General features: G+C 45.6%; 34 protein-coding genes and 1 rRNA gene. 13 read left to right on the forward strand and 22 right to left on the reverse strand.

Features of this window, described 5'->3' with window-relative positions:
- Positions 1-43: 43 nt before the first annotated feature.
- The 6 genes from ispH to murJ all read right to left on the reverse strand — a co-directional run bounded on the left by ispH (position 44) and on the right by murJ (position 7,361).
- Complete coding sequence (gene ispH / locus NE536_RS18875) at positions 44-973, reverse strand: 4-hydroxy-3-methylbut-2-enyl diphosphate reductase (protein WP_170927454.1); 930 nt, start codon at positions 971-973, stop codon at positions 44-46.
- 28 nt (positions 974-1,001) lie between these two features.
- Positions 1,002-1,424: an FKBP-type peptidyl-prolyl cis-trans isomerase gene (gene fkpB / locus NE536_RS18880; protein WP_006080638.1), complete on the reverse strand. Its 423-nt coding sequence runs from the start codon at positions 1,422-1,424 to the stop codon at positions 1,002-1,004.
- Positions 1,421-1,936, reverse strand: coding sequence for a signal peptidase II (lspA, locus tag NE536_RS18885; RefSeq protein ID WP_261273660.1), 516 nt, complete (start codon positions 1,934-1,936; stop codon positions 1,421-1,423). Before lspA ends, fkpB begins: the two co-directional genes overlap by 4 nt.
- A 9-nt stretch (positions 1,937-1,945) precedes the next feature.
- Positions 1,946-4,768: an isoleucine--tRNA ligase gene (ileS, locus tag NE536_RS18890; RefSeq protein ID WP_261273661.1), complete on the reverse strand. Its 2,823-nt coding sequence runs from the start codon at positions 4,766-4,768 to the stop codon at positions 1,946-1,948.
- Positions 4,769-4,800: 32 nt separating this feature from the next.
- Entirely contained in the window at positions 4,801-5,736 is a 936-nt protein-coding gene (gene ribF, locus NE536_RS18895; RefSeq protein WP_006084977.1) for a bifunctional riboflavin kinase/FAD synthetase, read from the reverse strand.
- A 65-nt stretch (positions 5,737-5,801) separates the two neighbouring features.
- Positions 5,802-7,361, reverse strand: coding sequence for a murein biosynthesis integral membrane protein MurJ (murJ, locus tag NE536_RS18900; protein ID WP_261273662.1), 1,560 nt, complete (start codon positions 7,359-7,361; stop codon positions 5,802-5,804).
- A 252-nt stretch (positions 7,362-7,613) separates the two neighbouring features.
- Between murJ and rpsT the strand changes: the two genes are divergently transcribed.
- Entirely contained in the window at positions 7,614-7,880 is a 267-nt protein-coding gene (gene rpsT, locus NE536_RS18905; RefSeq protein ID WP_006080633.1) for a 30S ribosomal protein S20, read from the forward strand.
- A 63-nt stretch (positions 7,881-7,943) separates the two neighbouring features.
- Here rpsT and NE536_RS18910 read toward each other — a convergent pair whose 3' ends face one another.
- Positions 7,944-8,240, reverse strand: a complete 297-nt coding sequence (locus NE536_RS18910; RefSeq protein WP_006084975.1) for an ArsR/SmtB family transcription factor — start codon at positions 8,238-8,240, stop codon at positions 7,944-7,946.
- Between the two features lie 136 nt (positions 8,241-8,376).
- Between NE536_RS18910 and NE536_RS18915 the strand changes: the two genes are divergently transcribed.
- Positions 8,377-9,783, forward strand: a complete 1,407-nt coding sequence (locus NE536_RS18915) for a M28 family metallopeptidase (protein WP_261273663.1) — start codon at positions 8,377-8,379, stop codon at positions 9,781-9,783.
- A 73-nt stretch (positions 9,784-9,856) separates the two neighbouring features.
- Here NE536_RS18915 and yaaA read toward each other — a convergent pair whose 3' ends face one another.
- Entirely contained in the window at positions 9,857-10,630 is a 774-nt protein-coding gene (gene yaaA / locus NE536_RS18920) for a peroxide stress protein YaaA (protein ID WP_220777220.1), read from the reverse strand.
- Positions 10,631-10,759: 129 nt separating this feature from the next.
- Positions 10,760-12,202 carry an alanine/glycine:cation symporter family protein gene (locus NE536_RS18925; protein ID WP_220592252.1) on the reverse strand — a complete coding sequence of 481 codons (1,443 nt, stop codon included), beginning with the start codon at positions 12,200-12,202 and terminating at the stop codon, positions 10,760-10,762.
- A 433-nt stretch (positions 12,203-12,635) separates the two neighbouring features.
- On the opposite strand from NE536_RS18925, the gene NE536_RS18930 reads away from it, so the two are divergent.
- The 5 genes from NE536_RS18930 (at position 12,636) to NE536_RS18950 (ending at position 19,635) form a co-directional block, all read left to right on the forward strand.
- The gene (locus NE536_RS18930; RefSeq protein ID WP_106649736.1) at positions 12,636-15,002 is read left to right on the forward strand and encodes a phosphoketolase family protein; all 2,367 of its coding nucleotides are present in this window, start codon (positions 12,636-12,638) and stop codon (positions 15,000-15,002) included.
- 242 nt (positions 15,003-15,244) lie between these two features.
- Positions 15,245-16,369, forward strand: coding sequence for an OmpA family protein (locus NE536_RS18935; RefSeq protein ID WP_261273664.1), 1,125 nt, complete (start codon positions 15,245-15,247; stop codon positions 16,367-16,369).
- A 250-nt stretch (positions 16,370-16,619) separates the two neighbouring features.
- Positions 16,620-17,576 (forward strand): transaldolase, encoded by a 957-nt coding sequence (gene tal, locus NE536_RS18940; protein ID WP_106649734.1) that lies wholly within the window; start codon positions 16,620-16,622, stop codon positions 17,574-17,576.
- A 19-nt stretch (positions 17,577-17,595) separates the two neighbouring features.
- Positions 17,596-19,233: a glucose-6-phosphate isomerase gene (gene pgi / locus NE536_RS18945; protein WP_261273665.1), complete on the forward strand. Its 1,638-nt coding sequence runs from the start codon at positions 17,596-17,598 to the stop codon at positions 19,231-19,233.
- A gap of 216 nt (positions 19,234-19,449) precedes the next feature.
- Entirely contained in the window at positions 19,450-19,635 is a 186-nt protein-coding gene (locus NE536_RS18950) for a DUF3545 family protein (RefSeq protein ID WP_006080618.1), read from the forward strand.
- Between the two features lie 209 nt (positions 19,636-19,844).
- Here NE536_RS18950 and NE536_RS18955 read toward each other — a convergent pair whose 3' ends face one another.
- The 4 genes from NE536_RS18955 to NE536_RS18970 all read right to left on the reverse strand — a co-directional run bounded on the left by NE536_RS18955 (position 19,845) and on the right by NE536_RS18970 (position 23,858).
- Complete coding sequence (locus tag NE536_RS18955; RefSeq protein ID WP_106649732.1) at positions 19,845-20,381, reverse strand: hemerythrin domain-containing protein; 537 nt, start codon at positions 20,379-20,381, stop codon at positions 19,845-19,847.
- 227 nt (positions 20,382-20,608) lie between these two features.
- Complete coding sequence (locus tag NE536_RS18960; RefSeq protein WP_261273666.1) at positions 20,609-21,331, reverse strand: hypothetical protein; 723 nt, start codon at positions 21,329-21,331, stop codon at positions 20,609-20,611.
- Positions 21,324-21,929 carry a sigma-70 family RNA polymerase sigma factor gene (locus NE536_RS18965; protein WP_261273667.1) on the reverse strand — a complete coding sequence of 202 codons (606 nt, stop codon included), beginning with the start codon at positions 21,927-21,929 and terminating at the stop codon, positions 21,324-21,326. Before NE536_RS18965 ends, NE536_RS18960 begins: the two co-directional genes overlap by 8 nt.
- 45 nt (positions 21,930-21,974) lie before the next feature.
- Positions 21,975-23,858: a vWA domain-containing protein gene (locus NE536_RS18970; protein ID WP_261273668.1), complete on the reverse strand. Its 1,884-nt coding sequence runs from the start codon at positions 23,856-23,858 to the stop codon at positions 21,975-21,977.
- 231 nt (positions 23,859-24,089) lie between these two features.
- On the opposite strand from NE536_RS18970, the gene dauA reads away from it, so the two are divergent.
- The 4 genes from dauA to NE536_RS18990 all read left to right on the forward strand — a co-directional run bounded on the left by dauA (position 24,090) and on the right by NE536_RS18990 (position 29,134).
- Positions 24,090-25,853: a C4-dicarboxylic acid transporter DauA gene (gene dauA, locus NE536_RS18975; protein ID WP_261273669.1), complete on the forward strand. Its 1,764-nt coding sequence runs from the start codon at positions 24,090-24,092 to the stop codon at positions 25,851-25,853.
- A 269-nt stretch (positions 25,854-26,122) separates the two neighbouring features.
- Complete coding sequence (purE, locus tag NE536_RS18980) at positions 26,123-26,614, forward strand: 5-(carboxyamino)imidazole ribonucleotide mutase (RefSeq protein WP_006084961.1); 492 nt, start codon at positions 26,123-26,125, stop codon at positions 26,612-26,614.
- Positions 26,614-27,717, forward strand: a complete 1,104-nt coding sequence (gene purK / locus NE536_RS18985) for a 5-(carboxyamino)imidazole ribonucleotide synthase (protein WP_259507366.1) — start codon at positions 26,614-26,616, stop codon at positions 27,715-27,717. The genes purE and purK overlap by 1 nt, the downstream gene beginning before the upstream one ends.
- A 163-nt stretch (positions 27,718-27,880) precedes the next feature.
- Entirely contained in the window at positions 27,881-29,134 is a 1,254-nt protein-coding gene (locus NE536_RS18990) for a GGDEF domain-containing protein (RefSeq protein WP_261273670.1), read from the forward strand.
- A 152-nt stretch (positions 29,135-29,286) separates the two neighbouring features.
- Here NE536_RS18990 and NE536_RS18995 read toward each other — a convergent pair whose 3' ends face one another.
- The 5 genes from NE536_RS18995 to NE536_RS19015 form a co-directional block, all read right to left on the reverse strand.
- Complete coding sequence (locus NE536_RS18995; protein WP_267895641.1) at positions 29,287-29,904, reverse strand: transglycosylase SLT domain-containing protein; 618 nt, start codon at positions 29,902-29,904, stop codon at positions 29,287-29,289.
- A 165-nt stretch (positions 29,905-30,069) separates the two neighbouring features.
- On the reverse strand, positions 30,070-30,534 hold the full coding sequence (locus NE536_RS19000; protein ID WP_006080606.1) for a hypothetical protein: 465 nt from the start codon (positions 30,532-30,534) through the stop codon (positions 30,070-30,072).
- Positions 30,531-32,180, reverse strand: coding sequence for a glutamate--cysteine ligase (gshA, locus tag NE536_RS19005; protein ID WP_261273671.1), 1,650 nt, complete (start codon positions 32,178-32,180; stop codon positions 30,531-30,533). The genes NE536_RS19000 and gshA overlap by 4 nt, the downstream gene beginning before the upstream one ends.
- Before the next feature lie 184 nt (positions 32,181-32,364).
- Positions 32,365-35,217 carry a M16 family metallopeptidase gene (locus NE536_RS19010; RefSeq protein WP_261273672.1) on the reverse strand — a complete coding sequence of 951 codons (2,853 nt, stop codon included), beginning with the start codon at positions 35,215-35,217 and terminating at the stop codon, positions 32,365-32,367.
- Positions 35,218-35,414: 197 nt separating this feature from the next.
- The gene (locus tag NE536_RS19015; RefSeq protein WP_261273673.1) at positions 35,415-35,840 is read right to left on the reverse strand and encodes a YqaA family protein; all 426 of its coding nucleotides are present in this window, start codon (positions 35,838-35,840) and stop codon (positions 35,415-35,417) included.
- 292 nt (positions 35,841-36,132) lie between these two features.
- Between NE536_RS19015 and NE536_RS19020 the strand changes: the two genes are divergently transcribed.
- Together NE536_RS19020 and NE536_RS19025 are read left to right on the forward strand one after the other, a co-directional pair.
- Positions 36,133-37,392 (forward strand): dicarboxylate/amino acid:cation symporter, encoded by a 1,260-nt coding sequence (locus tag NE536_RS19020; protein ID WP_261273674.1) that lies wholly within the window; start codon positions 36,133-36,135, stop codon positions 37,390-37,392.
- Between the two features lie 243 nt (positions 37,393-37,635).
- Positions 37,636-37,803 (forward strand): hypothetical protein, encoded by a 168-nt coding sequence (locus NE536_RS19025; protein ID WP_172837312.1) that lies wholly within the window; start codon positions 37,636-37,638, stop codon positions 37,801-37,803.
- A gap of 115 nt (positions 37,804-37,918) precedes the next feature.
- Here the strand turns inward: NE536_RS19025 and NE536_RS19030 are convergent, their stop codons facing one another.
- The 4 genes from NE536_RS19030 to rrf all read right to left on the reverse strand — a co-directional run bounded on the left by NE536_RS19030 (position 37,919) and on the right by rrf (position 42,541).
- On the reverse strand, positions 37,919-39,049 hold the full coding sequence (locus tag NE536_RS19030; RefSeq protein ID WP_261273675.1) for a sodium ion-translocating decarboxylase subunit beta: 1,131 nt from the start codon (positions 39,047-39,049) through the stop codon (positions 37,919-37,921).
- 8 nt (positions 39,050-39,057) lie between these two features.
- Positions 39,058-40,881, reverse strand: coding sequence for a sodium-extruding oxaloacetate decarboxylase subunit alpha (oadA, locus tag NE536_RS19035; protein WP_261273676.1), 1,824 nt, complete (start codon positions 40,879-40,881; stop codon positions 39,058-39,060).
- Between the two features lie 11 nt (positions 40,882-40,892).
- Entirely contained in the window at positions 40,893-41,159 is a 267-nt protein-coding gene (locus NE536_RS19040; protein ID WP_131525257.1) for an OadG family protein, read from the reverse strand.
- A gap of 1,266 nt (positions 41,160-42,425) precedes the next feature.
- Positions 42,426-42,541: ribosomal RNA gene (gene rrf / locus NE536_RS19045) — 5S ribosomal RNA — on the reverse strand.
- Positions 42,542-42,621 lie beyond the last annotated feature (80 nt).

A 42,621-nucleotide genomic window follows, 5' to 3' on the forward strand; every position in this document is an offset into this window, starting at 1 on the left:
GCTTAGCGCCTCTTTTTTATTAATAACTTAACAGCACATAGATTTAGCGTAGTTCAGCAGGCACCGCAAAGACAGTGTCTTCCTTACGGCCTTCGACCTCAGTTACCACACTAGGCGCAAGTTTCGCAATTGCTTGGACAACTTGTTGAACTAGGACCTCAGGTGCAGAAGCACCAGCGGTAACAGCAACACGCGAAACATTATCGAACCAGCTAGATTCAACATCGTCAGCAGTATCTACCAGGTAAGACTGGGTTCCCGTCTTCAATGCGAGCTCGCGTAACCGATTAGAGTTAGAGCTGTTTTTTGATCCGACAACAATCAACAAATCCACATCTGCAGACAGATTACGTACTGCATCTTGACGATTTTGAGTCGCATAACAAATATCGTCCTTGCGAGGTCCTTCAATTGAAGGAAACCTTTTTTGCAACGCGGCAATAATGTCTAACGTATCATCGACTGATAAGGTTGTTTGGGTCACAAAGCAGAGATTATTAGGGTCGCGCACTTCTAGCGCATCCACATCGGCAGGCGATTCAATTAAATAAACGCCGCCGTTAGGATTATCGTATTGACCCATAGTCCCCTCTACCTCAGGGTGGCCTTCATGTCCAATCAGAATGCACTCAATACCTTTACGGCTTGCTCGCGTAACTTGAAGATGTACTTTGGTCACTAAGGGACAAGTCGCATCAAAAACTCTCAACCCTCTCGCCTTTGCTTCTTGTCTCACAGCTTGGGATACACCATGAGCACTGAAGATAACAATGTTGTTATCCGGCACTTGATCTAACTCTTCGACAAAAACCGCACCGCGATCCTTCAGATTCTGCACGACATAGCGATTATGTACGACTTCATGTCGAACATAGATAGGCGGTGAAAACAATTCCAACGCCCGTTCAACAATACTGATAGCACGATCAACACCCGCACAAAAACCACGCGGGTTCGCGAGCATAATATTCAAACTTGGGCTGGTAGGATCGAGTTTCATCTTAAAGTACCTTTACAACGTCCAGTTCAAAAGTGATCTTGTGCCCTGCCAGAGGATGATTCAGATCGACTGTGATGGAATCACCCGCGACATCACGGACAATACCCGGGATTTCACTGCCACCTGGGCCAGCAAAACTGACAATCACGCCTGCTTCTAAACTCATGTCTGCCGGAAAACGGCTTCTGTCTAGATAGTGAATAGCATCAGGATTTGATTCACCAAAGGCATCAATCGCTTCAAGGGTAAAACTGTGTTTATCACCTTCAGCAAGCGTTGCCAATTGCGCCTCAAATGCTGGACTTAACGTACCGTCACCCACATTTAATCGAGCTGGTTTACCCGAAGCTTTAGTGCTATCAGCGGTTGAACCATCAGAAAGCACAATATTCATATGGCATAGTAAAGATCGCGTCACAGTCACTTTTTAACCCCTTCGGCGCAATCTGTTTCAGATTTACCGCTTAAAAATGCATCCCAAATGATCAACACAGCACCAATACAAATCGCCGAATCGGCGATATTGAAAGCTGGATAGTGGCTCTTAGCCCAAAAGAAATCGATAAAATCAACCACAAAACCGTGCATTAATCTGTCGACCAAATTGCCTAGGGCACCACCAATCACTAAAGTGTAAGCCAGATTCAGTTTCAACAACGAAGCGGATTGCTTACGCAACCACACTGTGAGTAGAGTACTGAATCCAACCGCAACAATCGTAAATAACCAACGCTGCCAACCACCGGCGTCACTTAAAAAACTAAAGGCGGCCCCGTAGTTACGTACATAAGTGAAATTAAAGAAAGGCAATAAATTCAGCGATTCATGCAAATCAAAATTGGCTAAGACCCATTGTTTAGATAGCTGATCGGCGAAAAACACCAATACAGCTACCCAATACCAACGTAAGCCACTGTCTTTCCAAGTTAATGGCATACAGATCCTTTACGCAAACAGACGAACTTCGCCGTCACCTTCAATGTTTGTTACGCAGCGAGTACAGAGTGTTGGGTGGGCCTCGATGGTGCCAACCTCTTCTCTGTGATGCCAACAACGCTCACACTTCTCAGCAGTGCTTGAAGCAACCACTAATTTCAGTGACGCCAGCTCAGTTTCAACCGCTTCTGATGTCGCATCCGCTAAAGGCAAGACTTTGGCTTCAGAGGTCAATAACACAAATCTTAGCTCATCGCCGATATGGGTTAATTGTTCAGTCAAAGCTGCATCAGCAAACAAGGTCACTTCCGCTTCTAATGAACCACCGATACGTTTGTCACGGCGAGCTTGTTCAATCACTTTATTGACTTCGTTACGCACAGTCAGCAGTTGCTGCCAATAGTCGTCGCTCAAATCCGTCGCTAAGGTGACTGATTTCAAGCCTTGATACCATTCTTGAGTAAAGACATAGGCATCACGCTCGCCAGGCAATAGTTGCCACACTTCGTCAGCAGTGAAGCTTAGAATTGGTGCAATCCAACGTACCATAGCCTCAGAGATCAGATACAGCGCCGATTGACAACTACGGCGTGCATGGCCTTCTTGCTTAGCCGTATATTGGCGATCTTTAATGATGTCCAGATAGAAACTGCCTAACTCAACCGAGCAGAACTGCATCAGTTTTTGAGTCACAATATGGAAGTTATATTGTTCATAGGCTTCAATAATTTCCTGTTGCAGCGCAGCAGCGCGGCGCACAACCCAACGGTCTAACGCCACCATATCTTCAACAGCAACTAAATCCTTAGCAGGATCGAAACCGTTCAAGTTGGCTAATAGGAAGCGGGCAGTGTTACGAATACGACGATAGGCATCGGCGCTACGATTTAAGATTTCGTCAGAAACCGTCATCTCACCGCTGTAATCTGTTGCCGCAACCCATAAACGCAGAATATCGGCGCCTAATTTGTTGGTTACCGTTTGCGGCGCAATCACGTTACCGATAGATTTTGACATCTTGCGGCCTTTACCATCGACGGTAAAACCGTGAGTCAGTACTTGCTTATAAGGTGCTTTGCCATTCATAGCGGTTGAAATCATCAAAGATGACATAAACCAGCCGCGATGTTGGTCGCTACCTTCAAGATACAAGTCAACGCCGTGTCCGTGGAATTCAGGACGAGCCGCAACCACTGACGAGAAGGTTGAACCTGAGTCATACCAAACGTCCAGAGTATCAGTGACTTTACGATATTGCTCAGCTTCATCACCCAACAATTCGGCGGCATCGAGATCCCACCAAGCTTGAATACCTTGCTGTTCGATACGATTCGCCACGCGTTCCATTAGCGACACGCTATCTGGGTGCAACTCTTCGGTTTCACGATTCACAAACAACGTGATAGGCACACCCCAAGTACGTTGGCGTGAAATACACCAGTCAGGGCGGTTTTCAACCATTTTTTCGATACGACTTTGACCCCAATCAGGGATCCATTGAGTCTGTTCGATTTCTTTCAATGCTTGCGCACGCAGACCATGGTTATCCATAGAGATAAACCACTGCGGCGTTGCACGGAAGATGATCGGTGTTTTGTGACGCCAGCAATGTGGGTAGCTATGACGGTAAGCCACGTGATTCAGCAAGGCGCTCTTTTCTCTCAGTAAAGCAACAACGTTATCGTTGGCTTTAAAGACATGTTGGCCAGCAAAATACTCAGTATCTGGCTTGTATACACCGTTATCGCCAACAGGGTTTGCCACTTCTAAACCGTACTTTTGACCAACCACAAAGTCGTCTTGACCGTGACCAGGGGCAGTGTGAACGATACCAGTACCGGCATCAGTCGTGACGTGATCGCCTAAAATTGCCGGAACATCAAAATCTAAGAATGGGTGATTAAAGCGGACAAGCTCAAACGCTGCGCCTTTGGCAGAGCCAAGCACTGTATGGCTTTCCACGTTATAGCGAGTCAGGCAAGATTCAACTAATACTTCAGCTAAAATAAGCGCTTGCGTCACACCGTCTTTTTCGAATTCAACTAAGCTGTAATCCAGCTCAGGGCTTAATGACAAGGCGCGGTTCGCTGGTAGCGTCCATGGTGTGGTAGTCCAAATCACCATAGAAACTGGATGTGAGTAATCGCTTACCCCAAACTTAGCTGCAACGGCATTGCTATCCGCCGCCACAAACGCCACATCGATAGCAGGTGAGGTTTTGTCTTCGTATTCCACTTCAGCTTCAGCTAAGGCAGAACCGCAGTCAGTACACCAATGCACTGGCTTTACGCCTTTATGTAAGTGACCACTTTCAATCACTTTCGATAAAGAACGTACGATATTAGCCTCGGTTGAAAAATCCATCGTCAGGTACGGATTGTGCCAGTCGCCTAATACACCTAAACGGATAAAGTCTTCACGTTGGCCGTTAACTTGCTCGGCGGCGTATTTACGGCATTCTTCGCGGAATTCTGCCGCAGAGATTTTTTGACCAGGCTTACCCACTTTTTGCTCAACTTTAAGCTCAATAGGTAAACCGTGGCAATCCCAACCTGGCACATACGGTGCGTCAAAACCAGATAGGGTTTTTGACTTAATAATAATGTCCTTGAGGATTTTATTAACTGAGTGACCAATATGAATACTGCCATTCGCATACGGTGGGCCGTCGTGCAAAATGAAGGGAGTACGGCCAATTCGGCTATCACGGATCTGCTGATACAAACCGTCTTTTGTCCAGCGCTCTAACATCTCTGGCTCGCGATTTGCCAAATTACCACGCATCGGAAACTCTGTTTCCGGCAAATTCAAAGTAAATTTATAGTCGCTCATTGATCCTATACCGTTAATTAAACTGATAAATTTCAGCCTGCATCATTACCAAATAAAGCTCTGGCTTCATTTGCATCATTTAAAATCTGTTGCTTAAGCGCATCCAATGAGTCAAAAGGTTGCTCATCACGGAGTTTAGCCACCAACTCGACCTCAACATGTTTGCCATAAATGTCACCTTCAAAATCAAAAAGATGCACCTCAAGCTGACACACTTGACCGTTCACTGTCGGACGGAACCCAATATTGGCTACGCCCTCATAAATATCGCTGTTATCCCAATAACACTTGACCGCAAACACACCGCGTACCGGCACAACATTGCGCTTTAAGGCGATATTGGCTGTGGGAAAACCAATGGTGCGGCCAATTTTTTGCCCATGCGCGACACGACCACTCAAGGTAAAAGGATGACCGAGCAAGCGTCTTGCTTGCTCAAGATTACCCTTAGCCAATTGTTCACGCACGGCGGTTGAGCTCACTCTTTGCGAGCCCAGCATAAAACTTTGGGTGCTGACCACTGTAAAGCCATATTGGATACCCGCCTGCACTAGCATCTCAAAATTGCCTTTACGGCCCTGACCAAAACAAAAATCATCGCCGACCACTAGGTACTTAACACCGAGTTTGCGGACCAACAATTCTTCAATAAAATGCTCAGCGGGTTGATTGGCAAAAGTGCGATTAAAGTTAACACACACTAACCGTTCGACCCCTAGTTCATCGAGCAACATGACTTTATCACGTAATAAACTTAAACGAGCTGGCGCATTGTCGCCGCTAAATAATTCCTGCGGCTGAGGTTCAAACGTCATCAAAGTAGATGGCAGCGATAACTGCTTTGCCTTCTGCACTAAGTTCGCAATCACTTGTGCATGACCACGATGGACACCGTCAAAATTACCTATAGTCAATACACACCCGTGGTGGGATGACAAAATGTTATGTATACCGCGGATTAATTCCATAACTTTAGACAACTGCCAAGCGCAAATCGGCTGATTATATAACAGCTAGCGATGAGAATCAGCAATCAAACTCCCCGTTTAATTGACCAAGGACGAATTCCGAGCAAAAGCAGTCCCAACAAGTAACTGACTGCCCCCGCTAAAATCAAGCCTATCAAGGCTTTTGCACGCTCGAACAAATGCCAATCTAACCAAATTTGTTGCGAAGGTAAAAAGTAATACAAGACTACCACCATCAAGGCGGTAGAGACCACGGCTTTAGCAAAAAACACCATAGTCGGCCTAGAAACGCGATAAACGCCGGCTAAATGCAATCCTCGATAAAGTAAAGTGGCGTTGAGCAATGCTGACATTGAAGTCGCAATCGCCAGTCCAACATATCCAAAAGGAATAGCAAACAATAAGTTAAAGCCCATGTTGGTGAACATGGCGATAATGCCATAACGCACAGGGGTTTTGGTATCTTGGCGGGAGTAATAACCTGGTGCGAGTACTTTAATCAGCATAAAACTGAGTAACCCGCTACCGTAAGCCATCAAACTATAAGAAGCCATTTCAACATCATGTATCGAAAAAGCACCACGCATAAATAACACCATCAGCATAGGTTTGGCGAGCACGATCAAACCCATCATGGCTGGTAGGCCTAGCAGCAAAATCGCTTTAACTCCCCAATCCATCGTCAAGCCAAACCCCGCACCTTCAGCATTCACATGGTTTCGTGACAGCGCAGGCAAAATCACAGTACCAATCGCGATCCCAAACAATCCTAGGGGAAACTCCAATAAACGGTCGGCATAATAGAGCCAGCTTATTGAGCCCGTCATCAAAAAACTGGCGATAAAGGTATCAAATAACAGGTTAATCTGTGAAACCGATACGCCAAATAGCGCCGGGATCATCAAGGTTCTGATTTTCACTACTCCAGGGTGATGCCAACCCCACGAGGGTCTAACCAGTGAATTTTCACGCAACAAAAAAGGAATTTGAAATAAGAACTGGATTAATCCGCCACAAAAAACGCCCCAAGCAAGAGTGATTTCGGGTTGAGTCGATGTTGGCGCATAAAATATAGCCGCGGTAATGATCGCCACATTAAGGAATACAGGGGTAAACGCCGAAACCGCAAATCGGCCTCGGGTGTTTAAAATAGAGCCAGCCAGTGCGGTAAAGGTGATAAACCACAAATAAGGAAAAGTAATTTTAAGCACTACGGTGGCGAGTTCAAATTTAGCGCCGTCGGGCTCATTATTGAGCCAAGCGATAAACCAACCACCGCCGAATAAGGCCGATAACACAGGCGAAGCCACCACGCCCACAAGCGTCACAATCGTCACCAACAAACCTAATGTGCCTGCAACTTTACTCAACAGGTCACGGGTTTCTTCCGCGGTATGTTTCTCTTGGTACTCAGTTAAAACAGGCACAAAGGCTTGTGCAAAAGCCCCTTCTGCAAACAAACGACGTAAAAAGTTAGGAATTTTATTGGCGAAGAAAAACACATCGGCACTTGTCCCGGCCCCCATCAAGTTAGCAACGACGACGTCCCGAACAAGACCTAACACACGGGATATCAATGTCATAGCACTAACAATCAGACCAGATTTTAATAATTTTCTACTCAAACGTCCCCCAGACCCATATCGAATTGATTAGGTGATACATCTCAAAAAATCGATTCAGGCTCTGTCACACTGCGGTAATAGCTGCTAGAATTGCGCCACATATTACACGAGTTGGGTCGAAGATAGCCAAGGCAGGTTGGATTAATTTATCTTTATGATGAATATTCAATCATAGTCATTGACAAAGTGACTAAATGCAGGCATATTCCTCGGCCTTTAAAAGTATCAAATCCAGTTTTTAGGAGTTGCACCTTGGCTAATAGCAAGTCTGCAAAGAAGCGCGCGCTTCAATCTGAAAAGCGTCGTCAGCATAACGCCAGCCGTCGCTCAATGTTACGTACATACGTTAAAAAAGTAATCGCTGCAATTAAAGCAGGCGATCACAAAACAGCAGCAGAAGCTTTTGCTGTTGCTCAACCAATCGTTGACCGTATGGCGACTAAAGGTCTTATTCACAAGAATAAAGCCGCTCGTCAAAAGGCACGTTTGAACGCTAAGATCAAAGCAATCGCTGCTTAATCTATAAAATAGCAAATGAAAAAAACCGGCAGTTGCCGGTTTTTTTATATCTGAAAAACACTATTAATGACAATAAATGTTATTCAATAAGTGGATCATCTCCCGTACTTCATCACTCTTGAGCGAATAAAATACCGTTTGCGCTTCTTTGCGTGTGGTTACTAAATTATCTTTGCGTAACCAAGCAAGGTGTTGTGATAGTGCCGATTGACTTAAGCCTAATTTTTTATTCATTTCGCCAACGCACATTTCTCCTTCATTCAATAAATAACAAAGAATAAATAAACGGCGTTCGTTCGCGAGTGCCTTTAATAGCACTACCGCATGATCGGCTCGCTCCTGCATTAATTCAATATTCATTACGCACTTTCTCTCCTAAAACTAACCCCTGCGCTAATATAGCGTTGCCTTACGGATATAGTCGGGACATAAAGCACACTTTTTGCTAGATTGTTTTTAAAAATGGGACATGCTTAATAAAAATAAAGGAAATCTAATGAAGCCCTATCAAACTGCACTTCTCTCTAGTCTTTTAATTGGGAGTTTAAGTGCGTGCCAAACTCAAGTAGAAACAGCCACGACAAGTGAAGCCATAAAATTACAACAGACGGCATTAGCTTCACAATTAGGCTATGACATAGTCGAATCGCTCACGGTTGAAGTAGGCCCAAGACTTGCTGGTAGCCCAAAAGATATCATCGCCGTTAACTGGGCGATGGAGAAACTGACAAGCCTTGGATTTGACCGCGTTTATAAAGAACCAGTACAAGTGCCCATTTGGGAGCGCGGTGAAGCCAAAGCCAAAATAACCTTCCCAGTCGAGCAGCCGCTGGTCATTACTGCGCTTGGCGGCAGCGTTGCGACACCAGCAGGTGGTTTACAGGCTAAAATCGCACGTTTTGATAGCCTAGAGGCACTACAACAAGCCAAGCCTGAAGACGTGCAAGGTAAGATTGCGTTTATTGACCAAAAAACTGAACGCCACATTACTGGTGAAGGTTATGGCAAAAGCGTTGGCGGCCGCTCAAAAGGTGCCGTCGCAGCAGCGCAAAAAGGCGCAGTTGCGATCGTGATCCGCTCTATTGGCACAGATCATGACCGCATGGCCCATACAGGTGTTATGCGCTACCAAGATGACGTGCCAAAGATCCCCGCTGCTGCCATGTCAAACCCCGATGCAGATTTGGTCGATGCATTACTAAAACGCAATCCTGATGCTCTACTTGAATTGCAGATGTCACCAAAGAATGCAGGCTTTAATACGTCTTACAATGTCATTGCCGAAGTGACAGGCAACAGCAAGCCCAATGAAATAGTATTGATTGGCGCTCATTTAGATTCTTGGGATGAAGGTACGGGTGCAATTGATGATGGGGCGGGTGTCGCGATTGTGACAGCTGCAGCTAAGCATATTCAAGATCTTCCGGTAAAACCCGCTCGTACCGTCAGAGTGGTGCTATATGCCGCTGAAGAAATTGGGCTTGTGGGCGGTAAAGCCTATGCCGAAGCGCATAAAGCGGAATTACCACTGCACTACATTGCTGCAGAGTCTGATTTTGGCGCGGGCCGAATCTATCAAATCGATACTAAGGTCAATGAGAGCGCATGGACTGAGGTACAGCATGCACTTAGCCCTATGTCATTCAATGGTGTTGCACTTGGCAACAACCAAGCTTCTGGCGGGCCTGATGTCTCTATGTTGCCGGCCCTAGGCGTACCTGTTGCATCATTAAGGCAAGATGGTCACGATTATTTCGATTACCATCACACACCGAATGATACCTTAGATAAAATCGACCCTGCCGCATTGGCTCAAAACGTCGCCGCCTACGCACAATTTGCTTATATCATGGCAAATTCAACGGTGACATTAACGCCTTTAGTCACTCAATCTGAAAAATAGAGAGTTGATAAAAATAATAGAGAGAACAACATAAGCTGTTCTCTCTATCAATTAACATCTTCTCGATATTGCGCTATTGCTCTGCACGTAAAAATGTTGGATGTGTCGGTGAACTTTGCTCTTCACTATAATAATAACCCGCGAGATTAAATGCCTTTAACTCAGCTAGGGTATTCACTTTATTGGTGATGATATATCTCGCCATCATGCCCCTTGCACGCTTAGCAAAAAAACTGATCACTTTATATTGACCATTTTTACCATCTTTAAACACGGGTGAAATTAATTGCCCTTGCAGTTTTTTAGGCTTTATCGCTTTGAAATACTCATTAGAAGCAAGATTGACAATTATATCGCTACCACTTTCCGCAAGCGCTTCATTTACCGCTTGCGTTAAGGTATCACCCCAAAATTCATATAGATTTTTACCTTTTGGATTCGAAAGTGCAGTTCCCATCTCTAAGCGGTAAGGCATGATTAAATCCAGCGGTCTGAGTAGCCCATAAAGACCCGATAGAATACGCAGCTGCGACTGAGTCTGAGCGATTTCAGCTTCTGATAAGCTATCAGCATCGAAACCTGTATACACATCGCCTCTAAAGGCAAATATAGCCTGTTTGGCATTATCTAAATTAAAATCTGGCTGCCACTCTCCGAAACGCGCCGCATTTAAACCCGCAATTTTATCGCTCACCTTCATTAAAGTCGCAATATCTGAAGGGGTCAATTGCCGACAAACTTGGATCAATTCCTGACTATGAGTTAAGAAATCAGGCTGTGAATACACCTGTGTCAGTGGCGGCTGTTCAAAATCTAAGGTCTTCGCCGGCGAAACCAATATCAACATCAAAAACTCCCAACAGAAACAAAAAGACATGCCTATGATACTGAACGAACATAAAAAAACCACGCTTTAACGGCGTGGTCTTTTCGATTGCGACAATCAGAAATCTCTGTCGTCGACTATCTGGGTTACCTAAGGCTTTTTAACCGATGTAAGACTGGCATCTTGCCAAATATCATCATCGAGTTGATCCATTAATTCAGGAAACTTACTGCGATCAAACTCAGGAGACTTACCCGCTTTGACCTGCTCGCGATAATCGTTGATTACGCGAATAGCCAAACCTGATAACAGTAGGAGGGCGATAATGTTCACTGTCGCCATTAATCCCATAGAAACGTCGGCTAAGTTCCACACCAGACTTATCTTCGCCACGGCACCAAACATCACCATACCCAATACACACAAACGGAACAAAGGCAGTAATTTGGTACTGTTGCCCATTAAAAACATAACGTTTGTTTCAGCGTAAGAGTAATTGGCTATGATTGATGTAAAGCAGAATAAGAAAATCGCTACCGCAATAAACGCCCCACCCCAGTCACCAACATGAGTAGACATAGCATTAATGGTTAATCGTATGCCATCGTCACTCGAGCCAATATCTCCTGATAGTAGGATTATTGCAGCCGTTGCAGTACAAATAACAATAGTGTCAGCAAACACACCCATCATTTGTACAAAACCTTGGGATGCTGGATGGTTCGGATTAGGCGACGCACTGGCCGCGACATTCGCCGCGCTCCCCATACCCGCTTCGTTCGAAAAGAGTCCGCGTGCAATACCCGCTTGCATAGCTTGCGCGACAGTATAAGCGACACCACCGGCAGCAGCCTCTTGCCAACCAAAAGCACTTTTCACAATTAAGCTAATAATCGCAGGTAGTTGATCAAGGTTGAAAATAACGATGATAAAGGCAACGAGAATATAGGCTAATGCCATGATAGGAACAATAAACTCAGAGACTCGGGCAACTTTACGCAGACCACCGACAATCACAAATCCACTGGCAATCACGAGTCCAATCCCGACATAAGTTGGATTAAACCCAAAAACTCGCTCCATGGCTCCAGTAATCGTATTTGCTTGCACCGCGTTAAATACCAGACCAAAAGCAATGATCAGGAATACAGCAAATAAAATGCCCATCCAGCGCTGGCCCAAGCCTTTTTCCATGTAGTAAGAAGGACCGCCGCGGAACTGACCGTTATGATCTCGCACTTTGTAAACCTGCGCTAAGGTTGATTCAACCATAGCAGTAGCCATACCTAAAATAGCGATAAGCCACATCCAAAATACCGCACCAGGACCTGCAGCACCAATAGCGACTGCAACACCGGCCATATTACCGGCACCGACACGGGCCGCCATACTGGTACAAAAGACTTGAAATGATGAAAGACCGCTATCGCAACCTTGGCGACTCATGGTCATGACTTTGATGGAATGTTTAAAGTGGGTTAACTGGATAAAGGCAAGTCTAATGGTAAAATAAAGACCAGCTCCTACTAGCCCATATACTAACAACTTACCCCAAAGTAGCGCATTCAAAAAATTAACTATGGTTTCTAACATATTATTTTACTTCTTCCCGTAGCAAATGCTCCTCAAATTGAATGGCAATTAGAGGTACAACATCTGTGGTGAATGAATCCTTCCAAGTTAAAGGTAAGAATTTCAGTAGATTTATTTTTTCAAATTATCCTTCCGTGAATTTACAACATCACGGCTACCGAATTCAACGCAGCAAAATAGCACAGTATTCGAAATTGCTCATGTGATCAAGCTCGCGTTTGCGCAGTTAAACACCATCAACATCACGTCTCACAACATAAGCTAAGTCACTGTTAAAGCTGAACTAACAAAAGTGCACAGTTAGCACATTATTTTTAACAGTAAAAACAACTTTTAAAATTTGGATGCAGGGCACATTTTTGTAATAAAATTACAAATATAGTAGTCACATAGAAACTTCAATCATCTCTTGTTTGTTTTAGTGAGGCTTTATATGACACAAATACATGAAATCAATGCACTGAAAAAATATGTCAGAGCGACTAACTTTCTTGCGACCTCGCAGATTTATCTCAAACAAAACGTCTTACATAAACGTCCACTTGCCCATACTGATATCAAACCACGTTTACTTGGCCACTGGGGTACCTGCCCCGGCATTAACTTTGTTTACGCCAACATTAATAGATTGATTGTTAAACACAATCGCTCATTCATCTATTTAGTTGGTCCAGGTCACGGTTTCCCTGCAGTACAAGCTAACTTATTCATAGAGGGTTCGTTAAGTCATTTCTATCCAGAAACGATCCCCTACAATGAAACGGGTATCGAAGATATTTGTAAGAAGTTTTCCGCAGCTTACGGCTACCCTTCACATGCAAACCCAGAAGCTCCAGGACAAATTCTTGAAGGTGGCGAACTTGGCTACTCACTTTCAGTAGGCTGGGGCGCTGTTCTTGATAATCCAGATCTAATCGCCACCGTCTTAATTGGTGACGGTGAAGCAGAAACGGGGCCATTAGCCGCATCTTGGTATGCAAATCGCTTAGTATCTCCTGCGACTAGCGGTGCAGTATTACCGATTGTGCATATCAATGGCTATAAAATTTCAGGCCCAACCCGCATGGGACGCATGAGTCATGAAGAACTGGATCTTGAATTCCGTGGTCTTGGCTACTTCCCTATTATCGTTGATAACGAATTAGAAGAAGATATCTATGTGCAAATGACGAATGCCATGGATACCGCCTACGCCATGATCAATGATATCCAACGTCGTGCCCGTAGTGGCGAAGATGTGGTTAAGCCTAAATGGCCAGTGATTTTAATGCGTACCGCCAAAGGTTGGACCGGTGTCAGTGAGTATAAAGGTAAGAAACTCGAAGGTAACTGCGAATCACACCAAGTGATCGTCAATAAATGTGCCACAGATAAAGGTCATCTGGATGCACTAAACAATTGGCTTGCCAGTTACAACTTCCAAGAACTTTACCAAATGAATGATAAAGGTGAGCTTATTTTTGATGCAGACATTTGCTCATTAATTCCACCTAAGCAACTTGCCTGTGGTCGTCAACATTTGAGTTACGGCGGGGAAGTCGTTAGAGCGTTAGCGAATCCCGATCTCGAAAAACTTAGCTATGGCCCAGAAGTACCACGTGGTCACCGTGGTTATTCAATGCTGAAAATGGGCGAATGGATGCGTGATGCATTCAAGTTGAACCGTGATCAACGTAATCTACGTATTTTTAGCCCTGACGAAACCTATTCAAATCAACTACAAGCCGTATTTGAAGAAACCGATCGTGCATGGCAATGGCCAATTGAGAGCTGGGATGAAGACATGTCCCGTGAAGGGCGAGTCATTGAACTGCTTTCTGAAAATTTGCTGTTTGGTATGTTACACGGTTACACAGTCACAGGCCGCCACGGTATGTTCCCAACCTATGAGTCATTCTCACAAGTGATCTCATCGATGGCAGACCAATACTGTAAATACGTCTACGCGAGCCAAGGCGTACACTTCCGTAAGCCACTGCCTGCATGTAACGTCGTTTTATCTTCGTTGCTAGAACGCCAAGACCATAATGGCTACTCGCATCAAAACCCGTCTTTCCTGGGCGCTATGCTAGAGAAGCATCCTAAAATTATCTCTGCTTATTTACCAGCAGATGCCAACAGCACCTTAGTTTATACCGAACGCGCTTATGCTGACCGCGACAAACTCAATATTCTCGTTGCGGGTAAGAAAGAGTTACCACAATGGTTAAGCTTGGAAGAAGCGCGTAAACAAGCAAAAGATGGCGTGATGGTTTGGGATTTTGCCTCTGATGAGAATCCAGATATTGTGCTGGCAGGTTGTGGTGATTACGTCACTCAAGAATGTATGGCTTCATTAGTATTGATCAGAGAACTACTTCCAAGAGTCAAAATTCGCTTCGTTAGCGTCACAGAATTAAGCAGTGATGGCCTAGGAAGTCGCAAATTTAAAGAAAAACCTTGGTTAATGGACGAAATATTTACCCAAGATAAAGGCGTGGTATTCAACTATCACGGTTACCCAAATACGATCAAAAAGTTAATATTTGATTACAAAGGCAGCCGTCGCTTCAGAATCAAAGGCTATGAAGAAGAAGGTTCAACAACCACTCCATTCGATATGGGCGTTCGTAACGGTACATCACGTTATCACCTAGTGATTGATATGGCTTACAAACTGTTCCAACAGGGCGTCATTGATGAAACTATGCACGTTTCCATCACCACTGACATGTTGCAAAGATTAGTTGATCACCGCAACTATATTAAAGCCAATGGTGTCGACCCAGTAGAAATTGAGAATTGGGTATGGACACGTTAAAGTTTACGAAAAAATAACAAAATAATTCATTTTAAAGGCATTCCTCGGAGTGCCTTTTTTATGTTTAAAAGCATCTTACAGAATGATACCTCATAAAAATGAAGAGGCTTAGCACTGGCTAAATTTAACAAACCAAGTGATAATTAATCGCTGGCTACAATACCAAAGGATCCCCACATTAAGTGCTAGCAATGTTTTGCACACAAATAATTGCAGAGCATATTGGTGGAGAATCATAAATAATGGAATTGGAGAACATGATGAATCATAAATTAAAATTTGTACTGCTTGCATCGCTATTACCTTTCACCGCATCTGCGGCTCAGGAACTAACACCTTGGTATGTCGGTGGTGGACTTGGCGTAAATAACTATGAGCCGAACTGCGATTTAAAAACAACTAAAGTGTGCGGTGAAGATGACCCATATGCTTGGGATATTTTCGCAGGTTACATGTTCAATGACTACTTTGGGATTGAGTTAGGTTACCGTAATCTTGGTCGTGCAGAATGGACCGATTATAGCAACAAGCTCAATGATCTAGGAGTTAAAGGTACGACTCTTGGGCTTGTAGGCGTATGGCCAATAGCTAACAACTGGAGTTTATCTGTTGAAGCTGGCGCAATGAACTATTTAATATCCAATAATAAACAATGGGGTAGCGAATACTACAGCGATAGTGGTATTGCACCTTATTTCGGAACAGGTATTGGTTATAACTTCACTGAGAACTTAAAACTTCAAGCTAAATATCGTCGCTATGAAAATTTAGATGAAGATAAGTGGGGCACTTTTGAAGGTGAAAGCAACTACTGGGGTCTAGAACTGAGCTACCGTTTCGGTCATACAGTTGCAGCGGCTCCAGTTGCAGCAGCGGTTATCGCAGCAGCCCCCGTTGACTCAGACAACGATGGCGTCTATGACGACAAAGACCAATGTCCAGCCACACCAGCAACACATAAAGTTGACTCTGTTGGCTGTACTATTTACGAAAACGTAAAAAATAAAGAAGACGTGGGTTCAATCCAGTTTGCTAACGATTCAGCTGTAGTTAAGCCTGTTTTCTACAAAGATATCGAAAGACTAGCTAACTACCTGAACAAGAACCCAGAGTTCACTGTTGAAATCGCTGGCCATGCCTCAAACGTAGGTAAACCAGAGTACAACATGGTGCTATCTGACAAACGTGCTGACGCCGTTGCCAAAATTCTTGTTGAGAAATATGGTATCAGCCAAAGCCGCGTAACTTCTAACGGTTACGGTGTAACTCAGCCACTAGTTGCTGGTGACTCGAAAGAAGCCCATGCTGCTAACCGTCGCATCGAAGCCGTTGTGACAACTACAGCTAAACAACCTGTTCTTAAGTAATATTACTTATTGACGTAAAAAAGTCGCTGCTTGCAGCGACTTTTTGTTTTTATGGGGTATACACTAGTAAAAGCGATGCCCTCTACCACAGCCAAGATGAGAGCCTGTATCTCAAGCCAAACCTAAATAGACATAAAATTGTCATTTTTGTAATTTTTTTACATTCAAGGTTGGAAAAGTTGGCAAAATCGCTTCTAATAGTCATCAGTGAATTCCGAGTTAAGACTGCTACCTGAGAAGGATGTTTTTCATGGCCAATACATTAGAGCAACTCAAGTTATATACCACTATCGTCGCTGACACTGGCGACATCGAAGCGATTAAACGCTACCAACCTGAAGATGCGACAACCAATCCATCACTCATCTTGAAAGCGGCTCAAATTCCTGAATACGAATCCCTCATAGATAACGCTATCGATTGGGCAAAATCACAAAGTGCCGATCTCGCGCAGCAACTTGATGATGCCAGCGATAAGCTCGCCGTTAATATCGGTGTGGAAATACTGAAACTCGTTCCTGGACGTATCTCAACTGAAGTTGATGCCCGTTTATCATTCGATAAAGAACAATCAATTGCGAAAGCCCATAAGCTGGTTCGCCTTTACAAAGAAGCGGGCGTTGATAAATCACGTATTCTGATCAAACTTGCTTCAACATGGGAAGGCATTTGTGCCGCTAAAGAGCTAGAGAAAGAAGGCATCAACTGCAACTTAACTCTGCTATTTAGCTTTGCCCAAGCACGTGCTTGCGCCGAGGCTGGTGCTTATCTAATTTCGCCTTTTGTAGGCCGTATCCTTGATTGGTACAAAAAAGATACAGGTAAAGACTACGATGCCGTAAATGACCCAGGAGTCATTTCTGTTACCGAAATCTATAATTATTACAAACAGCATGGTTTTAATACTGTCGTTATGGGCGCAAGTTTCCGTAATATCGGTGAAATCATCGAACTAGCAGGCTGCGATCGTCTCACGATTGGCCCTTCTCTGTTAGAAGAACTGGCTAATTCGCAAGTCGACATTACTCCTAAACTGGTTCCGGCAACCAGCACTGTCGCAGCCGAAGCTCCATTAACAGAAGCGCAATTCCGTTGGGACTTTAACCAAGATCCTATGGCAGTTGATAAGCTTGCAGAAGGCATTCGAAACTTTGCTATCGACCAAGGCAAACTCGAAGTGATGCTCACGGCTAAGCTCGCAAACTAAGCACTCTGGAGACGGCGAGATGACACACTTGACCCAAAGCTCAACATGGCAAGCTTTATCAGCACACAGTAAAAATGTACCGCATATGCGGGAATTGTTTGCCACTGACGCGGCACGTTTCAATAAAATGTCGCTAACTGCCTGTGGTTTATTACTGGATTACTCTAAAAACAGAGCAACGACGGAAACGCTTGATCTGTTATTTGCGTTGGCAAGCAATAGTCAACTTGAAGCAAAAATCAAAGCAATGTTTGCGGGTGAGATCATTAACACTACAGAGAAGCGCGCTGTTTTGCACACTGCACTACGTAGCACTGCGGAACAATCGATTATTGCCGAGGGTCAAGACATAGTTCCTGAAGTTCAACAAACCCTGAATAAAATGCAAGGGTTTGTGAGTTCAGTGACATCAGGTCAATGGAAAGGTTACACAGGTAAAGCGATAACCGATATTGTCAGTATCGGTATTGGTGGATCTTTCCTTGGTCCAAAGATCGTCTCTCAGGCGCTACGCCCATATTGGAACCCAGAGTTAACGTGCCACTTTGTAGCAAACGTCGACGGTACTTCTATCAGTGAGAAGCTGAAGTTACTGGATCCTGAAACGACCTTATTCATCATGTCGTCCAAATCTTTCGGGACACAGGAAACCTTAACCAATACCCTCACTGCCAGAGAATGGTTCTTAGCAAAAGGCGGTTTGCAGTCAGATGTGGCAAAACACTTTGTCGCAGTAACCTCAAACGTCGCTAAAGCGACGGATTTTGGGATTGATGCAGACAACATTTTCCCTATGTGGGATTGGGTAGGCGGTCGTTACTCACTCTGGTCAGCGATTGGTTTACCGATAGCACTCTTGATTGGCATGGATAATTTCAGAGCCTTGCTCTCAGGTGCCCACCAAATGGATGAGCACTTCGCCAATGCACCACTGACAGAAAACATGCCAGTGATCATGGGCTTATTATCCCTATGGTACGGTAATTTCTTCAATGCTCAGTCCCATGTTGTACTGACATATGATCATTATCTACGTGGTCTACCGGCTTACTTCCAACAGCTCGACATGGAAAGTAATGGTAAGTCTGTCACCTTAAACGGGACAGATGTTGACTACAGTACTGGTCCAGTAATTTGGGGTGGCGAAGGCACTAATGGCCAACATGCCTATCACCAGCTGTTGCACCAAGGTACTGCCCTGATCCCTGCCGATTTTATTATGCCACTGCAAAGTCATAATCCTATCGGAGAGCACCATGATCAGCTAGCATCAAACTGCTTTGGCCAGACTCAAGCCTTAATGCAAGGTCGCACTTTTGATGAAGCCTTAGCCGAACTCGCTAATAGTGCATTTTCTGCGGCTGAAAAGCAGCTGATTGCAAAACATAAAGTGATGCCAGGTAACAAGCCAAGCAACACCTTACTCATGGATAAGCTCACGCCGAGCACCTTAGGTGCTTTAATTGCCCTGTATGAGCACAGAACCTTTGTTCAAGGTGCAATTTGGGACATCAACTCCTTTGATCAATGGGGTGTAGAGCTCGGTAAGGATCTGGGTAACGATGTGTTAGCACGCATCGGTGCGACGCAAAATTGTGATGCCTTAGATGCCTCAAGTAACGCATTGATTAACCTTTATCGACAAGGCAAAATCTAATCGAACAAAAAGCCAGCAATCGCTGGCTTTTTTATTTTATCCTATTATTTCTATTCAACTTTTCAATTCCTCGCCGCTCTCAAGCCACAGTAAAGATCAACGACATATCACTCAAAGTTCATTTCAACTTAACACAATTGAAACATAATTCTTGCACCCTGTTTTAAAAATATGTTATTTAATCGCTGACAAAACATACAACAACAGGAGGTTACCATGGATCGTTTAGATTATGGTTGTGCGCTAGATGAAGTCGTTGAAAGACCCGATCGTTCGCGAGGCTCCAATAAAAAGCGTAAATGGCGTGAGATCGAAGCATTAAAAGATAAGCATCGTTTGCTCAAAGAACTCCAAGAAATCGATAATAACTTTAACTACGACATTGATGCCATCCAGTTGTAATCACATGTTGAGATGAGCTAAACCATTAGCCTCAAACATGAACAAGAAAAGCGCCATTCGGCGCTTTTTTATTTGTACTATCGGATCTGGTGGGAAATAAGAGGGAATAACGACTCGCGAGTAACAGAAGCTAACGTAAAAAAACATCGCTCTGTAGTATTGAATCCTAGGTTCAAGCCCACAAGGTGGGCCCTATGAGTGAATCAATGCTAGTCAGCCGTTGTTAGATAAGCCCGCAAATCCTCAAATTCTTTCTGCTCGCGATCTAAGAACAAAGGATCATCAATCAAGGATTTCTGACACTCAGACTCAATCAGTTGCCAATCTTGTTCAGTCAAGGTTTTGGCCAATAACGGGAATATTTCCCGCTCCTCCATTTGCATATGCCGCTCTTGTAATGCGACATAATCTGCAAAATCAACAATCAGTTTCTCACGGGCAACCACAATATCACTAAGGATCAAATTCAACGTCGTCATCAAAGCCGCCGAGGCTTGGATCACTAACTCGTGTTCAGCACTCAATTTATCGATATTGTCATTGGCTTTATGCGCTAGATAGTAGGCATAAATAATATCTTCAACCGGATGATGGCAACGCTCAGCATATCCTTGCATATATTCAACGATATCCCGCACCACGATGAAATTGATTGACTCACCTTCGGACAGTTTCATCTGCTTGTTTTTTAAAACATTTAGCAATACCGCCATATGTTTATGATCATGCATGAGTCTCTTAAGCATAATGCCTCCTGGATATAGTTCTGACTATTGATACTAGTCAAGTCGTGGACTAACACCAATATAACAGGCTAAATCCTGTTCACTTTATGACGTTGATCAAGTAAATCACATACCAAACTGTAAACAGACCGCACGCATACGTCTATCCCAATCTCAGGGGCATTTAGTGGTTTTCTCACCACATTAGGATTGCTCAGTACGCTTTTATTGCTAAAACCACAACAAACTTACTTAGCAAGCTGATGCAGCTGCTGTTGAAGCTTTTTAAATTCAAGCTGTGGTTCGCTTAGCAACGCTTTATCTACCGTCTCAACGGCGAGTTGCGGATAATCCGTAAGCAATTGTTGCTCAAGCATTAATGCTTGCTCGGTCTCCTTCGCTTCGATGAGAGCGCTTAACAGATGCAAAGACTCTCCAAGTGGCACTTTATCTATGTCTGAAGATTCAGCACTGCTCGGAGCATTCATAGACCTTGCAGCGATAGCTGGACTACTTGCATCATGTTGTCGCTCAGCACCCGCTGCAGCCTTCGCTTGCTGCATTTGAGTCTGTATTTCATGCTTAGCCACAGCTTCTGCTTGCATATTTGAAGATTGCAGCGCTTGCGTATCGGCCATCCTTGTCATGGCTTGTGGCGCCGGAGCACTCATCGCCATTGGACTTGGAGCCATAACATCTTCGATTTGCGGCCGATTAAGTACAAGTAAACCCACAACAAGCACCAAAGATGCCGCGCTCGATAACGCCCAAGGGTGACGTCGCCAAACAGAAGTTGGAGCTTCAACAGCAGTTATTTTGCTTTGATGCATTTCAGCTAAGTGAGTTTGCGCCAGCTGTAAGATATCTTGATCAAGTTGCTGCGGTGGAACTTCTAAAGCCTGTTGGCGATACCAAGCCAGCACTTCCTGTTGTAATGCGTGCTCATCGGCATTTGAAGATGAATTACTCATGACCCGCCTCCTGCCATTTCGCGCTAACGCAATCCTTTAGACTTTGGTAAGCGTAGCGAATACGGCTCTTAGTCGCTTCTAAAGTCACACCCGCAATGTCGCTAATGATGGCAGCCGTAAAACCCATTTCAATGTTCAGGATAAATGCCTCTTTCTGGACTTGGGGTAACAGTGCGATGCAGGTCTTTAGCAATAAACTCTTTTGCGCTTCTTGCCACTGCACGTCGGGCTTATCTTGCTCACCTGCCACAAAAGTATCGGGTCCAGTTTCGTCCTCATCAGTGGCGACTAAATCGACGGGTTTTACCGCTCGCACATGATCAATCAATAAGTTATGGGCGATACGGTATAGCCAAGTAGTAAACTTAGCACTGGCCTCGTAGTTAGCCGCTGCGCGGATCACCCGTCCCCATGTTTCTTGATATAAATCCTCAGCTAACTGCTTATCACCTAACTGGCGCACAAAGTAGCGATAAAGCGCGCCTTTGTGCTTCAGGTATAACTGCTCAAATGCTTTTGAATCGCCCTTGGCATAGCACAACATCAATTGCTCATCTGAGTGCTCCTGGGTTGGTAATTGCGGTATTGCTAATGCCACGGGAAATTCCTCGTCATTTGGGTTAACCCCCTGTATTCACTTTTACTATTGTAATCTCTCATTGCGCGGATTGCTCTTATCTCTCATTGGCTCGCCATGGAGTTTATCTTGGGGAGGAAAAGGTTTATCCGAGCCATCGAATGTGTCCTTAATTGGCAGCTGATTAGATTGCTCTATCGCCGCTGCGGTTTCCATTAACTGCACAAACTCATGACGATAACCAAAGGGATCATCCCCTAATGCTGAACGTGCGAGTAAGCTTAACTTAGTATAATCAAATTGATGTAGATAGTGACTGCCATTCAGTAATTGCCCTAACCCTGCAACCGCGGCGGCAAATCTAAAATCATCACATGCTTGCTCGAGCTGTTTAACGCTTTGATCTAACCTAATGGGATAACTCAGTAACTGGCTCTGCGTTTGCGCGGGCAACTTATATCTCAGTTTAAGAAAAGCAATTTCTTCACGGCTGTATTTCTCTTGCCCCGTTTGAGCATCAACGCCATATCTGAGTTTATCATTCATCCTATTCCCGGCTTCAACGTACCTTAATTCGTACAAGGCCGTTACTGTATGACCCGCGCCAATCTCGCCCGCATCCACCTTATCGTTATTAAAATCTTCCCGTGCTAAGGCGCGATTCTCATAGCCAATCAAACGGTATTCAGAGACTAAGGCTGGATTAAACTCCACCTGCACTTTCACATCTTTGGCGATAGTGAACAAAGTCGAACTCAACTCGTCCACCAGCACTTTTCGCGCTTCATTGAGCGTATCAATATAGGCATAGTTGCCATTGCCCTTGTCCGCCAATTGCTCCATCAGTTGATCGTTATAATTGCCCAAGCCAAACCCTAAGGTTGTCAGGCCAATGCCATGATCTTTTTCCTTTTCAATCAAGGCAATCAAATCATCAAAATCTGTCACGCCAACATTAAAATCGCCATCGGTCGCAAGGATAACTCGATTTATGCCATTAGGGATAAAATGCTTTTTGGCCAATTGATAGGCTTGCGTGATCCCTTGCCCACCATTGGTTGAACCTCCTGCGCTCAATTGCTCTAACGCATAGGTCAAGGTTTGAGTGTCGTTCCCCGACGCGCCATCGAGCACCACACCAGCGGCCCCAGCATAAACCACAATAGAGACTTTATCCTGCGCACTTAATTGCGCTGTTAGCAGCTTTAACGCCGTTTGCAGTAAAGGCAATTTATCCGCTGACGCCATAGAGCCTGACACGTCGAGCAAAAAGACTAAGTTACTCGCGCCTAATTGAGATTTAGGTAAGTCATAACCTTTAAGGCCAATCCGCAGCAGCATCATGTCATCGTTATAGGGTGAGGGAGCAAGCTCTGTCGTCACGCTAAACGGTGCCGAGTTTTTAGCGGGTAAGGGATAATCGTAGGCAAAATAATTGAGCATTTCCTCAACTCTGACAGTGCCTTTCTCGGGTAAGCGCCCTTCCCTTAGCATCCGCCTTAAGGTGGCATAACTGCCAGTATCAACATCGATGGAAAAAGTCGATACTGGGATCTCCCCTGCCACCATGATGCCATTTTGCACTTGCTGCTCGAATTTATTTTGCGCTAACGGAATCGCGGCATAATCACGCGGCATTGGCGCTATGCTCATTCCCATCACTGCCCCATTGCTAGACATTTGCATCGGCGCCGCAACTCTCGCCATCTCAACCTTAGCGGCATCACGCATTTCAGCTTGGCGCTGCGACGCTTCTTGATGACGTTGCTCAGCTTGCTGCTTGGCTTGTCGATGTTCAACCTCGGCGCCTTTACCGCCACAGGCCGTTAAACTCACTGCGACCAGTAATAGAGCAGCCATATTGGTCGCAGATGGGATACCGTTTCCCCGTTGCAGGTAGAGAGTTGGATCGGAAACTGAAACGGTTTTTGGGGAATATTTTGTTTTCATGTGGAATGCCTTTGATGTTGACCTAAAGCTGTAAACGGCCCGCATTAGCAAAAGGGTTAAAACATCTCGATATTTTGCAAAACATACTTAAATGAGAATTAAACCGTCTCAAGCACACTATTTATACAAAACAAAGTATTTTCAATCGCTTTTGCTGGCAAGATCACACTGCACCTTCAATCTGGCCACTAAAATAGAAGCTTGTTGCTAGCCTAGCTATGGGACCCTCTCGTGTCACACTCAGCTCATTTATTTTCCCTAAGGATCGCCCACGCACTCACAGAAGCTTGCGTGAAGGATAAGTATTCGTTTAAACGTTTTGGGCAAGATCTTCTTGCCGGCCTCACTGTGGGTATTATTGCAATTCCATTAGCGATGGCATTAGCCATTGCCAGTGGTGTTGCGCCTCAATACGGCTTGTATACCGCCATTGTCGGTGGCTTTATTATCGCCATGTCTGGCGGCTCACGTTACAGCGTGTCCGGCCCGACAGCGGCATTTGTGGTATTGCTCTACCCCATAGCCCAACAGTTTGGTTTAGCAGGATTATTAATCGCAACTGTGATGTCGGGAATGATACTCGTCGGCATGGCGACGCTGCGCCTTGGCCGGTTGATTCTGTATATTCCAGAATCCGTCACCTTAGGTTTTACCGCAGGGATTGGCGTAGTCATTGCCACCTTGCAGTTAAAGGACTTTTTCGGGCTCGAAATTGCCCATATGCCGGAGCAATATCTAGCCAAGCTAATGGCATTAGCCCAAGCGCTAGCTTCGGTCCATTTGCCTAGCTTACTGGTTGCAAGCGCCACCCTAGCGACTATGCTACTTTGGCCTAAACTCAAAACACCTGTTCCAGCGCACCTTCCGGCAATCATACTCGGCACTATCCTCGCCTTGGTGCTCAATGCCATGGGCGCTGATATAGAAACCATAGGCACTCGTTTCCACTACCAACTGAGCGATGGCACCACAGGCATGGGAATTCCTGCCGTATTACCCAGTTTCGAATGGCCTTGGCTGCAAGCTGGCGCGAATGGCCAAGCCTTTCAGTTTAATCTCGCGACCTTTCAAGCCTTATTACCAGCCGCCTTTGCCATTGCCATGTTAGGCGCAATTGAATCGCTACTGTGTGCAGTGGTGCTCGATGGCATGACAGGTAAACGCCACAGTGCCAACAGTGAATTACTAGGCCAAGGTATAGGTAATATCATCACGCCGTTTTTTGGTGGTATTCCGGCCACTGCAGCAATTGCCCGTAGCGCGGCAAACGTCAAAGCGGGCGCTCAGAGCCCGATAGCGGCCATGATCCACGCTATAGTAGTCTTAATTGGTTTAGTCGCCTTAGCGGGCGTATTAGCTTATTTGCCCATGTCAGCCATGGCAGCCCTGCTACTTGTTGTGGCTTGGAACATGAGTGAAGCCCACAAGGCACTACATTTAATTAAAACTGCGCCCACCAGCGATATCATGGTTTTTGTCAGTTGTTTTTCATTAACGGTTATTTTCGACATGGTGATCGCCATCAGTGTAGGAATTATCCTTGCAGCTTTACTGTTTATGAAAGAAATTGCCGAGATGACAAAGCTTTACGATATCAGCACCAACAAGCGTTATGTGGATCAAGAGCTACCTGCCGATTGGGCTGTTCTCAAAATTAACGGGCCACTCTTCTTTGCCGCTGCCGATCGCATTTTCTCCGAAATCGCCAGTCTCACCGAAGATAAACAAGTGATAGTGCTGTATCTCGATGGGGTCTCGATTTTGGATGCCGGTGGCTTAGCCGCGCTGACAAAACTGATTGAAAAATGCAAAGCGAATAAAACTAAGCTCATTATTGCCGATCTACAGTTCCAGCCCATTCGAACACTGGCAAGAGCCAAGATCCAGCCGATTGAGGGCGTGTTGAAGTTTTACTCGACCCTACGAGAGGCCATGGCCGAAGCGCCAATTATCACTCAGCAAACAGAAATCACTGCGGATAAGCAGACACAGTAAACCAGCAGCGCAATCTCAGCGGCTTAATGCTGCTGACTTATCTCAAAGGCCAACCTCAGTGTTGGTCTTTTTTATTGCTCCATCACCTCACCTATTCATCGCCGCGACAGACATTTTTTCACACGCAAAAACGGGCAGAAATCGCTAGGATCATGGTATTATTCTGCGCCATGATGCTAGCTACCGATGACGGCTAGACAAGCATCAACTGTACCTAGACCTGAAACAAGGTCAAAATATAATTAAAATTAGTGAGTTAAGGAGTTATCATGCAAGCCCTTGTTGCTGTTGTTATGGGTTCTAAAAGTGATTGGCCCACGATGGAAGCCGCCGCTGAGATAATGGATAAACTGCAAGTGCCTTATCATGTTGAAGTGGTTTCCGCCCATAGAACGCCAGATAAACTCATGGAGTTTGCAGCCTCTGCCGCCGATCGTGGTTTTAAAATCATCATTGGTGGCGCCGGTGGTGCTGCGCACTTACCCGGTATGATTGCCTCTAAAACTCGCTTACCCGTATTAGGTGTCCCAGTCCAAAGTAAAGCCCTGTCAGGTATGGATAGCTTATTATCTATCGTTCAAATGCCAAAAGGCATTGCCGTCGGCACCTTAGCCATAGGCACTGCGGGCGCATTCAATGCGGGATTATTGGCCTGCCAAATCCTTGCAAATAACGATGCAGAATTAGCGGCTCGTGTTGACGCTTTCAGAGAAGAACAGACCCGTGCGGTACTGGACAATCCAGATCCGAGGGAAGTTTAATGACCCAGACAAACACTAAACCTAAGGTTTGGGTATTAGGTAATGGTCAGCTCGGCGCCATGTTGACCCACGCTGGTGAGCCATTAGCGATTGAAGTTAACGCCGTTGATATCATGACGCCTACGGATGACATCCTGCCACTCGCGCCTCACGACATTATTACCGCCGAGCGCGAACAGTGGCCTGAATCCGCCCTTAGCTTACAACTCAGCTCACACCCCCATTTTGTTAATGGTCCGGTATTTAGCCGTTTAGCCGACCGTTTTAGCCAAAAAAGTCTACTCGACCAGCTCAGTGTTCCCACAGCGCCTTGGACCTTGGTCGACGATAACACCCAAGTCGATACCCTGTATCAGCACTATGGCCCAAGAGTCTTGATGAAACGCCGTACCGGTGGTTATGACGGTAAGGGTCAACATTGGCTTAAACAAGCCGAAGCGGGGGATATTCCAAACGATTGGCGTAACCTTGCAATTGCTGAGCAAGCGATTAATTTTGATGAAGAAGTGTCATTAGTTGGCGTACGTACTCGCGAAGGCGAATGCGTGTTTTATCCGCTGACGCTGAACTTACATCAAGATGGCATTTTAATGGCGTCGATTTCGCCACTGGCACGCTTAAGTCCTTTGCAAGCCCAAGCCGAAGCTATGCTCAGCGCCATTATGCATGAGCTTGAATACGTTGGCGTGATGGCGATGGAATGTTTCCGTGTTGGCGATGAGTTATTGGTGAATGAACTGGCACCGCGAGTGCACAACTCAGGCCATTGGACTCAAGCCGGAACCCATATGGATCAATTCCAGCTGCATTTGCGCGCACTTTGCGGAATTGCGATCCCACAGCCACAAGTGAATTTTCAGTGTGTTATGGTCAATCTTATCGGTATCGATAATGATCCACGCTGGTTAAGTTTGCCTAATGCTGAGTTGTACTGGTACAACAAAGAAGTGCGCCCTGGTCGTAAAGTTGGCCATTTGAACCTATCAGTGCCCAACCAAACTGTGCTCAACCAGAGCATAGCCGCACTGCAAAAGTGGATGCCCATCCAATACCAAGCTCCTTTAGCCTGGATATTGGCAGAATACGCAGAAAATTCGCGTTAATTCAGTATTTAGTACCAAAATCGCTGATATGAAATTGTTCGCAGTTTCATATCAGTTTATATTTCAATTTTCGTTATATACTTAACAGAACTCAGTGTGGATACGTTAGTGATGTATAGCATTCAATTGTGGCTAGCAATGACACGGATAAAGGAATACTCGAGTGAAATTAAGGGATAATTTCAAACGTAAGACCATAGATCGCTTAGATTATCGCTATCATCTGCTATTGCTCATCGTGCCGATATGTCTATTCGTCCTGCTATTTATCTTTAATGCACCCACAGAAGGTTGGACTATTCTGCCATTACTGTTTGTTTGCATCATTTACATTTTTGCCTACAGCCTGATTTACTATTTGCATCAAGGTCGTTTAACTCGACTGTGGGAGCATTTAGAGCAAGTAGTCACCATCAATGATGCCATTTACGAGCTCGCGCACCTCTCAAGCCATTATAAAAATGAGCATGCCTTTCTCGACGCCTTACTCAACAAAGCCGTATACGTGATTAATGGTGCCGAAATGGGCAGCATCATTAAAGTCAACGAGGCTAATAACAAACTGCATTTCGAATCTGTGGTGGGGCTCGATTTAGCAAAACTCAGACAACTGGATTTTACCTTAGAGCAAACCTTTGAATATCGGCTCACTAAGGGGAGATGCGATCAGGTCGTGGTCATCAATGATATGAAAAATATCAATGCTGCCAGCACCTTAACTGAAGATGATCAAAGAGTGTTACTCACAGTGTCGAAGCAGCCGATACGCTCAACACTGTCTAGCCCTATCCGAATCGATGGCAAGCTCTATGGCATGCTCAATCTCGACAGCAGTAGCCTAGGCGCCTTTAGCGATTACGACCGCAACCTTGTCTCTATCCTGACCCACGAAGCCAGTAATGCCATTGCGCTCTATCAGAAGTCACAGCAGATCACTAAACTCGCAAATTTCGATCCCCTCACAGGGCTTTATAATCGTAAGAATTTTGAAGATGAACTGCACCACTGGCAGCACAAACCTCACCTTGGCAGCTTTTTGATTATTATCGATATGGATAATCTCAAGGCCATTAATGATGCCTATGGGCACCAGACTGGTGATATTGCCATTAAGCGCACGGCCACTGCCATACTGACCTATTGGCAAAACAAAGGCATTATTTCCCGTTTTGGTGGCGATGAATTTGTCGCGCTATGCCATGGGCCGCTAACCCAAATCGAGCAAGACTTAGATAAAATGCGCCAAACCTTAAATCAAGGCTCGGAGCTTAGCCTAGGTTTTAGTTTTGGGATTGCTCCATTCGAAACCGATTGGTATCAATCCTTTAAGACTGCCGATCATGCCATGTATGAGCAAAAGCGCGCGAAGAAGAAAGCCATTAAAGCATTAGAAACTTTCGCGGTGAAAGCACAATAAGTCGATTGAAGTCAGGCGCTATTAAAGGTCAATAGCAAAAGTCAGTCTTTGAGTTGAATATCGAAGTTGAACACCTACAGTCAACCATAGACGCTCATTCAAATGGCTGACTATGTGATCAAACTAGACTCTAGCTAAGCTCTTACTAAACCCTAACCAAAGAATAAACGCCACAGCCAAGATGAATCCAAATCTTTTTGGCAGGTTTTATATTGCGCCGCGTAACGTTTAGATCGCGCATCCACCTTGTTCGCTACTTTCACTAACCACGCCTTAGACTTGTAACTGCCACGGCGATAACCGCCCCAGCCTTCGTGATAATTTAGATACTGGGCCCGCGCATCCCATTTAGACACGCCATTAATCTTATGGGTTTTACTGATAAACCAGCCCATAAAATCCATAGCATCATCGAAATCACTACGGCTCGACCAACTGTTGCCCGTCTCACGCACATAATCATCCCACGTCATGGTCTTAGCCTGCGCATAACCATAGGCATCGCTGGCACGGCCAATAGGGATAAATCCTAAAAAGTATTCCATCGGTGGCGCGGCATTGTGCTTGAATGAACTCTCTTGATACATCATCGCCAACGGCACATGCACTGGCACGCCCCATTTGTCACGAGCGTCTTTAGCTGCATCATACCAATCTCGGTGTTCTTGAAATATCTCACATAAATTTTCGGGAGACTTAGGCGGAGACGTCGCGCAACCAGACAAGATGCCGAGACTTGCGCAGAGTAAGATAGCGGAGGGTTTATTCATTAATATCATATTCTTTGGAGAGTTAGCTGGCTCCATGATGTCATAGACTCAGTCTGAAGCAAGCATAAAAAGCCTTTTTTGCGCTTAGAAGATCTAAGCGCTAGGGGGAATCAATCTAACTTAAATCGAATGTTGCTGGCTTACCACTTGAGCTAAACGCTTTGGCTATTTCGTTTCGGGACTCAGCTCAAACTGACACTCATGCTCTTCTTGCTGCCATACGCCCGGTTCCCAATATCCCGTGTCTTTGCCCATATAACGCTTATCGGTGTGGAATAGCGCACCGATATGATAACGCTGATGGCTCTCAACATTGAGCTTAAATACCTTAGGCGTTCGTGCGGCAAGCGTGACCGACAAGCTAGGATCATCAATCAGCTCCGCGACGGTAAACTCATACTCGCCGGGCGCTAGCTGATAATTGGGTTTAGAGACCACTGCCTGACCGTTTAAATGGGTCACAACGACGCGATACCAGTGAGTACTGGCATCAGGCTGCAAATAACCCGACACAGTGCCACAGCCCAGTGGATCTTCTGGTGAAGCGGCGCAGCCTGATAATAAGGCACTGGCCCCAATCAAAGCTGCGCTGATACGCAAGCGAGTGAAAGAGAATAAGCCCTCTTTCACGACTGAGCTCCAAAGTAATCTTCCAGATAATCATCAAACGAAACTGAACGCTGCGCTGCTTCTAGCTCGGCCTGCTTGTTAAGCGAGCTGGATGCCTCTGCTTGATACTGCGCTATGGTCTCGATCGACAAGGGATAATCGACAAAGAATTGATAGTATTGCTGCGCCAAGGTCATCACCCACTGGCCATGATCTTGGCCTTTGTTGATCACGTTTTGCAGCACTTGTCCCGACAGAGTCAAGTTAGGATCTTCAACCGCTTTACGCCAATGGGCTAACGCCACTTGATAATCCGTCGCCTCACCATCGAGCAATACCGCCAAAGGTTGCAAGGCATCAAACAACTCTTCTAACCAAGATTTAAGCAAACGTGAACCGTCAGCGGTGAGTAACTCAAGCCCAGGTTTACGACCCTCAAGCACTACAGCTTTAAGATTCGCGCTTAATCTCGCCTCTTCGCTAGCATCAGACTTAGGCGACTCCGTTAATAAACAATAGAGTAGGAATAAATCGAGGAAACGCACTTGGGTCGCCTCAATACCAATCGGGCTAAATGGATTAACATCTAAAGCACGCACTTCAATGTATTCCACCCCTGCACGGGCTAAGGCTTCTGACGGCTTCTCGCCACTGCGCGTCACCCGTTTGGCACGAATTGGCGAGTAGAACTCGTTTTCAATCTGCAATACGTTGGCATTGAGCTGACGATACTCACCATCGACTTTAACGCCGATATTGGCAAAGTTTGCCGAAGGCATTTTGATGGCCGCATTCACGCCAGACAGATACTCAGGCAAAGAGTTATAGCTGATATTCAGCTCTTCTTGCTCTTTGTTGGTGTAACCTAAATCGCTCATACGCAACGAAGTCGCAAAGGGTAGATACAAAGTACCGTGGCCCGTTTTTTCAAACTTAAGGTCGGTTTTTTGATCTTTAATGAAAGAGCTACATAATGCCGGTGAGGCACCAAATAAATAAGGTAGCACCCAGACTAAACGGCGGTAGTTACGAATCAAGCCAAAATAGGATTCAGAAATAAAATCATCGTAACTTAACTGCTTATCGCTCAATTCGTACAGGCTTTGCCATAACTCTTGCGATACCGAAAAGTTAAAGTGCACCCCAGAAATAATCTGCATCAAGGCGCCGTAACGATAGGTTAAGCCCTTTCGATATAAGGTTTTCATCATACCGGTATTTGATGAACCATAACGGGCAACGGGGATCTGTTTTTCGTCCTTCACATAACAAGGCATGCTCACCGGCCACAGGCGCTGGCCATGTAAATGGCGCACGCTGAAGGCGTGGGTTTCAGTTAATCCGTTTAGCAATTGCTCAACATTGTTATGTACCGGAGTAATAAACTCGAGCAAGGCCTCACTGTAATCCGTCGTAATACGCGAATGCATTAACGCTGAGCCTAAGGCTTCAGGATGCGAATCGGTGGCGAGATAACCCGACTCATCAATCCGCAACGCCTCACGCTCTATGCCACGTAACATACCCAAGAGTGCGGTGCGCCCATGGGCGTCCGAGAGATGTTGTACTAATTCATTGAATGACTTCAATTTGCGCTTCTCTAATTGGTGATTCGCTATCGCGACAAGGTTAACAGTCAGACCTTTATTTTGAGGCTTATCTTGCAAAATACGCCTCAAAATAAATCTAAACCTGTCTGTGGGGCAAGCCAAATTCACAACTTGTACTGTTAAAAGCAGACGGTGACAGCTAATGCTGTCACCGTCTTTCGATGTAAATCCGGTAAATATGTGACGAATAGTCGTTAATTAACGTACACGTCTCTCACCTATATAAGGGCGAAATACCAATTTACAATACTAAAGTTTCAATTGGATAGCCTAACGCCGCTAAATCTGCTTCGATTTTTGCTTTATCTCCCACCACTAGAATCACCATTTTATTGATATCTAGATCGGAAGCCGCGAGGGCATTGAGTTCACCTTTTGTTACAGTATTAATGATCTTGTCCTGTTGAGTCGTAAAATCTTGGCTCAATTGGTAACGTTGGATCATGCGCATAAAGCCCGCTTTTTGATACGGCGTTTCATAATCAAGTGCTTGGCCTTGGGAGACTGAATTTCGCATAAAGGCAAGTTCAGTATCCGTCATACCCTTTTGCTGGTACGCACTGATTTCTTTTACAAACTCAGTGAGTGCTTTCGCCGTGACGTCACTGCGAACGTTACTTGATGCGACAAAATCACCGACTTCAGCACCGCCTGCAAAACTGGTACGAGCACCATAGGTATAACCTTTATTCTCACGTAAATTCAGGTTAATACGACTATTGAATGCGCCGCCTAGCGGGTAGTTCATCAGGTAAGATTTAAAGTAATCGCCTGTGGCATCATAGGGCAACGCGCGCTTGGCGATATTGATCACCGATTGCGCCGCGCCAGGTTTATCAATCAGATATATCGTACCGCCTTTTAATGCAGGGAATGGCTTAAGTGGCGGCACCACAACTGCGGCCCCTTGCCACTGACTCAATCCCGCTAACTTAGGCAACAACACAGATTCGGGTAAATTGGCGACTGTGACGATTTTAGCGTTACCGCCTTGATACTGCTGGGCATAAAACGCTTTTACATCGGCTAACGTAAGCGCAGCTACTGAATCGAGCGTACCTATGTCATTCACGCCTAAAGCATTGTCTTTACCGTATAACAAAGACGACAACGCCGTATCAGCTAGGAAGCTAGGATCGGACTGCATATGCTGGATCTGCTGTAACTGCTGCTGCTTTACTCGGGTAAAGTCCGCTTCGTTGAAGGCTGGCTGGAAGAGCTTTTCTTCCATAATCGCCAGCGTCTCATCTAAATGCGCTGTCAGCGTCGATATTTTGATCGCACTTTGATATTCAGAGGCACTAAAGTCGACTGAACTGCCGAGCATTTCTAACGCTTGCGAAAGCGCTTCACTGCTGCGTTTCTGGCTCGACTCATTAAGCATTTCTGCGGTCAGCGTCGCTAAGCCCGCTTTTTCAACCGGTACCAGTCTATGGCCGCCATTAAGGTACACAATCAGCTCAACCGTTGGCGTTTCAGTGCTTTGCGTGCCCATGACCTCTATGCCATTGGCTAAGGTTTTTGTCCATATTGTCGGAACCTTTAACACAGGTGCAGCGCCAGATGCGGGCATCTTAGTCCGATCAAAACTTGAAACAAGTTCAGGCTTTGGCAAATCCCCTTCAACCGCCGTTTGCGCAATGGGCAAGGTCGCGGGCGTGAAGTTATCGGCATGGGCGATAAGTGACGTCATACCCTGCGGCACCACACTCATCACTACCATAGGCTTATTTTTAATGTATTGCTTGAACACGCGCATCACATCGTCTTTGGTCACATTGGCATAACGACTCAAATCTGAAGCTATCATGTTCGGATTGCCCGACAGCGTTTGGTTCATCGCTAAGGCAGACACTTTGCCAGAAACACTTTGCAGGCTGTAAATGGTATCGGCCTCAAACTGCACTTTAACTTTTTGCAGATCATCATCGGTAACGCCACGTTGCTCAAACTCATTAATCGAGTCGAGGATACGTTGTTCCAGATCCGCCAGTTTGCCACCCTTTTCAGGATTAGCTAAAGCATAAATCGACATCTGACACGCCAGCTCTTGGCAAGGGTGGCTGACATTGGCCTGCACGGCATAACCATCCTTCACCAAGTTTTTATATAACAAGGATGTTTTGCCGCCGCCTAAAATATTGGCTAACAGATCGAGCGCAGCTTCATCAGGATGCCTTGCGTATACGGTTGGAAAACCAATACGGATCAAAGGCAGATGCACTTGATCTTCCATGGAGATGTAACGCGTTTTATCTAAGTTAACCAGCGCCTTTTGCTCTAACGAGACTTCAGGGCCACGGGGGATTTCACCAAAATATTTGTTCACCCAGGCTAAGGTCTGCATTTCATCGAAATCGCCACCTATGGTCAAGGTTGCATTGTTAGGCCCATACCAACGTTGGAAAAAGTGTTTAACATCATCAACTGTGGCGCGATTAAGATCGTCCGGCCAGCCAATCACAGGCCAAGAATAAGGATGACCGACAGGATACATGGCTTGGCTAAAACGCTCACTCATGCGGCCATAGGGCTGATTGTCGATACGTTGCGCACGCTCGTTTTTCACTGTCTCGCGCTGCACTTCAAATTTTTCACTGGTGAGTGCCGGCAATAAAAAGCCCATACGGTCCGACTCAAGCCACAGCATTTTTTCTAATTGATTGCTGGGCACGGTTTCAAAGTAGTTGGTTCTGTCGGTATTGGTCGTGCCGTTTAAGGTGCCGCCAGCTTCGGTAACCACTTCAAAATGTTGTTCATCGGCGACGTGCTGCGAGCCTTGGAACATCATGTGTTCAAATAAATGCGCAAAACCCGAACGGCCAGCCAATTCACGGGCAGATCCCACATGATAAGTCACATCGACATGCACTAAAGGATCGGAATCATCTTGATGCAAAATAACCGTTAACCCATTGGCTAATTGGTACTTTTTGTAGGGGATCCCTACTTGCGAATCGGCCAGTTGCACATTTTCGATAAGTTTAACGCCTGCGGGCAAGCTCGCCGTAGTCGTTTCAGATGCACAGCCCGCGAGTGCGGCAGAAATTGCGACCGCTAATATCCATTTCTTCAAAACATTCCCCTCATACATCAATGGGTCAAAAATACAGCTTCATAATCATAGTGCTGCGTATATTCATCGCTGTGTAGCGTAATAGTGCGCTTAAATGATTAAGCATTGGGATTTATGACTCGCAAAATTGACACTAAGTTCCTATCTATACAGTAAATTCAGTCTAAACGGAAAAACACTACCCGCCCTTGACCATTAAATGCATCCTAACGCCATCATGCCATCCATTGCAGCACGGCAGCGGCAACAATTAAGTAACGAATTGTTTTTCCGATTAAAATCATCACCAAAGAGGGGATTAACGCTAACCTCAGCCAACCTGCCAATAAACAGAGAATATCGCCGATAACCGGTGCCCATGAGAGCAACAGCGCCCATACGCCGTAGCGTTCAATCAAGGCGAGGCCCTTTGCGTGTTTACCTGTCGCTGACGCTTCCGGTGATTTTGCTAGGCGACCTAAGCGGCCTAAATAGAAACTGGTCATCGCGCCCAACGTGTTACCAATGCTAGCCACCACGACCAGCGCAACCCAAGCCTCTGGAGTTTTGTTTAATAGCGCCACGAGTAAGACTTCAGATCCCCCCGGTAACAAAGTCGCCGCGAAAAAAGCGCCGGAGAACATAATGCCTAACTCAGTCATAATGGCTTACTCAATGATAAATCTCTCTTTTTGTATTCAATGCGATAAGGTTTGTCATGGGTTAATTGAATGTTTCACTTAATCTTTTTACAACAAGCTCACTAATCACAATAAGTTATAAGAAAAACGGTTTGTTATAACCCTAGCTCTGTCGATACAATGGTTTAACTATGGCAATCAATGGCCATGCGCATGACTGAGAGCGCGTTAACATCACGCTCAACTCATTGAGTACGAATCCTATCATCGCAGGTCTATTGGCTCACTCTTAATTTATTTTTCTGGAATATGCATGATTCTTCAAACCATTAGCCGCATTCCGTTTTGGCAAAAAGTCTTAGCAGGCTTTATCTTAGGTGCGCTCGTTGGCGTTATTTTAGGTGAAAGCGCCACAGTGCTAAAACCACTCGGTGATCTGTTCATTGGCGCCATTAAGATGTTGGTCGCGCCTTTGGTATTTTGTGCCATTGTCGTCAGTATCACATCGCTCGGCTCGCAAACTAGCCTAAAACGCTTAAGCCTTAAAACCTTAGGTATGTTCATGCTGACAGGCACGATTGCCTCGCTGATTGGCTTAGCCGTAGGTTCAATGATCGACATGGGCGGCACTATGCAGCTCACGGCAACGGAAGTGCGCGAGCGTAATATTCCTGGTTTTGCACAAGTGTTGCTCGACATGATCCCAGTCAATCCTTTCGCCTCACTGGCTGAAGGCAAGGTACTGCAAATTATCGTGTTTGCCGCGTTAGTGGGTATCGCTATCAATAAAGTCGGCGAGAAAGCTGAGGCGCTAAAACGCACCATAGAAGCGGGCGCAGAAGTCATGTTCCAACTGACTCGCATGGTCTTAAAACTCACTCCTATCGGTGTGTTTGGTTTAATGGCTTGGGTTGTCGGTGAATACGGTTTATCAACTCTACTGCCTTTAGGTAAGTTTATCGGGGCTATCTACATTGCCGCCTTTATCCACATCATCTTTGTTTACGGTGGCTTAGTGAAATTTGTCGGTGGTTTAAGCCCACTGCAATTTTTCCGCAAAGCTATGCCAGCGCAGTTAGTCGCCTTTAGTACTTCTTCAAGTTTCGGTACTTTACCTGCGAGCACACGTGCAGTCGAAACCATGGGCGTATCAAAGCGTTATAGCGCCTTTGTGATGCCATTAGGTGCGACGATGAACATGGACGGCTGTGGGGGGATTTACCCTGCGATTGCCGCTATCTTCATCGCGCAGATTTACAATATTCCGCTCGATACACTGGACTATGTAATGATTGCCGTGACTGCGACTGTCGCTTCTGTTGGTACCGCTGGCGTGCCAGGAAGTGCAATGGTGATGTTAACTGTGACCTTAGGTGTGATTGGTCTGCCACTTGAAGGCATTGCCTTTATCGCCGCGATTGACCGTATTATCGATATGATCCGCACGGCAACGAACGTGACGGGCGATATGATGACAGCAGTCGTGATTGGTAAATCAGAAAATGAACTCGATGAAGCGCAGTTCTATTCGAACGATACCCAAGAAGTTACACCTGTGAGTTCGCAGCAATAACAATACTGGATCGAAGCCACTGCGCTAAACCACCAGTAACATTAGGTAAATTACGCAGATGATGTAAATGAAGAGACCGCTTAGGCGGTCTTTTTTATTATCCAGCAAACGGCCTTTAATCAGTCGGCTTTAAAGCCCTAATCAACTCCAACGGTCCTCATCGGCTGTAAAATAGGTTACCCAAATAAGATCAAGCTGTTAGACTCTGAAGCCACTCTAACTCACATTTTAGCAGAACAGACAATGACGAGACTCTTCCTTATCCCGCTGATCCTATGTTTGTTTTGGGCGTTATTTTTAAAAGCCAACAAACTCACGCTAAAACAAGGCCGACGAGGTTTTATCTACATTATCGGCATAAGTGGCGGGCTGATTTTAATCCTCATCACGTTAATGTGGTTAACGGCTTAGCAAAAAGGCCAACTCAATATCGAGTTGGCCTTAGTGCTAAGACTGTACTAACAATTGGAAGATGTTCAAAGCTCAGTTAACCCCAATCGGTTAACTCAGTGATTAACCCAATCCGTTACCCAAGAACGGCAAGTAAAATCCCCGCAGCGACTGCCGAACCTAACACACCCGCCACATTGGGCCCCATTGCATGCATCAGCAGGAAATTATGTTGATTCGCTTCCAACCCCACTTTATTGACGACTCGCGCCGCCATAGGCACAGCCGACACCCCTGCCGCGCCAATCAGCGGATTCACTTTACCACCCGACAGCTTGCACATCAGCTTTGCCATCAACACACCCGCGGCAGTTCCAACGCTAAAAGCCAAAGCACCCAACACCAAAATCCCTAAGGTTTCCAGTCGCAGAAATTGATCGGCCGATAACTTAGAACCCACTGCTAACCCTAAGAAAATAGTGACGATATTGATAAGCTCGTTCTGCGCCGTTTTCGATAATCTATCCACCCCCCCCGATTCACGCATCAAGTTACCAAGGCAAAACATGCCCACTAACGGCGTGGCCGCAGGCAAGAAGAGAATTGTTAATCCCAGCACCATCAAAGGGAAAATGATCTTTTCCTTCTTACTGACGTCCCGCAGCTGCTCCATTTTAATTTCGCGCTCGGCTTGGGTTGTCAGTAAACGCATGATCGGCGGTTGAATAATCGGGACTAACGCCATGTAGGAATAAGCCGCGACCGCAATCGCCCCCAATAACTCAGGCGCCAGTTTGGAAGCGAGGAAAATCGCCGTCGGCCCATCAGCACCGCCAATAATCGCAATGGCCGCCGCGTCCTTCATGGTGAACTCAAAGCCCGGCACTAAATTCAGCGCTATCGCTCCAATTAGTGTCGCGAAAATCCCAAACTGCGCCGCCGCCCCTAACAATAGGGTTTTAGGATTCGCAATCAAGGCACTAAAGTCGGTCAGCGCGCCTACGCCCATAAAGATCAACAGTGGGAACACCCCAGTCTCAATCCCCACATGATAGGCGTAATACAGCATGCCACCTTCTTCGGTAAATCCCGCATGGGGAATGTTCGCCAGCACTGCGCCAAAACCAATGGGCAGCAACAACAAAGGCTCAAATCCACGCACTATGGCGAGATACAAGAGCAAAGCGCCCACAGCCATCATCAACACTTGCCCGCCAGTAAAGTGAGCAATACCTGTCTCGGCCCAAAAAGCCATTAAACCTTCCATAATGACTCCTACGCCAAGGCCAGTAATTGAGAACCCACAGACACTGAGTCGCCTTCTTTCACCCAGAGCTTAGCGATAATGCCATCGCCCTGAGCACGAATTTCAGTTTCCATCTTCATCGCCTCAAGGATGATCACGACATCGCCTTCACACACTCTATCGCCTGGAGAAACATGCACTTTGAAGATGTTGCCCGACAGAGGCGCGCTCATCTCAAGCCGGATCTCTCCATGGCTCGCAGTTGACGTTGAACTCGCTGTGGCAGCTTGTACGGCATGAACACTTTGACCCTGTGGCTGGATTTGCGAGATCTCCCCGCCTGTGGCGACTTCAACTACGTACTCTTGCCCTTCGACTGTTACCGTGTAGGTTTCAGGGCCACGATCCGCAGCATTAGTAGCAAGTGCCGCAGTCAATTCAGGTTTAGGCTCAAAGGCGCTCGGATCGTCACGATTCTTTAAGAACTGCAATCCTATTTGTGGAAAGAGTGCATAGGTCAGCACATCATCGTCATGCTCTGAAGATAGGCGAATGCCTTGATCCTGTGCTTTATCAGCTAACTCAAGCCGTAACTTAGCCAGTTCTGGCGTTAATAAATCCGCAGGCCGACATGTAATAGCTTCAGCTCCTTGCAAGACTCTGGCTTGCAAGGCGGCATCTACAGGAGCAGGCGTCGCGCCATATTCGCCCTTAAGCACGCCTTCAGTCTCTTTAGTCAGTGACTTATAACGCTCACCCATTAGCACATTGATTACCGCCTGCGAGCCGACAATCTGCGATGTGGGCGTCACTAACGGCAAGAAACCTAAATCAGCACGTACGCGGGGGATTTCTTCCAATACCAAGTCCATCTTATCGGCCGCGCCCTGTTCCTTTAGTTGGCTCTCCATATTGGTCAGCATGCCACCAGGCACTTGTGCACGTAAGATCCGCGAATCTATGCCTTTCAGGGCACCTTCAAACTTAGCGTACTTTTTGCGCACGTCACGGAAGTAAGCGGCAATTTCCTCAAGCAACACCATATCGTAACCCGTGGCACGCTCAGTATCTTCTACCATAGCGATTACGGTTTCAGTAGCAGTATGTCCATAGGTTTGGCTCATCGACGAAATTGCCGTATCAAGCACATCGATACCCGCTTCAATGGCTTTCTGGTAAGTGGCAGTACTTAATCCTGTCGTCGCATGGCAATGCATAGATAACACGAGTTGCGTTTGGGATTTTAGTCGACTGATAAGCTCAAACGCTTCCATAGGCTTAAGTAAGCCCGCCATATCTTTGATACACAAAGAATCACATCCCATATCTTCGAGACGTTTTGCCATATCAACCCAAGTTTCTATGGTATGCACAGGGCTAGTCGTGTATGAGATAGTCCCCTGCGCATGGCCGCCAACTTGGCGCACCGCTTTCACCGCAGTTTCGAGATTACGAACATCATTCATTGCGTCGAAAATACGAAATACATCGACGCCATTGGTATGGGCACGATCAACAAAACGCATGACTAAATCATCGGCATAATGGCGATAGCCTAATAAGTTTTGGCCACGCAGCAGCATTTGTTGCGGCGTATTTGGCATGGCCTTTTTCAACTCACGAATTCTGTCCCAGGGATCTTCACCAAGATAACGAATACAAGCATCAAAAGTCGCCCCGCCCCAAGATTCCAATGACCAGAAACCGATTTTATCGAGTAGTGGCGCTATCGGTAACATGTCATCAATGCGTAAGCGCGTCGCTAAAATGGATTGATGCGCGTCCCGCAATACGACATCAGTTAAAAATAATGGCTTAGCCACTGCTGTCGTAGAATTAGATACAAAAGTCATACTGCTCCCCATTACTTAATCTGTGAACGATACTGCTTTACCGCTAGTGAAATCGCAGCGACCAAGCTTGGATCTAAAGGTTTAGCATCAGATTGCGCTACCCTCTGCTGACTTTTAGCATGATTTTTAGCAAAACGTGCAGATGCAGCATCGACTGCACACCAACGCGCAACCAAATGAATCCCAAGGATTAGTACACTTAAAAATAAATAAACTAAGCCCATCCCCAAAAACATAATGCCAACTGCATCCAATAAAGATTGCGTTACATCCTCCATAGCCCCCTACCCCTTACTCTCTAGATCCCTATCAACAGCGCGATTGCCCAAAAATCATCGCTATCGCATTACAAGTTCAAAATTCATCAAATGAACTGCTCATAAACTATGGTTCTTCCGTAAACAGACACATAGCAATCACCAATCAGAAAAAAAATCGAATAAAAAATCACATTTTAAAGCTAACCAATCACACAACAAGAAAGCCAGCTAAACTCAACCTGCTAATAACATAACCAATTGATAACAAAAAAACCATATAAGTGTAAATTGGTCTTACCAATATTAAGTAAATCCACAGGCAACAAGTTATTAATCCTCATAAATCTAGCGATTAATTCAATATTCCATAATGAAACAAGCATAATGTTGGATTTAAGCTGAAGTGATGTCTTAGGCTAAAAAATGATTCCTAAATTGAAAACAACGAGCATAGGAATAAACCAAGTGAAAAAATATGCAAATTTAACAATCCAAGTCACTGCTATTTGATTCTGAGAGAAGATAAAAAGGAATGTCGTTCTGAAGGCATTGATTGAAGAAGAGGAATGGGTTCAATCTAGACAAATTAAATCATCCATTTTGACAACTTAAGTATCCGCCTTGGTACCAACGCCGAGAAGTGCCCGACAATACGATCTGTGTATCGAACAGTTACCTTGAGAGATGCGTAACAGTATTACCTCAGAAAACCTTAGCCTCTTAGTTATGCGCAGGATTAAGCAATAGGACTAGGGCAAGAACGAAATGAGGAAGCCTAAGAGCGACAAGGAACTCAGTAATTAAAATGGCAAGTAAGTTGGTGAGTTGGTGAGTTGGTGAGTTGGTGAGTTGGTGAGTTGGTGAGTTGGTGAGTTGGTGAGTTGGTGAGTTGGTGAGTTGGTGAGTTGGTGAGTAAAAATAGCGGAGAAACATGCAAGTTGAAAGAAAAATGGACTAATTTCTACAAATTGCAGACGCAAAAAAGCCAGCTATTCAGCTGGCTTGGTTACATCTCAATGAGATAATTAGACGCTTGGCGATGACCTACTCTCACATGGGGGTGAAATCATAGCGCTATAAATACGGAGTATTTAGCCATGATTGAACGCGAAGAAGCTTGTCTTCGTAGCCGTGGAGTCCGCTTAGCGGCGGGCGACCGCCATGGTAGTGGAAGTGTCAATATTGGAGGAACATTTATTGACCGACATCGAGGTAGGTTTTCGCGAAGCGTATAAACACCAAAGCCCTAGCGGTTTAGGCTAGGGCTTTGATGTTTATTTGGATGCTTGGCGATGACCTACTCTCACATGGGGAGACCCCACACTACCATCGGCGCGTTTGCGTTTCACTTCTGAGTTCGGGATGGGATCAGGTGGTTCCACAAGGCTATTGTCACCAAGCAAATTCTGTTTATTACCGTGTCCATCTCTGGACCACGTTAATAATAATTCGGAAAGCTGATTTGCTTTGTTTGAGTTCA

This window comes from Shewanella septentrionalis (assembly GCF_025370265.1).
GTDB lineage: Bacteria > Pseudomonadota > Gammaproteobacteria > Enterobacterales > Shewanellaceae > Shewanella > Shewanella hafniensis.

Coding starts and splice junctions, on each gene's coding strand:
- NE536_RS18995 (WP_267895641.1), bottom strand. CDS start 29,904: ATGAATAAACCCTCCGCTATCTTACTCTGCGCAAGTCTCGGCATCTTG.
- purE (WP_006084961.1), top strand. CDS start 26,123: ATGCAAGCCCTTGTTGCTGTTGTTATGGGTTCTAAAAGTGATTGGCCC.
- NE536_RS18960 (WP_261273666.1), bottom strand. CDS start 21,331: ATGAGTAATTCATCTTCAAATGCCGATGAGCACGCATTACAACAGGAA.
- yaaA (WP_220777220.1), bottom strand. CDS start 10,630: ATGTTGATATTGGTTTCGCCGGCGAAGACCTTAGATTTTGAACAGCCG.
- NE536_RS19010 (WP_261273672.1), bottom strand. CDS start 35,217: ATGTATGAGGGGAATGTTTTGAAGAAATGGATATTAGCGGTCGCAATT.
- NE536_RS18935 (WP_261273664.1), top strand. CDS start 15,245: ATGGAATTGGAGAACATGATGAATCATAAATTAAAATTTGTACTGCTT.
- ribF (WP_006084977.1), bottom strand. CDS start 5,736: ATGGAATTAATCCGCGGTATACATAACATTTTGTCATCCCACCACGGG.
- NE536_RS18910 (WP_006084975.1), bottom strand. CDS start 8,240: ATGAATATTGAATTAATGCAGGAGCGAGCCGATCATGCGGTAGTGCTA.
- NE536_RS19025 (WP_172837312.1), top strand. CDS start 37,636: ATGACGAGACTCTTCCTTATCCCGCTGATCCTATGTTTGTTTTGGGCG.
- lspA (WP_261273660.1), bottom strand. CDS start 1,936: ATGCCATTAACTTGGAAAGACAGTGGCTTACGTTGGTATTGGGTAGCT.
- ileS (WP_261273661.1), bottom strand. CDS start 4,768: ATGAGCGACTATAAATTTACTTTGAATTTGCCGGAAACAGAGTTTCCG.
- NE536_RS18915 (WP_261273663.1), top strand. CDS start 8,377: ATGAAGCCCTATCAAACTGCACTTCTCTCTAGTCTTTTAATTGGGAGT.
- oadA (WP_261273676.1), bottom strand. CDS start 40,881: ATGACTTTTGTATCTAATTCTACGACAGCAGTGGCTAAGCCATTATTT.
- NE536_RS18950 (WP_006080618.1), top strand. CDS start 19,450: ATGGATCGTTTAGATTATGGTTGTGCGCTAGATGAAGTCGTTGAAAGA.
- NE536_RS18930 (WP_106649736.1), top strand. CDS start 12,636: ATGACACAAATACATGAAATCAATGCACTGAAAAAATATGTCAGAGCG.
- NE536_RS18970 (WP_261273668.1), bottom strand. CDS start 23,858: ATGAAAACAAAATATTCCCCAAAAACCGTTTCAGTTTCCGATCCAACT.
- NE536_RS19015 (WP_261273673.1), bottom strand. CDS start 35,840: ATGACTGAGTTAGGCATTATGTTCTCCGGCGCTTTTTTCGCGGCGACT.
- NE536_RS19020 (WP_261273674.1), top strand. CDS start 36,133: ATGATTCTTCAAACCATTAGCCGCATTCCGTTTTGGCAAAAAGTCTTA.
- tal (WP_106649734.1), top strand. CDS start 16,620: ATGGCCAATACATTAGAGCAACTCAAGTTATATACCACTATCGTCGCT.
- NE536_RS19030 (WP_261273675.1), bottom strand. CDS start 39,049: ATGGAAGGTTTAATGGCTTTTTGGGCCGAGACAGGTATTGCTCACTTT.
- NE536_RS18925 (WP_220592252.1), bottom strand. CDS start 12,202: ATGTTAGAAACCATAGTTAATTTTTTGAATGCGCTACTTTGGGGTAAG.
- NE536_RS19040 (WP_131525257.1), bottom strand. CDS start 41,159: ATGGAGGATGTAACGCAATCTTTATTGGATGCAGTTGGCATTATGTTT.
- purK (WP_259507366.1), top strand. CDS start 26,614: ATGACCCAGACAAACACTAAACCTAAGGTTTGGGTATTAGGTAATGGT.
- NE536_RS18955 (WP_106649732.1), bottom strand. CDS start 20,381: ATGCTTAAGAGACTCATGCATGATCATAAACATATGGCGGTATTGCTA.
- pgi (WP_261273665.1), top strand. CDS start 17,596: ATGACACACTTGACCCAAAGCTCAACATGGCAAGCTTTATCAGCACAC.